The organism is Nonlabens sp. YIK11 (genome assembly GCF_001413925.1).
In the GTDB taxonomy this organism is placed as follows: Bacteria; Bacteroidota; Bacteroidia; order Flavobacteriales; family Flavobacteriaceae; genus Nonlabens.
Genome location: NZ_LBMJ01000001.1, coordinates 2743432 through 2801102, shown reverse-complemented (window position 1 = coordinate 2801102; position 57671 = coordinate 2743432). Strand labels below are relative to the sequence as shown.

Genomic DNA, 57671 nt, shown 5'->3' with positions numbered 1-57671 from the left:
GAAATATGCTTCTCTTCCATGAGCTCGCGTGCCTGTATGGCCATAGCGTCTGCGGGAATGGTTTTAGGATTTGCGGTCATTATATCACTGGCTACTAACGAGTCGATATCCTTGCCGCTGGTGAGCATGCGTCTTAAGTCACCATCGGTTATGATGCCCAGTATTTTTTGATCTTCAACAACCACGGTCATTCCCAGCATGTTTTCTGAAATATTTACGATTACCTCACGCAATGATGTTTGTGGCATCACTTGAGGTTTTGGTCGTTGATCTGCCAGATTTTTTACTCTTAAATAGAGTTTTTTACCTAGTGCACCACCTGGATGGTAGCGGGCAAAATCTGCATCTGTGAAGCCTTTCAATTCCAGCAGGCTTATCGCTAGGGCATCACCCATAACCAGTTGCGCCGTGGTACTTGTGGTAGGAGCAAGGTTGTTGGGGCAAGCTTCCTCAGCAATAGGAGCGTGCAGTATGAAATCTGCTTCGGTACCTAAAAAGGAATTCTTATTACTGGTAATCGCGATTAGTTTATTGTCAAAATTCTTAATAAGTGGCACGAGTACCTTTATTTCTGGAGTGTTTCCGCTTTTTGAAATACAAATCACCACATCGTTTTTTTGAACGATTCCCAGGTCACCATGTATGGCATCTGCGGCGTGCATGAAAATCGCTGGCGTACCAGTGCTGTTCATGGTGGCCACTATTTTCTGTGCAATGATGGCACTTTTGCCTATACCGGTAATGATGACTCTGCCGTTTGAGGTGTGTATGTGTTGTACCGCTTTCGCGAAAGCGATATCCACACAATCTTCCAGCTCCTTAATGGCATTTGCCTCGATACGAATCGTGCGGCGGGCGACTTCCAGAATTTTATTTGTGTTGCTCAAAAGCGTTAGCTGTTTATATCGTTTGTGAGAAACGAATTTAATTGTAAATTGTAGCGAACAAAGATAAACAAAAAGGGAGCAGCCGTATGGCATTTAAGCAATCTGGATTAGAGGAAAACCTCAAAAAATACTTCGGTTTTAGTCAGTTTAGAGGACTGCAAAAAAGCGTGGTCACTTCAGTATTAAATCAGGAAGATGTATTTGTCATCATGCCTACCGGCGGTGGTAAATCGCTTTGCTATCAGTTGCCCGCACTCATGCAGGACGGTACGGCGATCATAGTTTCACCACTCATTGCGTTGATGAAGAATCAGGTGGATGCCATACGTGGTATATCAGATGATGAAGGCGTGGCGCACGTGTTGAATAGCAGCCTCAATAAAAGTGAGGTACAACGAGTCAAGGATGATATTGTCAATGGAGTCACAAAATTACTTTATGTGGCACCAGAATCTCTTACTAAAGAAGAGTACGTTGAATTCCTGAAAGATCAGAAGATCAGTTTCCTTGCGGTAGACGAGGCGCATTGTATAAGTGAATGGGGTCATGATTTTAGACCAGAATACAGAAATCTAAGACGCATCATTGATCGTATAGGTGACGATATCCCTATTATAGGGTTGACGGCAACGGCAACACCTAAAGTACAGGAAGATATCCTCAAGAATCTTCAAATACCCAATGCGACCACTTATAAAGCGTCGTTCAATAGACCAAATCTATTTTATGAAGTACGTCCCAAGACAGATCAGGTGGATGCAGACATCACGAGGTTTATAAAACAAAACGAAGGCAAGTCTGGAATTGTTTACTGCTTGTCTCGCAAACGTGTGGAAGAATTGTCGCAAGTACTTCAAGTCAATGGTATCAAAGCCGTGCCATATCACGCAGGTCTTGATGGCAAGACCAGAGCTTCCCATCAAGATAAGTTCCTCATGGAAGATGTAGATGTGGTGGTGGCGACGATTGCCTTTGGTATGGGAATCGACAAACCAGATGTGCGTTTTGTAATCCATCATGATATTCCAAAAAGTATCGAATCCTATTATCAAGAAACCGGTCGCGCCGGTCGTGATGGTGGTGAAGGTCACTGTCTGGCTTACTATAGTTATAAAGACATTGAAAAGCTTGAGAAATTCATGTCTGGCAAACCTATTGCCGAACAAGAGATAGGACACGCCTTGTTACAGGAAATGGTAGGCTATGCAGAAACGAGCTTGAGCCGCAGGCAGTTCATCCTACATTACTTTGGTGAGGAATTTGATCCAGCCACAGGTGATGGTGGTGACATGGACGATAACATGCGCAACCCAAAACCACAGCGGGAAGCCATTGACGACGTCAAAAAACTGATCGAAGTAATTGACGCGGCAGGCGAGCGTTATAAAGCGAAGGATATTGTCAAGATTCTAGTAGGTAAAAGCAATGCGATGATTACCAGTCACAAGCTGGATTCCCATGAATATTTTGGTAGTGGTAAGGACAAGGAACCAGCCTTCTGGACTGCCTTGATACGACAGGTTATGGTTGCGCGCTATATAAGAAAGGACATAGAATCTTATGGAACGCTTAAGATTACAGATGCGGGTCGCAAATTCCTAAAATCAGGAAAGACCTTCATGATGAGTGATGATCATACCTATCATCAAGAAGATTCCATGCCAGCGGGATCTGGTAAAGCAGCAGCGCTGGACGATAAGCTGGTCAAGATGCTCAAGGAACTGCGCAAAAAAGTCGCCACTCAAAAGAAAGTGCCGCCTTATGTAGTATTTCAAGATCCATCGATTGATGATATGGCCACAAAATATCCTATTTCCCTAGAAGAGATGGCAAACATCCATGGAGTAGGAGATGGTAAGGCTCGCAAATTTGGTAAACCATTTGTAGAATTGATCGCGCGATACGTAGAGGATAATGACATCACGAGAGCTGATGATCTAGTTATAAAATCTACAGGTACTAAATCTGGCAATAAACTATACTTCATAACCAGTATTGACCGCAAACTTTCCTTTGATGACATTGCAGATGCCAAAGGCATGGAGATGCACGAACTTATCAATGAGTTGGAAAGTATCGTTTTTAGCGGTACAAAACTCAACATTAGTTACTGGGTAGACGAGATGCTGGATGAGGAGCAACAGGAAGATTTACATGAATACTTCCTGGAAGCCGAAAACGACCACATCGATGCCGCCATGGAAGAGTTTGACGGCGAGTACGAGGAAGAAGAAATCCGCTTGTATCGATTGAAGTTTATTAGTGAGGTTGGGAATTAAAATCGTTCTACTCTGTCAATAGGTACTGAATATCGATAATCTCACCAGGGCTAGTGTTTCCAAAATTCAAACTTTCTTCAAAATCAGCAGTAAAGAGACAGCTGGAGTTAGCAGGTATGGAAGGACATGTCGTGGTTGCAACATTTAGAAAAATAGGACCGGTACCCGTAATATCTCCAGTGCGTATCGTTGTAATGGGTAGACCAGTTACATCTCTATCACTATTATTATTTAGCTTTATTTCAAAACGTAGTCTACTGGTGTTGTTTCCTGTGTCTGGCGTGAATTCATAAAAGATTATTTCATAAGTAAAGCCTTCTAAATACGGCGGCTCCACGACTTGCAAAGCTGTAGGTTCAGGAAAACTACAAGGAACCTCTTGTGTTGTGTTGGTGGTGTACGATTGATTACCGACAAAATAAACTTGCGGTATTGAGATGCTTTTTGTGCAATCGTCATCCGAGGATCCGCAGGAGGTTGTGGCGATCATGAGGCATAGTGCCAAAATTGTTCTGAGAAAGGTCTTTTTGTTTTTCATAGAAAACGAAGATAACGGCCGATCGCAAATATCATTAGGTTTAAAGGATATTTTTTTGCTCATTTCCAATTACGGTCTTGTAAAATGGGTTTCTGCTATCTCAAAAGCAGCTGGAATTGATGTGGTCTGAAGAATATTTCGCTTTCGCGAAAGCGAACTCATTCTATTCATTATTAGGGATTTGATACAATCTTTACCAAAGAGTTACGCAAACGATTTCGTAAATGGCACGATGCTTGGAATTCATACTATAAGCGGATGCCGAAAAGCTTATAGAGTAGGCGACACCCTAATACTATAGTCATGAAAAAAATTCTACTATTTATGGCAGCTGGTCTAATGTTGACTACTGCGCAGGCAATGGAGACATCCATAAGCGATGGACCTATCAAAGGGTACTCAAAGCGTTACAAAAAAGTGCAGCCAGTACTGTTCACTCACAATTTTATTGATTTTGCCCTCTATCCTGATGGCAGTCTGGAATTTGAGATTCCTAGATATTCAAATGCTACGGTTTTCACAAGGCCGGCTGTTGATAGACGACGCAGCGTAGGCGCGAGTCAGGGAAATGTACGTTATAATAGGTTAGGTCAAGTGACTTTGATCAATAACACAAGAGTATCGTACAATCGTGATGGTACTGTCGCTAGAATAGGCCGTCTGGATGTGGACTATTACCGCGGTATCCTTGATCGCGTTGGTGGACTTGAAGTGAGATACGATAAAAAAGGCAGATTTATCGCCGCTCGTGGTCATGTAGATGTCTATGCAGATTTAGGAAGACGTCACGATTGTACTTCCCATAATTTTGGACATTTTGATGATGGCTATGCCCATAACGATTGGGATGATGGAGTTTATTTCAAACGTGCAAAAATTAAAAAATAACTGTTTACAAACCTAAACGCCTTGTTATCCAACAAGGCGTTTTTTATTGGTGGTGGTAGTTCTAAAATTGTTTTTTAGATCACTTAACTTTGCAAACTGAAAAATTAATAGACATGCAAGACGGATTATACGCCAAACTAAATACTTCTAAAGGAGACATCCTTTTACAATTACACTACAAGAGAACACCTGGAACGGTTGGTAATTTTGTAGGACTAGCTGAAGGGAATCTAGAAAACAGCGCAAAACCTCAAGGAACACCATTTTATAATGGATTAAAATTTCACAGAGTCATTCCAGACTTTATGATTCAAGGAGGTGATCCACAAGGCACTGGTGCCGGTGATCCAGGTTACAAATTTGATGATGAGTTCCATCCAGAATTGCGCCATGACGGTCCTGGGGTTTTGAGTATGGCAAATGCTGGTCCTGGTTCCAACGGTTCGCAATTTTTTATTACTCATATAGAGACGGCATGGTTGGATGACAAGCATACGGTTTTTGGTAAGGTAGTGGAAGGACAAGATGTTGTTGATGCTATCGCTCAAGGTGATGAAATAAAAAGTATTGAAATCATTCGCGAAGGTGATGAAGCTAAAGCATACAACGCTGTAGAATCGTTCAGACAATTTACTGGAGCGGCCAAGGCCCGTGAAGAGCAAGCAAGAAAGCAGGCAGAACAAGAACTGGATGAAATTGCTGCTGGATTTGATAAAACCGACAGCGGTTTAAGATACAAGATCATCAATAAAGGATCTGGTACCAAAGCAGAGAAAGGAAAGACGGTAAGTGTTCACTACAAAGGAATGCTACCTCATGGTAAAGTCTTTGACTCCAGCTTTGAGCGCAAAAAACCGATCGATTTCCAGTTAGGAGTTGGTCAGGTAATTGCTGGATGGGATGAAGGTATCCAGTTATTGCAAGTAGGTGATAAGGCAAGATTTGTGATTCCATCACACATTGCCTATGGTAGTGCCGGCGCTGGAGGTGTAATTCCGCCTAATGCCACATTGGTCTTTGATGTAGAATTGATGGCGGTGAGATAAATATCTTTTAAGTAATTGAAGTCCCCAAGCGTCTCACGTTTGGGGATTTTTCATGTTACTATTTTTCTGATTTCTCGAGTTGGGCTTAGTATCTTTAGGGCAATTATATTTTTATGAAGTTATTAGTTGGTTTTTGTAGGGTCTTTGTCGGTATTCTTTTCATTTTTAGCGGTCTGGTAAAACTGAATGATCCCGTAGGTTTTTCTTTTAAGCTGGATGAATATTTTAGTGCAGCTGTTTTGGGATTGGAGTTTCTACAGCCTTTTGCCTTGCCTCTTGCCATTTTCTTGGTCATTCTTGAAGTGATTCTAGGCGTGATGTTGTTGATTGGATTTCAGAAGAGGTTCACGGTATGGTCACTTTTATTGATGATCATTTTCTTCACGTTTCTCACTTTTTATTCGGCATATTTTAATAAAGTGACTGATTGTGGGTGTTTTGGTGACGCTATTCCATTGACTCCATGGCAAAGTTTTACTAAGGATGTGATCTTGTTGTTCATGATTGTGATTCTTTTTATGAACGTGTCTTTAATAAGGCCATTGTTTAAAAAGTTTACGGGTATGTTGACCACCATGTTGGTTACTATAGGCTGTTTTGGAATTGCCTATTATGTTTTGATGCACTTGCCTATCATAGATTTTAGAGCTTATAAAATTGGAACGGATATTAACCAAGCCATGCAACCTGATCCAGATAGACCTGATGTGTATGGCTATGACTGGTATTATGATGTTGATGGTAAAGAAGAAATAATTACTACCAAAGGATTACCACCAGAAGGAAGACCCAATTATATTAAAGTAGAGACCAGACTTCTTAAAAAAGGTTTTGAACCGCCCATTCACGATTTTGCTATAACTTCTGAAGATCAAGGTGACATCACTCAAGAAATTTTAAGCGAGCCTAAAGTGGCGCTTTTGGTAATGTACAACCTTAATAATGCTGAAAATCGCGGGATGCTCCAGTTGTCTAAGTTTGTGAAATCTGCTAAAGCTGCTGGCTATCGAGTCATTGCTTTGAGTTCTTCTGCGCCTAGCGAGACAGATCAAGCAAAAGAAACCTATGGGCTCGATGTCAATTTTTACACCACTGATGGTACAGCTCTCAAAACAATGATACGTTCTAATCCTGGTGTGGTATTAGTCAAGAATGGCGTGATCACCGGTAAATCGCACTGGAATGATTTTGATGAGCTTAACCTATGATCCAATACCTGCTTAAAAAATTGGGGTATGCGTTTCTCACACTGTATGGCGTGGTGACTGTCGTGTTCCTGTTGTTTTATCTATTACCTGGAGATCCAGCACAGATGATGTTGGGACAAAATGAAAGCGAAGAGCAACTCGCCGCAGTGCGAGCTAAATACGGGTTTGATCAATCCTTAGGTCAACAATATGTGTACTTTCTAAATGATTTGAGTCCGCTATCCATTCATTCCAATTCAAGTAATAATTTCACCTACGATGATGGTAAATACACAGGTGTTCGTTTGATCAGCTTCTCTGGAACGAGTTTGATGATTAAACTACCTTACTTGCGGGAATCTTTTCAAAAATCTGGTAAAAAGGTAAGCCTAGTGATAGGCGAGACCTTGCCCAATACCATCATTCTGGCTGTGGTCGCAATAACGATTGCTTTGTTGATAGGCCTTGTTTTAGGAGTCATCTCTGCTTTGAATAAAGGCAATAGGGTAGATCATACCATACAGTTGGTCAGCACAATGGGCATGAGCGTGCCTAGTTTTTTCAGTGCCATCATTTTTGCATTTCTATTTGGTTACCTGTGGCATGAATTCACGGGCCTACGTATGAGCGGTAGCTTGTATGAATTGGATGATTATGGAGAAAACATGCAGTTACAATGGCGTAATTTGATTCTTCCAGCTGTCGTTTTGGGAATACGTCCATTGGCGGTCATTAGCCAGTTAATGCGCAACAGCCTGTTGGAAGTGATGAGTCAAGAGTATATTGTTACCGCTTACGCGAAAGGTCTTACTAAATACCAGGTCATCACAAAACATGCTTTTAAGAATGCACTTAATCCGGTGATCACTGCCGTGAGCGGTTGGTTTGCCAGTATGCTGGCCGGTGCCGTTTTTGTAGAGTACATTTTTAACTGGAATGGATTGGGCAAGGAAATTGTCGAGGCATTGAATACGTTGGATCTACCCGTTATAACGGGTGCCGTTTTAGTGATTTCGACATTGTTTATCATGATCAATATCTTGGTAGACTTGGTCTATGTTTGGCTAGATCCACGAGTAAAGTTGGACTAAGGTTGCTTAACCCCAATCTTATAGATAGCCGTAAAGACCATTAAGTTCAATATCTTTGAAATAAGTTTAATCGGAAGCTATGCAGCTTCAGAAAAAAATAGTCTTGAAAAATCTTTTATTGTTCGTTTTTCTGACGACATCAATTATGGGCGTTGCCCAAAGCGACGAGGTCCAACTCAAATCAGACTTTGCCAAGTATGCAAGCGCCTTAAAAAGCCGCCAATATACTCAAGCAACCTCCTATATGCCTGACAATCTCTTTGATATTTATAACAAAGAGAAGCTGGTACAGGAAATGAAACAAACCTTTGAAAGCGCAGATACTGAGGTTAAAATAAACAGTGTAGAAGTTGTGAGCATAGATAGTAAAATCGTGGATGGCAATCAGGTTTACATACCATTCCAGTTCCGTCAACAATTTGAGCTTAAATACATCAACCTATTTGATGCTACAGATGATGAGCAATCGCGAGACTCCACGACAAAATTTATCGTAGATATGCTCAATGAATCCTTGCCAGATTCATCCATACGTTTTGACAAAAAGAAAGAAGTATTTGCTATCGATAATTTGAAAAATGCGGTAGCCGTTAAGTCAACCACAGACGATACATGGAAGTTTCTAGTAATAGAACCGTCGATTAAGAATGTGATGGTTAGATTATTACCTGCAACCGTGATCCAAAAAACAAAATTATGAGAAACAACATATTAGCAGGAAACTGGAAGATGAACTGTGACCTGCCCATGACACAGGAACTTATTTTCAACATAAACAAGCAATTGCCAGAGCAGCTGGATTGCGAGATCATGGTGGCGCCATCGCACCCTTTTCTTTATGCAGCTTTCAATGATTCCTTAGAGTCGCCTATCGAGGTCATCGCGCAAAATGCTTCGCAGCATGATAGCGGTGCTTTTACCGGCGAGGTTTCTATAGACATGCTACAAAGTGTTGGAATCAAAACAGTGATCTTGGGCCATTCAGAACGTCGCGATGTATTCCTTGAAACAGATGATGTCCTTGCCGAAAAAACGCACAAAGCCATTGAAAAAGGCATGCGCGTCATATTTTGCTGTGGTGAACACCTTGAACAACGCAGGAGCGGCGAGCATTTCAAAACCGTTACAGACCAGATTGAAAAAGCCCTTTTCAAGCTTACTGCCAAAGATTGGAAACAAATCGTTATCGCCTATGAACCCGTATGGGCCATAGGAACTGGTGAAACTGCTAGCCCAGAACAGGCGCAGGAAATGCACCACCATCTTAGAAAATTTGTAGAAGATAAGTATGGAGAGAAAACCGCAGATAAGTTGAGCATCCTCTACGGCGGTAGTGTGAAACCTGCTAATGCTCAAGAAATTTTTGCCCAGCCTGACGTGGATGGCGGTTTGGTAGGTGGCGCATCGCTGGATGCAGATTCCTTTGTAGCGATCGCAAAGTCTTTTTAAATGTCAAAGATTACTGACCAGTTGTATGTGGAGTATACGTTTACCGTAGCTCCCATAGAACCGTGGAATGATGTCTTGGCAGCCCAATTGGGCACCTTGGGATTTGAAAGTTTCATGGAGACAGAAGAAGGTCTTTTGGCTTACATCCAGAAAGATTTGGATCAAGAAGATTTATTGAAGAATCTGGAAATCTTGCAAAGTGATCATGTAGATATCGCTTTCGCGAAAGCGGAAATACCACCAACCAACTGGAATCACGAATGGGAATCCAACTTCGAAGCCATCATGGTGGACGGTCGCTGTGAAGTACGAGCACCCTTTCATGAGAAACACGATGTGGATTATGACATTGTGATTGAGCCCAAGATGAGTTTTGGGACAGGCCATCATCAGACTACCTATATGATGATGGAATATTTACTGGAATTGGATTTTAAAGATCAAAAGGTGCTGGACATGGGAAGTGGTACAGGCGTTCTTGCCATACTTGCCCAGATGCGTGGCGCAAATGCCGTTGACGCTGTCGATATCGATACCTGGTGTTATGAGAACGCACTGGAAAATGTAGAGCGGAACAAAGCGGATAAGGTAACGGTGATTCTGGGTGGTGCTGAGGTGTTGCAGGACAAATTTTATGACGTGATCATCGCAAACATCAACCGCAATATCCTGTTAGTCGATATTCCAACCTATTCTAAATGTTTGTCCACAGGTGGTTTGTTACTGCTTAGTGGTTTTTATGAAGAAGACCTTGAGGCCATTGAAGCAGCCTGTTTGCAAGCTGGTCTGGAATACCAGGGACATAGAAAAAAAGACAATTGGATCGCACCAGTCTTTCTCAAAAAGTAAATTTGAGTTAAACCAATACCGTAGGTGAGCAACATTTTTTAATTTTGTATCATTATGAAAATGAGTACATACACACAAGAACTTCCAGAACTGGATGTAGAAGTAGCCGAAAAAAAAGAGAACAAAATAGTTTTGTTCAATGATGAGGTGAATACATTTGACCATGTGATCGATATGCTTGTAGAGGCTTGTGATCATACACCAATACAAGCAGAACAATGTAGCCTTATCGTTCACTACAAGGGAAAATGTAATGTCAAGACTGGCGATTACAGTGATCTAGAACCTCGATGCTCAAAACTGCTGGAAGCAGGCTTGACAGCAGAGATTCAGTAGATACTTATAATTAAAAAACTAAAAACCATCACAACCGTGATGGTTTTTTTATGGCATCAAATCGCGATCTGCTCAAAGAAGGAGCCTATCTTTTTCTCACGATCTACCAGATGGATTTCAATAATCCAGTGCCTCTGCTGGCCAGATGTGTCCAGTTCCCTTAAAGCCACGTGATTTTCTGGATGGATGTAATTGGTCTTTTCCTCACCATCCAGTTGCTCATGTGGAAAGTGTCCTATCAAATGCCCGGCAATAGGTCCGCCAAATTCCCATCCAGCTTCCTGTGCGAGCTGGACGCAGTAATTGTACAGTTCTGCGCCAGTGATTTCTGGATGTTCTAAAACGTGTTTTTGAGCTACAAACCACAAACGCTCACTATCGCTAGCCAGTCGTTTCTTAGTAGGATCATTCCCTAGCACATAAGTTCTTCCATAATCTGCTTCCCATTCTTCCAGAATAGGGCCAAAATCAAGAAAGACAATATCATCTTCCTTTACCACAAGGTCTGGCGGATTTTCATCATAGGGATGCAAGGTGTTCTCACCGGCACGAACGATGCGCTTGTGCCAGTACTTCTTGATTCCAAAAAGCTCTTCAGCCAGCTCAAATACTTGTGTGTTGATCTGTTTCTCAGTAGATCCTGCTTTGATGATGGATCGCTTTTCGATTTCTTCAAATAGCTGCGCCGCTTTTTCTTCGGCGAGTTGAAGTTGCTCTAGTGTGTTGCTCATGGTATAAAAATAGAGATTATATGGGGTTCGCTTTCGCGAAAGCGAACTCAAAATCACGCCTTAAGAATTTTCTTTGATCTGTTAAATAAAACTAATAATATCAATCATTAATAGTATTGCTATTATTTTTACCTACAAATAAATTGGAATGGATACTCTACTCAAGAACCTGAAGGTAGAAATTAATGAAAAGATCTTCCTGAAGGACCCAGAATCTTCTGATCTGGGCCGCAGGATCGTGGAACAAAGCATACAGATGATTCATGAGATGGGTTTTGAGCAATTTACGTTTAGAAAACTGGGCAAGGAAATAGGTAGTAATGAAAGTTCCATTTATAGATATTTTGAAAATAAACATAAGCTGTTGTTGTACCTTACTTCATGGTACTGGAGCTGGTTGGAATATCAATTGATTATAAAGACGATGACGATTTCAGATCCTTTGGCAAGGTTGGAAACGGCGGTTTCTATTTTGACGAGAGAAGTGGTGCAGGATATGAATTTTGGTCATGTGGATGAGGTAACTCTAAGTAAGATCGTTGTAGAAGAGTATTCCAAATCCTATTTGACCAAAGAAGTTGATGAAGAAAATAAAAATGGTTATTTCTCCATTTATAAACGACTAGTACTTAGGTTGCGCGATATGATTGTGGCGGTAAATCCAGAATATAATTATGCGGCGAGTCTTAGTAGTACGATTATAGATGGGTCATTGCACCAGCATTTTTTAAAGCGTCACTTTAAAGCCTTAACAGATTGTAATCAAGAAGTCACGGCTACTGATTATTTTCTTAACCTTATTCACCTTATTGTAAAACCAACATGAAGAAAGATAAAAACATCCTAACCTCCTGGCAACGATTGACGAGAATGCTGGAGTTGGATAAACGTGATGTCTATCAAATTTTTTACTATGCAATTTTTGCCGGTCTTGTAGGTTTATCGTTGCCATTAGGGATACAGGCGATTATTAACTTGATTCAAGGTGCGCAAATAACAACTTCATGGATACTGCTTGTGGTGGTTGTGACATTAGGAGTAGCCTTTGGTGGGGTTTTGCAATTGATGCAGATACGTATTACAGAGAACGTTCAGCAGAAAATATTTACCAGATCATCATTTGAGTTTGCCTATCGCTTCCCAAAAATTAAGATGAGTGAGCTGCGTAATTATTATCCGCCAGAGTTGGCAAATCGTTTCTTTGATACGCTTACCATACAAAAAAGCCTTTCAAAATTATTGGTGGATTATCCTACCGCGATCTTGCAGATCATTTTTGGGTTGATTCTACTTTCTTTTTATCACCCATTCTTTATCGCTTATGGCTTTCTATTATTGGGTTTGGGTTTTGTGTTGTTCAAGTTTACAGCAGACAAAGGTCTGAAGACCAGTTTAAAAGAGTCCAAGAGTAAGTATAAAGTAGCACACTGGTTGCAAGAGGTCGCGAGATCCATCATCAGTTTTAAGCTTTCTGGAAACACTACTCATGCAGTAGATCGCAATGATGAACTCACCACAGAATATCTGGAATATAGGGAAAGTCACTTCAAGGTGATTATCATACAGGCCATCCAGTTTATAGGATTTAAAGTTCTAGTAACGGCTGGTCTACTTCTTATAGGAGGTTTTCTAGTACTTAACCAGCAAATGAACATAGGTCAGTTTGTAGCGGCAGAGTTGATTATTTTGATCATCATCGGTGCTGTGGAAAAGATAATTTCAGGGTTGGAGTCTTTTTATGACATGCTTACTTCTTTAGAAAAATTAGGAGAAGTGGTTGACAAGGAACTTGAATCTACCACAGGTGAAAAGCCGTTCAAGGCAGAAGAGAATTTCAAGGTAGAGTTGGAAGATGTCACCTATACGGTAGAAAATCGCACAGCTCCTATATTGAACAACATTTCATTGAAACTCACTAAAGACTGTTCTGTTGTCATTAACGGTCCCAACGGTAGTGGAAAGTCCACTCTTTTAAGGCTCATTGCTGGAATCATTGAACCTACTGAAGGTAATGTGTATTTAAACAACACCAACCTGCGTGGTGTAAACCTCAATTATTACAGATCTAACATAGGTCAATCCATGAGTGGTGAGACTCCATTTGAAGGTACGCTACGCAACAACATCACCTATGGTGATCAAAGGATCACCGATGAGGAAATATACTGGGCTATGGAGAATGTTGGATTGTTACCATATCTCAAAATGCTTCCTTACGGACTAGAAACTCATATTTATCCAGAAGGGAAACAAATAAGTCATACCGTAGGTAAGAAGATAGTGCTCGCTCGTAGTATTATCAAAAAGCCTAAAATGTTGATTCTTAAGGATCCTTTAGATCAATTTGAACCTGAAGAAAGCGAACGCATCATGAAATTTTTGACAGATCCATCTCACGGTTGGTCTATTATAGTGGTAAGCCAGAGTCCGCGATGGTTGGATCATTGTAGTAGGGTAGTAACTCTAGAAAATGGAAGAATCATAACTGATAAATCGATCTAAGCATGTTGAATATTTCAGAAAATAAAATCATTAACAAGCTGGATTTGAATGAATATTCAGCTGGAAAGAGAGTCTTCAACAGGACCCATTTTGAATACTTCAATAGATTCCTATTTGGTTTCTCAATTGTGTTACTCATCATTTTATTCATGCCGTGGACCCAAACGGTTACCGGCAATGGAGCTGTAACTACATTGACTCCGGCACAGCGACCGCAAACGTTACAATCACCTATTCCAGGTAGGTTGGAGCAGTGGTTTGTACGCGAGGGCGATCGAGTAAGAAAAGGAGATACCATACTGCAAATAAGCGAGGTGAAAAGTGAGTATTTTGATCCATTGTTAGTAGAACGTACTGGCGATCAAATCATTGCCAAGATTAATAGTGTCAACGCCTACGGTCAAAAAGTAGAAGCATTGACACAACAAACTGGCGCGCTGGCATCAGAGCTTTTATTGAAACTCGAGCAAGCTCAAAACAAAATCAAGCAAGCACGATTCAAGGTAACCAGTGACAGTATTGATCTGGAAGCGGCTCGTACCAATATTGAAATTGCGCAACGCCAGCTGGTTCGAGAACAAACTTTGCAAGAAGAAGGCTTGAAGTCTGTCGTAGACGTGGAACAAAAACGTCTTAAACTTCAAGAAACGCAGGCAAAATTGATTTCTCAAGAGCAAAAGCTACTTCAAAGCCGCAATGAAGTCATTAACGCAAGAATCGACATTAACCGTTTAGAGCAGGAATATGCAGAGAAAATTGCCAAAGCTCAAAGTGATCGCTTCAGTGCAGAGTCTGCCCAGTTGGATGTAGCCGCCCAGGTGAGTAAACTGGAGAACGACCGTACCAATTACAGCATACGTAGTGGGATGTTGTTCATCGTCGCGCCGCAAGATGGTTACATCAACAAGGCCATCGTCTCTGGAATAGGTGAGACCTTTAAAGAAGGCGAACCGTTAGTGAACATCATGCCGGCCAACTATGACCTAGCGGTAGAGACCTTTGTCGATCCACTGGACTTGCCGTTACTTTATGTAGGCGAGAAAGTGCGTGTGCAATTTGACGGCTGGCCAGCCATCGTATTTTCTGGATGGCCCAATGCAAGCTATGGTACCTATGGTGCAGAAATCGTTGCCGTCGAAACCTTCATCAGTACAAATGGAAAATATAGAGTGCTACTCGCTCCAGACGAAACCGATTATGAGTGGCCAGATGCGCTGCGTCCTGGATCAGGTGCCTATACGATTGCGCTGCTGGACGACGTGCCGGTTTGGTATGAATTATGGCGTCAGCTCAACGGCTTCCCGCCTAATTACTACCAGCCTACAGATGCAAGTGGTACTGTTAAAACAAAGAAATAGAATGAGGTTCACGTTATTCATAGCTCTTTTAATAGTGTTGCAGGTAGATGCTGTTTCGCTTTCGCGAAAGCGAACTCAACAACAACCGCCAGTACAAGTTTTGCAGGACACTACTGTTCTCAGCTTTTCTGAGTATTTGGGATATGTCAAGCGCCACCATCCAGTTGCCAAACAAGCAGAACTGCTGCTAGACGAAGGACAAGCGAACTTGCTACGAGCGCGTGGTGGTTTTGATCCCAAAATTGAAGTCGATTATCGCCGCAAGGACTTTAAGGGAACGGAATATTATGATGAACTCTCTGGTGTCTTCAAGATTCCAACCTGGTATGGTATAGAATTCAAGGCTGGAGCAGAGCGTAATGAAGGATCCTTTCTTGATCCATCACTTACCGTTCCAGATGGTGGTTTGTACAGTGCTGGAGTTAAGGTAGACCTGGCACAAGGATTATTGATCAATGATCGTATGGCGACCTTGCGCAAGGCGCGACTGTTTGAGCAACAAACAGCAGCAGAAAGAGATCTTGCCGTCAACCAGATCCTATTTGATGCATCAACGGCCTATTTTGAATGGTGGCGAGCTACTAAGGAGGTTGAGGTATATATCGATATTTTGGATGCTGCCATTACACGAGAACGCGGCGTGATTATTAGCGCTCGCGCTGGTGATAAGGCCGCGATTGACACGGTAGAAGCCGGCGTGGCCACACAGAACAGATTGCTAGGATTAGAGCAGGCAAGAGTGAACGAGATCAAAAGCAGGTTGCAGCTTTCCAATTTTTTATGGCTGGATGGCGTGCCGGTAGAATTACAACCCAATGTCTTCCCACAACCTGATTTAAATTCGTCCATAGACGTGACGCTGGGACTTATGGGAACTAGCCTGTCAGAATTTAACGTTGAAAACCACCCTAAAATTCAGGCGCTCAACTTTAAGTTGGATCAACTGGATGTGGACCGGCAATTGAAAGCGAACAAGCTTTTGCCTAAAATTACCGTTGATTATAATTTTATCACTCCAGATTGGGACCGGCTTAATTCCATCACACAGGATAACTACAAAGCTGGATTGACTTTTGCCTATCCCATTTTTACCAGGAAGGAACGAGGAGATTTGCGCCTAGCCAAAATCAAGATTAATGACGCACGCTACGGCCTGCAATCTGAAACGCTCATTTTGCGCAACAAAGTCATATCTGTGTTTGCAGAGCTGGAAGGTTACAACAGACAGCTAGATATATCGTCCAACTTAACTACGGGTACGGCACAACTGCTTGCTGGTGAACTGCGCAAGTTTGAATTGGGAGACAGTTCCCTGTTCCTCATCAACTCTAGGGAAGTCAAGTTTATTGAGGCTCAATTAAAGCAATTAGAGGTTCAAAAAAAGTTGTTTGAATCCAAGGCTACCTTATTTAGAAGCCTGGTGATATTGCCTGAGAATCTGTAATGTAAATTTTCCTATCTCTTCTCGTTTTGCAAAGCAGGTTTTGAATCTCGCTTTCGCGAAAGCGAATACTCAAAAGATCTTTCATCTATTAAACTTCCTGAAGAACTGATTCATTCTTTGCCATCAGTTTTATGAAGGGTTTAGGAGCGTATCGAGGCATCGGTTTTTAACTTTGGTCTTCCTTAAGGCGACGATGATAAAGAGCGCCGCAATTTTGAAATCCAATCTATGAGCACCTTCTTAAAACACACTATTTTTTTACTAGTATCGGTTGCCTTTCTTGCATCCTGCAAAGAAAACAAGTCTACCGAATCTACTCAGGAAGAGTCTGTAGCAGTGGACTCCACTTCACAGATCATCACCGAAGTTGCCAGCTTCACAGGTCAACAGGTTACTGGAGTCACTCTGACCGCTGATGGGCGCATTTTTGTGAACTTTCCTAGATGGCGAGAAGGTGTGAAGAATTCCGTCGTAGAAATCAAAGCAGATCAATCCCAACAAAGCTACCCGGACGAAGCTTGGAACGCTTGGGAAATAGGACAACCTACACAAATGGATCAATTTGTAGGCGTGCAGTCGGTAATAGCTTTTGAGAATGAATTATATGTTATCGATACAAGAAGTGTCAAGTTCCAAGAGGTGCTGGATGCACCGCGCATTTACGTTTTTGATCTAGAATCTGATGAGTTGAAAAAAACCTACACTTTAGGAACTTCCAGCTATTTTCCAGATTCCTATATCAACGATTTGCGCGTTGATCCCATCAAAAACATGATTTACTTGACCGACTCTGGTCACGCAGGTTTGATCGTGATCGATCGCGAGAGCGGAAATTCTCGAAGAATTCTTAACGAACATCCATCTACCACAGCAGAGCAGTCTTATCTCACTTTTGATGGTAAAAAATGGGAAGGCACCATCAATTCTGATGGTATCGCATTGGATGCGGTCAACAATCAGTTGTATTATCACGCACTGACTGCCTACAGTTTGTATTCCATCCCAACAGATGATTTACTTACAAAAAGTGAGAAGCAAATCGATCAAAGTGTGACTGATTTGGGTACGACCGCAGCTCCAGATGGGATGATTCTAGATGCTAATGGCAATCTATATTTCGCAGATCTAGAGCACAACAAAATTCAATACAGAAAACCAGACGGTTCGATCTATACTTTGGTCGAAGGTGACAAAGTTCGCTGGGCAGACACGTTTAGTATTTACAATAATGAGTTGTATTACTCCAATTCCAGAATTAATGAGGCTACCGGTGATATTTCAAACATGACCTTTACACTTAACAAAACACCGCTGCCTACCAATAACTAATTATTGGTGCAAATAGAAATTCACAAACAACAACAATACACATATGAGTCATCTTAAAAATAAAAAGGCCATTATCACTGGTGGTAGTCGAGGATTAGGGAAAGCCATGGCCATCGCTTTCGCAAAAGAAGGAATCGACGTAGCAGTTACAGGAAGAGATGAATCTGCCTTGCAAGACACCGTTAGCGAGCTGGAAAATATAGGAGTGAAGGCCTTTTACGCGACTTTTGATGTGAGTAATCACGAAGAGGTCAAAATTGGTGTGAGCGATCTTATTAATAAGCTTGGATCTGTGGATATTCTGGTGAACAATGCAGGAATCGCAGCATTTGGTTCTTTTCAAGAGATGGAAGTTGAGCAGTGGTCACAAATCATACAGACCAATGTGATGGGAATGTATTACATGACCAAAGAAGTTTTACCGCACCTTATCGATAAAAATGAAGGAGACATCATCAACGTGAGCTCTACGGCAGGACTTTCAGGTAATGCCAATACATCTGCGTATTCTGCATCAAAATTTGCTGTCATCGGGATGTCAGAATCTTTGATGAAAGAAGTACGCAAGAACAATATTAGGGTTTGTACGCTTACTCCTAGCACCATTGCTACAGATATGACGGTAGAGCTGGGAATAGCAGATAAAGACTCAGAAGACAGCGTTTTACAACCTGAAGATTTTGCACAACTGGTAGTGGCTGGATTGAAATTGCCACGTCGCGCCGTGATGAAAAGCGCTGCGTTGTGGTCCACAAATCCATAGAGTTATTTGATTCAAACTTTTGAAATATTGACCTTAACTATTAATACTACGTCAATTAATAAATCTATGAAAAAGGCATTTCCAATAAAGATGAGCATCTTGATCATGGTCTTCATGGCTACCATTGCTTGTAACACGAGTAAAAAATCAGAGGTAGAAGCTGAAGCTGTGACAGAGGAAATCACATCACCAGTAGAAAAGTCTCCAGCTGCATACGAGGATGATAATGCCACTGTAAGTTTCAAAAACGGCCGCTGGATTAGCACAGAAGATGCTAATGCCGGTATCGAGATCAAAGATGATAAATGGATCATGTTTTATAAAGGAACAGATCAAAGTCCAGGAGATGTATACGACTATGCGGTAGAAAGAAAGCCTGCTAATGATTCAAACCCAGAGGCTGCAATGGTCACCTATTTGACGATCAGTAATTCAAATGAAACATTGGAATATGCTCTGTTAGAATACAATGAGAATTTACTTAGCTTAAGTTATTTGCCTCGTGGGAACACCTTGAATTACAAACCAGAATAACAGATTTAGCTTGCCTTATATCGATATCAAATCTGACGGAAAATCTATACAGATCTAAATACTGTCGAAAAGAACGATTCTTGAATAGAACTTAGGACAGCATTTTCATCAATGCAGATCAAGTATTGAGATTACAAAACAGTAACTAGACTTCCATTTTCTTTAATTCTTCATAGTTTCTCTTCAGCCTTCTAAGCAGAATGCCGTAGATCAGACTGTAAATCCCATAGATGATTGCGCAAAAAACGGCAAAGAATAATACCATGACCGTAATATAACCAGCCATAAAACGCACCTTGTGCTCCTGGAATTCTGTAGAGTTGATCAACTCAGAAAACTCTGGTGAATTGAATAGAAGCATTACTGCTCCAATAATCCCAAAAATCATGATGAAAATAAGGTTGTACCAGATGTACCATTTCATGGTGCGCCTGGTCTTCAAAATGTTCTTCATCAACTTGCGGGCTGGTTGATCTGCAGATATGTTTTTGTAATTGATCCAGAATCTGTAAATAAAGAATAGTACCACAACATAGCTAAAGATATAAGACCCATAATACAAGGGCTCGCCAAGGGCAGCGACATATCCCTGAACATTTTCTCCATCCATGTAGAAAATATTGATGAGCGTCAATAACACAAATTCACCTATACCTATATAAAAGATCCATTTTACGATACTGCTCGACTTTTTGGCGATCAGGCCAGTAAGCTGCTGCGCAGTATACGTAGGGTAATCGCTTTTTTGCGATTGCCATTTTGATTTTAGTATATCTAATTGATCCATACTTATGGATTTATAATGTTCGTTAATTTGGTCTTGATCCTGTTCATCTTCACTCGTGCGTTGACCTCAGTAATACCTAGCGTTTCCGCGATTTCTTTGTAATTTTTATCTTCTAGATACAGAAAGACTAGTGCCTTTTCAATATCGTTCAATTGTTTGACGGCGCCGTAAAGCAAGGTGAGTTGCTCCATGGTTTCATCATCCTCAGTGGTGTCTTCAATTTTGAATTCCACGGTGTCGTAGCGCTGTGTTTGCACACTGCGTTTTGATTTGCGGTATAGGGTGATGGCCGTGTTAAGGGCAACTCTATACATCCACGTCGAGAACTTGGAGTCGCCCCTAAATTTGGGATACGCCTTCCATAATTGTATGGTTACTTCTTGAAACAGGTCGTTGTGAGCATCTTGATTGTCCGTATAAAGCCTACAAATCTTATGGACAATATTCTGGTTCGTTTCTAACTGTTCAACAAATTCCTTTTCTAGTTGAGAACTCACTGGTTGGGTTTGGTTACAAGATTAGTATCTCAATACTTGATTGTGTTACAAGGTTAGTAAAAGATTGTTAAGCGCAAAGGGATATTGGGGTTCCTGGGTTAATTTTATAAAAAAACCAATCATGCAGATTCCTGCTAGTCAACATCCCAGAGTCGTTATTGTAGGCGGCGGTTTTGGAGGAGTTACGCTTTCGCGAAAGCTAACAGAGCACAAATTTCAAGTCGTACTTATAGACAGGCATAACTATCACACCTTCCAGCCACTTTTATATCAGGTAGCCACCAGTGGTTTGGAACCAGATTCCATTGCTTTTCCATTGCGTAGCATTGTTGATGAGACACACGACTACCTGTTCAGAATGGCGGAAGTAGAGAAAGTCAATCTTGAAAAAAACTCCATTACTACAAGCATAGGAGAGATCGATTATGATCATTTGATTCTCGCCACGGGAACCAAAACCAATTTCTTTGGGAACGATAAGATTGAGGAGAATGCACTGTCCATGAAGTCCGTTCCAGAGGCGCTGGATATAAGAAGTCTCATGCTTCAAAACCTTGAAAAGGCAACTATCACTGACGATGTGAACGAGCAAAAAAAGCTCATGCGTATCGTGATGTCTGGAGCTGGTCCTACTGGAGTAGAACTCTCTGGAGCCTTTGCGGAATTTAAAAACGGCATACTCAAAAACGACTATCCAGACATCAATCCAGACTTTATGGAAATCCACCTGCTGGATGGAGCTGATCGAGTCTTGCCACCATTTAGCAGAAAGGCCTCGTTAAAAGCGTATAAGTATTTGAAAGAATTAGGCGTTGAGGTCCATCTGGAAGAGATGGTCACCAACTATGAAGATGACATTGTAACCACTAAAAGTGGTATGCGACTGGAAACGTCAACCTTCATCTGGAGTGCTGGTGTGACCGGTGCACATCCCAGCGGCTTTGAAAAATCCATGATTACAGAAAAAGGGAACCGACTCAAAGTGGATCTTTTTAATAAAGTGGAAGGAACTGATAATGTATATGCAGTAGGTGACATTGCATTTATGAAAACTAAAGATTTTCCCGATGGTCACCCACAAGTGGCACAACCTGCCATACAGCAAGGAGACAACCTTGGAAAAAACCTAATTAGAATGGCTGAAGGTAAAGAGATGAAACCCTTTAGTTATTTTGATAAAGGTTCCATGGCTACTGTTGGTAGAAATCGTGCGGTGGCAGACATAGGTAAATTTACCTTAGGAGGTTTTCTCGCTTGGTTTGCCTGGTTGGGCGTTCACCTATACTTTTTAGTTGGAGTTCGCAATAGAATAGTGGTTTTCCTCAACTGGACCTACAATTACTTCAATTTTGATCGCGCCGCTCGATTAATTATTAGACCTTATAACAAGCGAAATCCGCAACCTAAATCGGTAAGTGAAATAGCCGAAGGAGAAGCGACAATCTAAATAGCCTTTGCTATCTTTGCAATCCATTTTAACAAGAAGAAAATAGACTTATGAGTACATATGACGTAGCAGTAATCGGTTCTGGACCAGGTGGATATGTGGCAGCAATACGCTGTGCACAATTAGGCATGAAAACCGCCATCATTGAAAAATATGACACACTAGGAGGAACTTGTTTGAATGTAGGTTGTATTCCGTCCAAAGCATTACTGGATTCTTCACACCATTATGAAGATGCTACCAAACATTTTGAAGAGCATGGTATTGAGATTCCAGGCGATATCAAGATCAACTTTGAAAAAATGATCGCACGCAAAGCAAGTGTCGTTTCTCAAACTTGCGATGGTGTTGCTTATTTGATGAAGAAAAATGAGATTGACGTCTTTACAGGAATGGGTTCTTTTGTGGACGCTACTCACATTAAAATTGAAGGCGAGAAAGAACAGACGATTGAGGCTAAAAAGATCATTGTGGCCACAGGGTCCAAGCCAGCAAATTTGCCTTTCATCACGCTGGATAAAGAAAGAGTCATTACTTCTACAGAAGCTTTGAAACTTAAAGAAATACCTAAACACATGATCATCATTGGTGGTGGTGTGATAGGGTTGGAATTGGGCCAAGTGTATAGAAGATTAGGAGCAGAGGTTACGGTCATAGAATATTTAGACCGCATTGCTGCCGCTATGGACAGCTCACTTTCTAAGGAATTGATGAAAGTGATGAAAAAGCAAGGTGTCAAATTCCACCTATCCCATGCGGTTAATAAAGTAGAGCGCAATGGTGATGAGGTGACCGTTACCGCCAAAAACAAAAAAGGAGAAGAAGTAGAATTCAAGGGTGATTATGTCCTTGTTTCCGTAGGGCGTCGTCCTTACACAGATAAGCTGAATGCTACCGCTGCCGGTATCAAGATCAACGAGCGTGGACAGGTAGAAGTGGATGAGCATATGAGGACTAACGTCGATAACATCTATGCCATAGGTGATGTGGTACGTGGTATCATGTTAGCTCACAAGGCCGAAGAAGAAGGTGTTTTTGTCGCCGAAACCATCGCAGGTCAAAAGCCTCACGTGAATTACAATTTAATTCCCAATGTAATTTATACTTGGCCAGAAGTCGCCAGTGTTGGTAAAACCGAGGAAGAACTAAAAGAAGCTGGAGTGGAGTACAAATCGGGTCAGTTTCCTATGAGAGCATTGGGCCGTTCCAGAGCGTCAGGAGATACTGATGGACTCGTCAAGATCCTGGCAGACAAAGCCACAGATGAAGTTCTAGGCGTTCATATGATAGGAGCACGCGTTGCAGACTTGATTGCCGAGGCTGTTACCGCCATGGAGTTTAGAGCAAGTTCTGAAGATATCGCTCGCATGTCCCATGCACACCCAACCTATGCCGAAGCCGTCAAGGAAGCTGCACTCGCGGCGACTGAGGATCGTGCCATTCACGTTTAAAAGCACATGTATAAATAGATAGACCAGCCGGCAATATTGCCGGCTGGTTTGTTTTTATTCGTTTTGTTAATTCTTTTACGGTTTGTTTAACAAAGGGTCTAAAACTGATATGCGTTTTTCGTACGTAGTTATTTCAACAACCTAATAAACCAATGAATTCTAGATTTTCACCTAAAAAGAATGCTCCTTCTGGGCTTCTTTTACTCTTCATTTTATTTTCAAATCTCATTTTTGCCCATCCCATTACCGGTACGGTTGTGGATACAGAGGATCGACCCTTAAAAGATGTTTATGTCCTACACGTCAAAACTGGAAAGCACACGCATACTAATGTTAAGGGCTATTTCATCTTAAATGATGTGGATGAAGGTGATGAATTGCGATTTTCAAAATTGGGGTATTCCGCTTTCGCGAAAGCGATAACAGATGAATCTGAAGTGCTTCAGATTATCCTTGAGGAGGCGCCCATAGATTTAGATGCTATTAGCTTAACCAATGATGTTGACGTGCTTAACACTATCACGAAAGCCGATCTTGAAGTGAATCCGGTGACATCATCTCAAGAAGTTTTGCGAGCCGTGCCAGGTCTTTTTATAGGACAACATGCTGGTGGCGGTAAGGCAGAGCAGTTGTTTCTAAGAGGTTTTGATATTGATCACGGTACAGACGTTGCCATAAGTGTCGACGGTATGCCAGTGAATATGGTGTCCCATGCGCATGGACAAGGCTATGCAGACTTGCACTTTGTCATCCCTGAAACCATTGAGAACATCTCTTATGGAAAAGGTAGCTATGATAAAGCGGTTGGGAATTTTGCTACGGCTGGACATGTGGATTTCCGTACGATGGATTATGTGCGTGAAAATGTAATCAGTTCAGAAATTGGTGATTTTAATTATCAGCGTTATGTGGGATTGGTTCAGGTGTTGGATAATAGCAATACCAGCGCTTATGTAGCTACAGAATATTTGACATTTGATGGGCCGTTTGATAGCCCACAAAATTTTGATCGCATCAACTTATTCGGGAAACTCAATTACATATCTGATAATGGTAATGAGTTGGGCGTAAGTATCTCGCATTTTGATAGTGAATGGGACGCGAGCGGACAGATCCCGCAACGTGCTGTGGATCGTGGTTTGATAGGAAGATTTGGCGCTATTGATGATACAGAAGGTGGCGAGACCTCACGCACCAGTGTCAACATCAATTATGACATGCAGGTGAGCGATAACGAAACCTTCAGCACTCATTTGTATTATTCTAAGTACGACTTCCTTTTGTTCTCCAACTTTACGTTCTTCCTAGAAGATCCTATTAATGGTGACCAAATCAGACAACGAGAATCTCGTGACCTGGCTGGGCTTGATGCGGCTTATACCTATACAACCCAGTTAGCCGATTATAAGCTAGATTTAACCGCAGGAATCAGGTTACGCAACGATCGTACAGAAGGTAGTGAGTTATCACGCACGTTGAATAGACGCACGACCTTAGAGAATATTCAGCTAGGTGATATTAACGAAACCAACACTTCTGGATTTGTAGGTGCTACCTGGTACGTGAATGATTTCTTGATTGATGCTGGATTGCGATTGGAACGATTCAAGTTCACGTATAAAGACGCGCTGACCACTTTATACGATACTCAAGCACAAACTGAAACAGCATTGTTGCCCAAGCTGAATTTCAACTACCGAGTGAATGAAGACGTTCAATTATACTTCAAAAATGGCGTTGGTTTTCATAGTAATGATACTCGTGTGGTGCTACAAGAAACAGCAGACGATATTTTACCTAAATCCTATGGATCTGATTTAGGAGCCATCTGGAAACCTACCAACAGAATTATTGTGAATGCTGCTTTATGGTATTTATTCCTGGAGCAAGAATTTGTCTATGTAGGTGATGCAGGTATCGTAGAGCCTAGCGGTGAGACAGAGCGTTATGGCTATGACCTAGGATTAAGGTATCAACTTACAGACCACCTTTTCTTTGACGGTAATTTAAACTATGCTCACGCTAGAGCTATTAACGAACCTGATGGCGAAGACTTGATCCCATTGGCTCCTAAGTTTACGTCTACCGGTGGTTTGAGTCTAAAGGATTGGAATGGTTTCAATGCTGGATTTAGATACCGTTATATTGGTGATCGTCCTGCAAATGAAGACAATAACATTGTTGCAGAAGGTTATTTTGTATCTGACTTGAATGTAAATTACGATATCAGTAACAACCTGAGGTTAGGCGTTGCGGTTCAAAACTTATTTGGTGTAGAGTGGAATGAAACCCAATTTGCTACAGAATCAAGACTTCAAAATGAAGCTGCACCCGTGGAAGAAATACACTTTACACCAGGAACACCATTCTTCATTAGAGGTTTGTTGCAGTATAGATTCTAAACCTCAGGAGATTAGTAATTAGAATCACAAGCGTGATCTGGAATGTACTACCGATTTTTGTCTAGAGTTCATGGTGTTGATGGAATCCCAATTACATTTGCATCGTGAACAATTCTAGAACTTCCTATAGCTTCTCTATCTCTGATCAGGCTACGTTCAAAAACCAGCTATTGCGCTTCTTTGAAAAGGAAGAATTCTTGGTTTTTTTGGATAGTAATGAGGCGGAATCGGCTACTTACAGTTGTTTGTGTGCTGTAGGAGCGATAGATCTATTGCGATGTGCCGCAGGAACCGCTTTTGAGCAATTACGCCATTTTCAAGAAGAGCATGAAGATTGGATGTTCGGTTATTTGGGGTACGATCTGAAAAATGAATTGGAACCACTTACCAGCCAGAATCCAGACGCCTTAGAATTTCCAGATTTGCAATTCTTTGTTCCTCAAATGGTGATGGAGATAGCGCTCGATCAGGTCACTTTCCATACGTATGAAGAGGATCAAATTGAAATCAGCAATCTGTTTGAATCAATACGCAATCAACCAGCTAGTGAACCTAAAGAATACCGTTCCCAAAATAAACTTCAAGCCACTGATTCCAAATCAGCTTACCTAGAAAAAGCGCAATCCTTTTTAAGTCATATACAGCGCGGAGACATCTATGAAGCCAATTTGTGTACACAATTTAGCGCCGCGGATGTAAAGCTGGATGCTATACAAGCTTATCAGGATTTGAATCAAAGCAGTAGACCACCGTTTGCAGCTTACGCAAGATTTCATGATCACTATATCATCAGCGCCAGTCCAGAGCGTTACTTAAAGAAATCTGCTGGTGAATTGCTTTCACAACCTATCAAGGGAACGGCCGCACGTTCCAGCGACCAAGCGACGGACGAGCAGCTTAAAAACGAATTGCTCAAGAATCAAAAAGAACGATCTGAAAACGTCATGATCGTTGACTTGGTCCGTAATGACTTGTCTCGAGTGGCCAAAAAGGGAAGTGTAGAAGTTTCAGAACTTTTTGGGTTGTATTCTTTCCCTCAGGTGCATCACATGATCAGTAGTATTACGGCACAGCTGGACGACCAGCATACAGGAGTTGATGCCATTAAGGCTACTTTTCCCATGGGCAGCATGACGGGCGCACCTAAGATCAGTGCCATGAAAATCATTGAAAAAACAGAATCCTTTAAACGTGGTGTCTACAGCGGTGCGGTAGGTTACTTCAAACCGTCTGGAGATTTTGATCTTAATGTGGTCATACGCACCCTACTTTACAATGCCCAGAAAAGGACAGTTTCCCTAAGTGTTGGTAGTGCCATCACCATAGCCGCAATTCCTGAATATGAATATCAGGAATGTCTTGTAAAAGCAGCTGCATTGATGGAGGTTCTCAAGTCCCAAGGCATAGCTTTTTCTTAGATTTGCAGCATGCAAGATGCTTTTGTTGAACATGTAAGATCTAACTTCCCGCAATTGATGCAAGGCTCGTATTTGCTGGCCATCAGTGGTGGTTTGGACAGTGTTGTTTTGGCACATTTACTCCACCAGGCAGGAATAAAAGCGCAATGGGCACATTGCAATTTCAATCTACGTGCTGCGGAAAGTGATGGTGATGAACAGTTCCTCAAAAAAATGGCAGGCGATCAAGCAATTGAACTGCACACTACCTCTTTTGAGACCAAAAAAATATCTGCAAATCGAGGTATTTCCACTCAAATGGCCGCCAGGGATTTGCGATATGAGTGGTTTGCGCAACTGCAACAAACCTATCATCTGGATGGTATCCTCACGGCACATCACCTGGACGATCAAATCGAAACGTTTCTAATCAATTTAAATCGCGGCGCTGGACTCGCTGGCCTGCAAGGAATTCCTGCGATCAACGAGTCTGTGATACGACCGTTGCTGCCTTTTACCAGACAGCAGATTTTGGAATACGCGCAGCAGCATGATTTGAAATGGCGTGAAGATTCCAGCAATGCCAGTAACGATTACCAGCGCAATCAGTTGCGTAATGAGGTATTGCCGCTTCTACACAGCGCGCTTCCAGATTTGAGAGCTCATTTCCTCAAAACCTTGTCCTATCTCAAAGATGTTGAAAGTATTGTGGACGATGCGGTAGCACGCTTTCGCGAAAGCGTAACAACTACCAACACCACTGCATTTGAAATACATCTGGATGAGGTAAAAAAGGTGGATGGATTTGCTAAGTATCTGTTCTATTTGCTACAGCCTTATGGTTTTATCAAGATGGATGAAGTCCTGCATTTGATGGACGCCGAAACCGGTAAACAACTGCAGAATGACGATTATATCTTGCTGAAAGATCGGGATTTATTGAGGTTAGAGTTGCGTAAGGATCCCGTAACAGCAACCTGGTATCTATTACCTGAAACTACATCAGTATCTATTGATCAGGCGCAGCTATCGGTAGAAACCCATCATGTGGATGATCCTATGGATTTTGTCAAGGCGCACATGGGTAAAAATGTATTGCTGGTAGATACGTCACGGCTGGAATATCCGTTAACTTTACGGGTATGGAGGCCAGGCGATAGGCTGGAACCTTATGGCATGAGTGGCTCGCAATTAGTGAGCGATATATTAATTAATGAGAAAGTTTCCCGATTGGATAAAGAACGATGTTTTGTTTTGGAATCGGGTGACAAGATTTTATGGATTGTTGGTTTGAGGTCCAGTAGGCATCATGCCATTACAAGATCGACTAAAGAAATTAAAAAGATTACATGGGTTATTTGAAAAATGTATGGTTGGTACTTCTAGTATTTGTTGGTTTTTTGTCCAGTGCTCAACTGTCAGATCCTGCCAGTTGGAGTGTTGAGGTCAACGATTTAGGAGAGAACACCTACGAATTGGTCTCAACGGCACAGCTAGATGCGGGCTGGCATATTTACTCTCAATTTTCGGTAGGTGCCGGTAATATTCCAACCGAGTTTCGGTTTTATGAAGCTGATAATAGATTCGAACTTTTGGGAGCCAATCAAGAAATTGGCACTTATAAAGAATATACAGAGGTTTTTGAAGCCGACGTCTACCAATTCAAGGACTTTGCCGTCTTTAAGCAGAAGGTAAAATTGCTAGACACCAGTGTAGATTATATCCTGGCTGAAGCTATTTATCAAGCATGTGACGATGAACGCTGCCTGCCGCCATCTCCAGAAATGTTGATTTTTAAAATCAATCCCGACGCAGTCGTTGGAGCAGAGGTTGCTTCCATCATTGACAATTATTACGATAACGACATCGAGCCACTGGTTGCACAGGCACCTGATTTATCTAATTTAAAAGAAGCCAAATCCAAAGAAGAGACCACTCCAACCGATGTACCGTTTAGTGATGATATTGAAAAGGATAATGAGAATGACCTGACGACCATTTTTGTTTTGTGTTTATTGGCTGGATTTGGAGCCTTATTGACACCATGTGTTTATCCTATGATTCCCATGACGGTTTCATTTTTCACAAAGCAAAATGAAAAGAATACTAAAGGTAAGTTTCAAGGCATCCTTTACGGATTTTTCATCCTATTGATCTATGTGCTGTGCAGTATGCCATTTCATCTATTTGAATCCATCTCTCCAGATGTGTTCAATGAGTTTAGTACCAATCCCTATTTGAACATCTTCTTCTTTATCATTTTTGTGGTCTTTGCGATTAGCTTTTTTGGTGCTTTTGAGATCACTATGCCTAATTCACTTATCAATAAAGTAGACAAGGCCTCTAGTGTAGGCGGTGTGATAGGCATCTTTTTTATGGCCTTGACGCTGGTACTGGTTTCCTTTTCATGTACAGGTCCCGTGATTGGTAGCGTGTTGGGAAGCGTGCTGTCGTCTGATGGTGGTGCGACCGCTTTAAGCGTTGGGCTAGCAGGTTTTGGGTTTGGACTGGGAATACCATTTGCGCTATTTGCCTTGTTTCCCAGTTGGTTGACCGCCTTGCCTAAATCTGGAGGATGGCTCAATACCGTAAAGGTTTTCTTGGGCTTTTTGGAGCTGGCATTTGCCTTCAAATTCTTATCCAATGCAGATTTGGTCTGGCAAGCAGGTTGGTTGCAACGAGAACTTTTTATAGCGATTTGGATTGCCATTTTTGGAGCCTTGGCGATTTATTTGTTCGGGAAGATACGCTTGCCTCATGACGATAAAGATCAGTCGATCTCTGTAGGTCGTTTGCTGTTGGGAATTTTATCGCTGTGTTTTACTTTGTATTTGATTCCTGGATTGTGGGGTGCGCCGCTCAAGTTGATTAGTGGTTTCCCACCACCAATGACCTATAGCGAGTCTCCTTATGGGTTCTCTAGCAATGCCAGTACTGCTCAAATAGAGATTCCGGACGGCGCGCATTTAGGTGTTCATGACATCATCACCTTTGACGATTATGAAGAAGGACTTGCCTATGCCAATGAGGTAGGCAAACCTGCTTTAATTGATTTTACGGGTTGGGCGTGCGTCAATTGCCGTAAGATGGAAGAACGCGTATGGGGCGAACCGGTGATCAAGGATCTACTCAAGAATGATTTTGTTCTGATATCCCTTTATGTGGACGAGCGAGCAGATCTTGAGAAAGAAGAACAATATGTTTCTGAAACCACTGGTAAAAAAATCAGGACTATAGGCAACAAGTGGAGTGACTTCCAGATCGAGCGGTACCAAGTGAATGCTCAACCCTTCTACGCGATTGTAGATCAAAATGGGAACGACCTGGTTGAGCCCGTCGGGTACACTCCAGATGTAGAGGAATATAAAATCTGGCTGGAATCTGGCCTTAACAAATAATCAATTATGAGAAAGACGGTATTTCTGGCGATCATTCTAATCTTAGGTTCTTGTAAGAATGATACTGATAGTCACGCTTTCGCGAAAGCGGAACAACTTAAAATCTCCCAAGAGTTCAATAACTGGCTGGAAGCACAATTCCAAAAAGACCTTGCAAGAGATCCTGAAATGCAAACCCAGATGGGTATCAAAACGGACTATGGCAAGTGGACCGATATCTCAAGTGCCAGAGATCTAGAGGATAAAGAGCTGGCAGAATCCCGACTCAAATACTTGACCAAGGAAGTGGAAGAACAGGCACTGGAAGGTCAAGACCTTTTAAGTTATCGACTGTATAAGCGCGAGCAGGAACAAAAAATAGCAGATTATGACTATCGCTTATACAGCTATCCTGTCAACCAGATGCACGGTATGCAGTCTGAAGTACCGGCATTTTTGATCAACATGCATCAAATAGCCAGCGAGTCTGATGCACTGGCATACATTGAGCGTTTTAAAGGTATCCAGCCGCTGTTTGAGGAGTTGACCAACAACCTGTCGTTAAGAGAAACAAACGGCATCCTGTTACCTCGATTTGTATTTGAAAAAGTACTTAAGGATTCCCGTAATGTGATCACTGGTGCACCGTTTAGCGATTTTGGCGATAAGAGTACGCTTGCAGCAGACTTTGAAGATAAAATAGACAAGCTTGATCTAGACACTAAACGAAAAGAGGAATTAAAAACTATGGCAGATGAGGCCTTGCTGCAGCACGTGATGCCGGCTTACGAAAACTTGATCACGTTTCTTACAGATCAACAGCAGCGAGCCACTGGAGAAGATGGAGCTTGGAAATTTCCTAAAGGAGCAGAGTTTTATCAACACGCTTTAGATAGAACCACCACCACAAATATGACGGCTGACGAGATCCATGAATTGGGTCTCAAAGAAGTAGAGCGCATTCACAATGAGATGCGTGAGATCATGAAACAAGTCAAATTTGAAGGAACCCTTCAAGATTTCTTCAAATTCATGCGTGATGATGACCAATTCTATTATTCGGATACTGATGCCGGCAAGAAAAGGTACTTGGGTGAGGCTACCGCTAAGATTAATGCCATGAAGGCAAAACTTCCAGAATTATTCCACACGCTTCCTGAAGCTGACATCATCGTAAAGGCTGTGGAACCTTTTCGTGAGTCTAGCGCTGGCAAAGCATTTTATCAGCAACCTGCTACTGACGGCAGTAGGCCTGGAACTTACTATGCTAATTTATATGATATGAAAGCTATGCCTACCTATCAGATGGATGCATTAGCTTATCATGAAGGTATTCCTGGACACCATATGCAAATTGCCATCGCACAAGAACTGGACAGTATTCCTGAATTTAGAAAGCATTCCTTTTACACGGCCTATGTAGAAGGTTGGGGACTTTACTCAGAGCTGATCCCGAAAGAAATAGGCTTTTACAAAGACCCATACAGTGATTTTGGAAGACTCGCTATGGAATTATGGCGTGCCTGCCGCCTTGTGGTGGATACCGGTATTCATTCCAAAAAGTGGAGTAGAGAAGAAGGTATTGAATATTATATGGCAAATACACCTAATGCCGAAAGTGATGCCATTAAAATGGTAGAGCGCCATATCGTGATGCCATCTCAAGCAACTGCTTACAAAGTAGGAATGAACAAGATCCTGCAGTTGCGAGCCAAAGCTCAAAATGCACTAGGTGAAGATTTTGATATTAAAGATTTCCACGATGTGGTACTCACTAATGGCTCCTTGCCGTTAAATATATTAGAGGAATTGGTTGATGAATATATTGAGAGGACTAAATAATCCTATTTAAACACCTTGATAAAAAATCCTTCCTAGGATTGTTTCAGGTAAAGGAAGCTTAGTTCCCGTTTAAGTCATGATTACCTTTAAGTCGTCGCTTTTTAGGTATTCTGATCCATGCCTTTACCTGAATTGGCTCTAGCTGTATTTTATCAATTCTTGGCTGTAATTTAGGAGAGATAACTATCGACTCTGCATTCACTTTTACGAGTTGGGATTAAGCAATCGATAAAACTTAAAAGAGCAGAATCTATAAAGCTATAGCTGTCCATCTCTCAACAAACAAATAGGTACGTTTCCATACCTGTTCTATTACTTTTATATACTTGATCCATACTCTTTAGTCGAGTATTAGTCGAATAACAGTCGAATAGCAGTCGAGTAATAGTCGAGTCACCCATACACTCCTCATACACTATCCCCTAAGTATCTCCCTAGTATCTCCTAAGTATCCTCCTAATATTTTAATACCAAATATTAGTATTTACAGATACCTGCAATTCATGCGAATCACTTTTGTGTTTGATTTGAAGTGATCTATGACTTCAAAAGAACGCTGGTTTATGAAGCTTTAAATGCGGGAATTGAGATCAAGATAAATCCAGAAAGTTGAATCGTGATGAGGCGTTTATTCTGATGAGGCTGTTGATTCCATTACATTTAAAACATAAAAAAGGGCTACCAATCGGTAGCCCTTTTTATATATAACTAAATTAGAATTAGTTGTTCACTTGGAACTTTACTCTTCTTACTAATTGTCTTGCAGGAGAACTAGACTTCTCAACAGAAGCATCTTCACCGTTACCTTCGTAGGATAATCTACCCGCATCAACTCCAGTTGCTACTAAGATATCATTTACCATCTTCGCTCTACGCTCAGATAAGTCTTGATTGTATTCATCAGATCCTAGTTCGTCAGCATAACCTGTCAAAGTTGCAGAAGCACCTGGGTTATCCTTCATATAAGTTGCCAGGAAGTTGATAGAAGATAAAGAATATTGAGTTGGCTTAGTGCTGTTGAACTCAAAGTATACGTTTACGTAACCATCGTTGATCAATTTCTCAATCATTCCGTCAGCGTTACCATCAGCACCATTCGTAGCACCTTTCATTGCATATCTTGCATCAAGAGCAGATTCCATATCATCTGGAATACCATTCTTATTAAGATCTAGAGCACGACCTTTGGTATCTACACGTACACCACTTTCAGTAGTGTTATCACGGTCTAAATAATTTGGCACACCATCTTGATCATCGTCAGCATTGTTCGTTTCAAGAATAGCCACTCTACCTTCTAGGTCGTCTAATCTTGAGTCTACACTGTTATCGTACCAGTCTGCATGCACTTCGTTACCACCTAGGTAAAAAGAAGCCCCTACTGAGGCGTTTACCAAGAATCCGTCAAATCCTTTAAGAACTTGTGGTTGTGTTCCATCAAATGTTCTGTCTTGTCTCACATGGCCAAAAATCGAAAGATCACCAAAAAGAGCAATTCTATCAGACAAACGCAGCTGAGGAGTAATTCCTACGGTAAAATTCAACATTTGATCCATATCTTCAATATCCAACGGCTCTTGATATTTTAAACCAGTAACACCCATACCTCCATGAGCTAATAAGCCAAATCTATTTGTCCATTCTTTAAAGCCTAGAAAATTTCCAGCATTCACCACACCTTCTAGAGAAACTCTATAAACCTGTGTTTCAAAAGGCCTACTTTCGTCATCACCTTCTATACGACCATAGCCACCTTCAAGGCTGAAACCAAATTTATCGTTGATCATGTAACGTACGCCCAGATCAGCTTGGCCAAAAGTAGGAGTGTTGGTAAAGTAACCTCCTGCAAACGGACGTACTGGTTTATGAACTCCTACGCCAAAGTCAATCGACCATTGATTATAAGGTATCACTTCACGATCTGCAGTGCGATCATCGTCCATCATAGTGTCTTGAGCCATAACGGCTGCTCCACTCAATAATAATACTGAAAATAATAATTTCTTCATTGTAAGTTTTTTTTTGCTTTCAGGAAGCAAATATATAATTGTTAAAATAAATAGGAAGCTAAAATGATGCTAAAAGAAGTATTTAACTATTATTTGTCTTCTGGTTTGTCAATTTCCGATTTAAACGCTCAAATTTTATTGAAATCCAAATTGTTAAACAGCTTTTTAGAGATATTCTTATCGAAGAAATAAGGAGTACTTAAAGATTTGTGTTTTAAACAAACTTTAAAACCTTTGGAATAAAATTGTTACGGTTGGTTTTAGTTACCGTTCCTTATTAGCGTTCACGATTTTAAAACAAGTTTTAAATGGCAACACTGTAATAGCAACTTCATATTTGGATAGCGTTCAGATGATGTAGATCAAGCTTAAAAACGTATCATCCATAATATATGTCGATAATGCCTTAATTTTGAACTTTTAAATCTATACAGTGTCATCTAATGGAACATCATAAAGTTGGTTTTTATTGATGATTTTAAATATTTAAATTTAGTATGAAAATTAAAAACATCTGCTGCATTGGAGCTGGCTACGTAGGAGGACCTACCATGTCGGTTATCGCAGCAAAATGTCCAGATATTAAAGTCAACGTCGTTGATTTAAACAAGCAGCGTATTGCAGCGTGGAATGAGACCGATTTAGACAAGTTACCTATTTATGAGCCCGGACTCTCAGCGATCGTTGCCCAAGCTAGAGGTCGCAATCTATTTTTCAGCACTGATGTTGATCAAGCGATTTTAGATGCCGATATGATTTTTATTTCGGTTAACACGCCCACTAAGACCTATGGTATAGGGAAAGGAATGGCGGCTGACTTAAAATATATCGAGCTTTGCGCTAGACAGATAGCAGCCGTAGCCAAGACGGACAAGATTATAGTGGAAAAATCCACATTACCTGTTCGAACGGCAGAGGCTCTAAAATCTATCCTTTCCAGTACTGGAAATGGAGTAAACTTTCAAGTCTTATCCAACCCAGAATTTCTTGCAGAAGGTACCGCCGTACAAGATCTATTGCAGCCTGATAGAGTTTTAATAGGTGGTGAGCGAACTGAGGAAGGTGAGGTTGCTATGCAAGCCTTGCACGATGTATATAATAATTGGATTCCAAGCGAGCGTATCCTATTGACTAATGTATGGTCCTCAGAGCTTTCTAAACTTACCGCAAACGCTTTTCTGGCGCAACGCGTATCAAGTATCAATAGTCTGAGCGCTCTATGTGAGGCTACGGAAGCTGATGTGGATGAAGTCGCACGTGCCATAGGGCAAGATTCTAGAATAGGTCCTAAGTTTCTAAAGTCAAGTGTAGGCTTTGGAGGCTCCTGTTTTCAAAAGGATATTTTGAATCTGGTTTATTTATGTCAAACTTATGGCTTGCAAGAAGTAGCTGACTATTGGCATCAGGTCATTAAAATGAATGACTATCAAAAACGACGCTTTGCCCAAAAGATCATCAGCACTTTATATAACACCGTCAATGGTAAGAAGATTGTGCTTTTAGGTTGGGCTTTTAAAAAGGACACTAACGACACTCGGGAGTCAGCTGCCATATACGTAGCCGATTATCTTTTGAGTGAGATGGCAGAACTGGTCGTTTATGATCCTAAAGTAACCGCAGAACAGATCTATGCAGATCTCGATTACCTAAATACAAGAAATGAATCTGAAAACAGAAACTTAGTTACCGTGGCTAACAACTATGATCAATTGTTTGATGATGCACATGCCGTGGCAGTCATGACCGAATGGGATGAATTTAAGGAGATTGATTGGCAGCATGTATTTGACCAAATGCTCAAACCCGCATTTATATTTGATGGGAGAGCTATTCTGGATATGCCAGCTCTGGAGGACATTGGATTTAAAAGTTTTGCCATAGGTAAAGGGTGATCGTTTTCTTGTCTGTCGAGAGGCAAGCGAGAAATCAAATCAAACAACACAATAGCATCGCTGACTAAATTCCAAAAGTGGATTAGCTGGATTCGAAGATTAATTTAAATTATGAAAGTAGCTTTAATTACAGGAGTCACAGGCCAAGATGGAGCCTATTTGAGTGAGTTTTTGCTTAAAAAAGGATATACCGTTCATGGGTTAAAAAGGAGATCCTCTTTATTGAATACCGATCGAATTGATCATTTATACGAAGATCCTCATGTAGAGCACCAGCGCTTTATACTCCATTATGGGGATATGACTGACAGTACCAATCTGACCCGATTGATTCAAAGTATCATGCCAGACGAGATCTATAATCTAGCAGCCATGAGTCATGTCCAGGTCTCTTTTGAAATGCCGGAATATACCGGTAATGCTGATGGGCTAGGGACCTTACGAATCCTGGAGGCCGTAAGGTTGCTGGGATTGGAAAAGAAAACTAGGATTTATCAAGCCTCCACTTCAGAGCTATATGGGAAGGTCCAAGAAGTACCTCAATCTGAAACCACACCTTTTTATCCTAGATCACCTTATGCGGTCGCCAAAATGTATGCCTATTGGATTACGGTCAATTATAGAGAAGCCTATGGCATTTATGCCTGCAATGGTATTCTGTTTAACCACGAGTCGCCTATACGAGGTGAGACCTTTGTGACCCGCAAGATTACCCGTGCCGCCGCCCGAATTGCTTTGGGTCTTCAAGATAAATTCTACATAGGTAACCTGGACGCCCAACGCGATTGGGGACATGCTAAGGATTATGTACGCATGATGTGGATGATTTTGCAAGCCGATGAGCCAGAAGATTGGGTGATCGCTACTGGAACTACTACAACAGTTCGGGATTTTATACGTATGGCATTTAAGGAAGTAGGAATGGAGTTGGAGTTTAAGGGTACTGGCGTTGATGAAAAGGCCTATATCTTATCATGTTCAAATCCTGATTATCAGCTAGAGAAAGGTCATGAGATTCTGTCGGTAGATCCAAAATACTTCAGGCCTACAGAAGTGGAGTTATTGATAGGAGATGCAACTAAAGCCAAAGAAAAATTAGGCTGGGAATGCGAGTATCAATTGCCTGAATTGGTTAAGGACATGATGAAAGGTGATTTGAAACTAATGCAAAAGGATCAATTCCTCAAGGATAATGGATATGACACGTTGAACTATTTTGAGTAATTCGCTATACTTCGACTCCGCTCAGTACGACGTCGCGCCTGCCTGTCGGCAGACAGGAAAGCGGAATGCCTTCAAAAGTTGAAACATGAAAAAAGATTCAAAAATTTATGTTGCTGGTCATCGTGGCTTGGTTGGAAGTGCGATTATGAATCATTTAGAAAAACTTGGTTTCTCCAACTTGATCACGAGAACTTCTGCAGAATTGGATTTGAGAGAATCTACAGCGGTTGCCGCTTTTTTTGAGCAACAACAGCCCGAATATGTTTTTCTGGCTGCTGCCAAAGTCGGCGGAATTGTGGCTAACAATACCTATCGTGCCGACTTTATTCACGATAATTTGATGATACAGAACAACGTTATTCATCAAAGTTACGTGCATGGTGTTAAGAAGCTATTGTTTTTGGGAAGCACCTGTATCTATCCCAAAGAGTGTCTGCAGCCCATGAAGGAAGAATATCTATTGACTGGACCGCTGGAGTACACCAATGAGCCTTATGCCATTGCTAAAATTGCTGGTATTAAAATGTGTGAGAGTTATAACCTACAGTACGGCACTAATTTTATCTCGGTGATGCCTACTAATCTATATGGCCCTAATGATAATTTTGATTTAGAGAAATCCCATGTGCTGCCTGCCTTATTGAGAAAGATTCATTTAGGTAAGGCGCTTGAACAAGGAGATTGGAAGACTATCCAGCGAGATTTGGATCGACTGCCTATAGAAGGTGTGACTGGTCAATCCCCTCAAGAAGATCAACTCAAGATGCTGCATAAATATGGGGTGTTGCTGTCCGACCATGGAGTTCAAGTAGAGATCTGGGGTACAGGTGCGCCCATGAGAGAATTTTTATGGAGCCAGGATATGGCTGATGCTTGTGTGTTTGTGATGGAAAAGGTGGATTTCAAAAATTTGGCAGAAGAAAATGTAGATGTGCGGAACACCCATTTGAACATAGGTACTGGTCAAGACATAAGCATAAAAGATTTGGCGCTTCTTATTAAGAAGCAGGTGGGTTTTCAAGGTGAGTTCTTTTTCAGAGGAGACAAGCCTGACGGCACTTTAAAGAAATTGACTGATGTATCTAAACTTAAAGACTTGGGTTGGACGTACAACGTAAATCTAGAGAACGGCGTCAAAAGGATGTATGAGTGGTATAAAAAATGAAGTAACTTATCTATTGTTTTAAACTTATCCGATTACGTTCTTGAAGCCTCTTTAGAACATTAATCTTTTGGAACTTCAGAATATTCATACCTTTGCCGCTTGGTTTGTGAAATTTCAAAAAGCTTACATTGAAAATATTAATAACAGGCGTCGCTGGATTTATAGGTAGCAATCTTGCCGAGTACTTTTTAGAAAAAGGCGATGAGGTCGTTGGTCTGGATAATTTTGCGACTGGGCATTTTCACAATATTGGGCCTTTACAAAAAATGGATGGTTTCTCTTTTATAGAGGGAGATATTAGAGATTTGAATACCTGTAAGCAAGCAGTGAAAGGTTGCGATTATGTGTTGCATCAAGCCGCGTTAGGAAGTGTTCCGAGATCCATTAAGGATCCGATCACCTCAAATGAGGTAAATGTTGGTGGTTTCCTGAATATGTTGGTTGCTTGCAAGGATGCCGGAGTTAAGAAAATGGTCTATGCTGCAAGTAGCTCTACTTATGGAGATTCTGCTGCATTACCTAAGGTTGAGGACGTCATAGGAAAGCCTTTATCTCCTTACGCGATCACCAAATATGTGAATGAATTGTATGCCGATGTTTTTTATAAAACCTATGGCTTAAATACGGTAGGTCTACGATACTTTAATGTATTCGGTCGCAAGCAAGACCCTAATGGAGCCTATGCTGCCGTTATCCCTTTGTTTACCAAGAATCTAATGAACAAGCAATCGCCTAATATCAATGGCGATGGTACTTATTCGCGAGACTTTACCTATATCGATAACGTGATTCAGGCGAACGAGAAGGCGATGCTCTCCACACATCCTAATGCTGTCAATACAGTTTTTAATGTAGCCTATGGAGATCGTACTGACCTTAATTTATTGGTGGATTTATTACGAGACAGCTTGTCAAAATTTGATCCAGAAATCGCAAAGGTCACCACTACATACGGGCCCAACAGAGCTGGTGACATCCCACATTCCCTTGCATCCATTGAAAAAGCCCGAACCATTTTAGGTTACGATCCACAATTTACTATACAGCACGGAATCGATGAGGCTGTAAAATGGTATTGGAATAATCTTTAAAATTACGCTTCCGCGAAAGCGGACTAACAATATAATAAATGCAAAGAAAAATCGCCATAATAGGATTGGGCTACGTTGGATTACCTCTAGCTCGTTTATTTGCCACTAAATTTCCAGTAGTAGGTTTTGATATCAACAAAGCTCGAGTCGCTGAATTAAACTCAGGCCATGACAGTACTCTGGAAGTGGAAGATGACATCCTGCAAAAAGCGTTGAAGACTTCTAATGATGATCATAATGGGTTGTTTTGTACGGCAGACCTAGAACAAATTTCAGAATGCAACTATTATGTGGTCACCGTTCCCACTCCAGTAGATAAAAACAACAGACCCATGCTTACACCTTTATACAAATCCAGTGAAAGCGTTGGGTCTGTACTGAAAAAGGGAGATATCGTTGTTTATGAATCTACGGTTTATCCTGGAGTTACAGAGGAAGAGTGTGTCCCAGTTTTGGAGCGAGTAAGTGGTTTGACCTTCAATAAAGATTTCTTTGTGGGGTACTCACCAGAGCGCATCAATCCGGGTGACAAGGAACATACTGTAGATAAAATTTTAAAGGTCACTTCAGGTTCTACACCTGAAATAGGGATTAAAGTAGACGCTTTATATAAAGAAGTCATTACTGCAGGAACACACCTAGCTCCTACGATCAAAGTAGCCGAAGCAGCCAAGGTGATCGAAAATTCACAGCGTGATATCAACATCGCTTTTGTCAATGAGCTGGCTAAGATCTTCAATAAACTTGACATCAATACACATGATGTTTTGGAAGCTGCCGGGACTAAATGGAATTTTCTTCCTTTTAAACCTGGATTGGTAGGTGGGCACTGTATAGGTGTAGACCCGTATTATTTAGCACAAAAAGCTCAAGAAGTTGGATACCATCCAGAAATTATCTTGGCCGGCAGGCGCATGAACGACAGTATGGGAGGTTATGTGGCAAGTGAGGTTGTCAAGTTGATGCTTTCTAAAAACATAGCGGTCAAGGGGTCTAAGGCCTTAGTATTGGGTATTACCTTCAAAGAGGACTGCCCGGATGTTAGGAATACAAAGGTGATTGATGTCATTTCTAACCTCAAAGAATTCGGTATTGATGTGACGATTTTTGACCCTTTAGCTAACCCTGATGAGGTCGAGCAGGAATATGGAGAGCGGAACATTAAGAAGCTGGGATCTCAAACATATGATGCCATTGTATTGGCAGTCTCACATAAAGAATTTATGACTTTGAACCTAAAAAATTATTGCAAGGAAACTGCCGTAATTTATGATGTGAAAGGAGTTTTGGGGGATCGAGCCGATAAGAAATTATAATATGAAAAAAATCTTAATTACTGGTGGTGCTGGATTTATTGGTTCTCATGTGGTAAGGCGGTTTGTTACCCAATATCCAGAAACCACTATTGTGAATCTAGATGCACTTACATATGCAGGAAACCTCAATAACCTTACCGATATTGAGGATGCAGCCAATTATACTTTTGTCAAGGGGGATATTACGGATTCTACCTTTGTCAATCAGCTTTTCAAAGAACATCATTTTGATGGAGTAGTGCATTTAGCGGCTGAATCTCATGTAGATCGATCCATTACAGATCCAGTCAGCTTTGTGATGACAAATGTGATAGGAACGGTTAATTTGCTCAATTCTTTTAAGGAATTGTGGAAAGCAGATTTTACCAACAAGCGTTTTTACCATGTAAGTACTGATGAAGTGTATGGAACGTTAGGAGAAACGGGATTGTTCAAGGAAACTACCTCTTATGATCCCAATTCACCCTATTCCGCCTCAAAAGCAAGTTCTGATCACTTTGTTCGTGCCTATGGAGAGACTTATGGATTACCTTATGTTATTTCTAATTGTTCAAACAATTATGGGCCCCATCACTTTCCAGAAAAGTTAATCCCTTTATTTATCAATAACATTATTCATAATAAGCCTTTACCAGTTTATGGCGATGGGAATTATACACGTGATTGGTTGTATGTGATAGATCATGCCATAGCTATTGATCTCGCGTTTCACAAAGCAGAGAATGCGGCAACGTACAATATAGGCGGTTTTAATGAGTGGAAGAATATAGATCTGGTTAAATTACTCTGTAAGATGATGGATGAAAAACTAGGAAGAGATGCTGGTACTTCTGAAAAATTGATCACCTACGTGACTGATCGTCCAGGTCATGATTTAAGATATGCTATAGATGCAAGTAAGATTAATCAAGAATTAGGTTGGAAGCCGACCGTGACTTTTGAACAAGGATTGGAAAAAACCATAGACTGGTATCTTAATAACGATGAATGGTTGGAGCAAGTGACTAGTGGAGCTTATCAGGATTATTATAAAAAACAATATGAATAAGAAGTTCGCTTTCGCGAAAGCGGATAATCTTCTTATCTGATTTTCAAGAGATGAATCTAAAAGAAACTGAGATTGAGGGTTGCTATATTATTGAGCCAAACATCATAAAAGATGAGCGTGGTTTTTTTATGGAAAGCTTCAATCAACAGAAATTTACAGCACTTACTGGTGTAGATACTTCATTTGTTCAAGACAATATGTCGCAATCTTCTTATGGAGTCATTCGCGGTCTACATGCACAATTTGGAGAACATGCTCAGGCAAAATTAGTAGGTGTATTAGAAGGAAGCGTGCTTGACGTCGTGGTAGATATTCGTAAAAATTCAGCGTCCTATGGAAATCATCTTACATATAAGTTAGACAGTGTCACGAGACATCAATTATACATTCCTAGAGGACTTTTACATGGGTTTGCTGTCTTAAGTAAAAGAGCAACTTTTTTCTACAAATGCGATAATTATTATAACAAGGAATCTGAATTTGGTGTGAGGTATGATGATCCTGATTTAGACATTGAATGGGTCGTCCCTGTTAATTCTAGAACCCTATCTAGTAAGGATTTAATTTTACCTAGCTTTAAAGCAATAGATAATAGAATAAAACAAGCATAATGAAAGGAATTATTTTGGCAGGCGGGTCTGGTACAAGACTTCACCCTTTGACTATCGCAGTTAGCAAACAACTGTTGCCTATTTATGATAAACCTATGATTTATTATCCCTTGTCAGTCTTAATGCTGGCAGGAATAAAAGAGATCCTTATAATTTCTACGCCGCACGATTTACCTAATTTTCAGCGGTTGTTAGGCAATGGGTCTAAGTTAGGACTAAAGCTTTCTTTTAAAGAGCAACCTAGTCCAGATGGCTTGGCGCAAGCCTTCATTTTGGGAGAAGAGTTTATTGGAGATCAGGATGTATGTCTAATATTAGGCGATAATATTTTTTATGGAGCAGGGCTACAGAAGCTATTATTCTCTGCAGTGGAGACCGTAAGAGAAAAGAATAAAGCTGTAATTTTTGGAAATTATGTTCATGACCCAGAACGATATGGGGTTGCAGAGTTTGATAAAAACAATAATGTAATTAGCTTAGAGGAAAAACCTTCAAAACCCAAATCAAACTTTGCGGTGGTAGGTCTCTATTTTTACCCCAACTCTGTCGTTGAAATAGCTAAGAAGGTCAAACCGTCTGACCGTGGTGAGCTAGAAATTACTAGCGTTAATCAAGTTTATCTGGATCAAGAATCTTTAAAACTTGAGATATTGAGTAGAGGTTTTGCATGGTTGGACACGGGAACTCATGAGGCACTGGCTGAGGCTACAGAATTTGTAAAGGCTGTTGAAAAAAGAACCGGCCTAAAGATTGCTTGCCTTGAAGAAATTGCACTTACACTGGGATGGCTCAATAAGTCCGATTTATTTACTCACATTAAAGATACCAAAGGTGATTATTACAATTATGTAAGACAAATGCTCACACTTCATCCATAACCCAATTTGAATAATATTTTAAAAAGAGCGATATGATTCCTGTAACAAAACCATTCATGCCAGAAAAAAGTGACTTTGAGGCTTACCTTGATGGAATTTGGAAAAGAGAATGGTTAACTAATAACGGTCCATTAGTAAATGAACTTGAATTAAAATTGAAAGATTTTTTAGGACTGAAACATATGCTCTATGTGACAAACGGAACGATAGCGTTGCAGCTTGCCATAAAGGCTTTAGACCTCGATGGTGAGATTATTACAACACCCTTTTCTTATGTCGCTACAACCTCCTCAATAGTTTGGGAGAATTGCACACCAATCTTTGCGGACATAGATCCCAACTCCCTAAACATAAACCCTGTCGAAATAGAAAAGTGTATTACCGATAAGACAACAGCCATTCTTGCTACTCATGTCTATGGCAATCCTTGCGAAATTGAGAAGATTGATGCTATAGCCAAAAAATATAATCTGAAAGTTATATATGATGCCGCGCATTGTTTTGGAACTACGTACAATGGGAAGTCTGTATTTGAATACGGCGACATAAGCACGACAAGTTTTCATGCTACGAAGTTGTTCCATACGATTGAAGGCGGTGCGGTATTTACAACCGATCCTGAACTTTTGAAAAAACTTTCCTACATGAGAAATTTTGGGCACAATGGGCCAGAAAGCTTTGTGGGATTGGGAATTAACGGTAAAAACTCAGAGTTTCATGCGGCCATGGGATTGGTAAATATAAAGTGGATTGATTCTATCCTGGAAAACAGGAAGACCCAAAGCGAATATTATTCAAAGAAATTGATAAATAGCCGTATTCATTTTCCTAAAATTTCAAAGCAGTCAGGCTTCAACTATGCATATTATCCAATCGTTCTGGAGAGCGAAGAGATGTGCATGAAAATCTTTAAAAGTCTTACCAAGCACGAAATATTTCCAAGACGTTATTTTTATCCCAGTCTCTCAACAGCTTTATCATACGTAGAGAGTAAGCATCTCGAGATTTCAGACGATATTTCTAAAAGGGTATTATGTTTACCGTTATACTATGATCTGTCGTTTGTTGAAATTGATATGATAACTAGATTGATTTTGAGAGAATTAAACAATTAGGTATTGTCATGGAATTATTGGTTACAATTTTATAAAGAACATCTCATGCAAAGGAAAAACGTTTTGTTTATTTCAGACAACAAGAATATCTGCAGAAACATTTTACACTTTATTCAGGATCATGATGGCAATAGTGAATTACAAGTCCATTTTGGGACAAGTCCATTTTCTTCGAAATCCGAATTTACTGATTTTTTAGGTGTTGACATATTTATATATGATTTACGACATAGCAGAGATGTTCAAAAGATATTACAAACTTATGACTTAGTCATCTCCGTTCATTGCAAACAATTGTTTCCACCTGAATTGGTAAAGGGAATCCGATGTATAAATATTCATCCCGGTTATAACCCTATCAACAGAGGTTGGTATCCACAAGTATTTGCCATTATAAACGATACCGAAGTAGGGGCAACAATTCATGAAATCGATGATAAGATTGACCATGGAGGAATAATAGCGAGAAAACTGGTAGAGAAGCGAGCTGATGATACATCGTTATCTCTATATGATCGAATTGTTGAAGCTGAAATGGATTTATTCAAAAATAATTTCTCTGCAATTATAGACGGCAGTTATTCAACCATATCTCCTGAGAATGAGGGTAGGCTTTACCTCAAAAAGGATTTTAATAATTTATTAAAAATTGATTTAGAAGCTAAAGTTACTTTCGGCGAGGCTATCGATCGCTTAAGGGCTCTGAGTCATGGAAGTTATTCAAATGCCTATTTCTTGGATCCAGTATCTGGTGAAAAAATCTATTTAAGTATTTCACTTAAACGTGAGACAGTACAGGATCGGAGATAATGAAAAGATTCAAATTATTGCACGTAATAGATGATCCTAAGTTCATTGGAATGTGCAAAACTACATTCGAAATTGATATTTGCGAGAATCTATTTACAACTTCTCGCGATTGGAATCCTAAGGACATTTCAGTAGATTTTATTTTTATTCATTATTTGAGTGCTATTAGCATTAAAAAAATCTTAGGTCATCACTTTGAAAAACCTTTAATTTGGTTTTTTTGGGGTGGAGACGCTTTTAATCTTGGTAAGTTTTATAATGAATTTCTAACAAACAACGCGATCAAATTGCGACGTAACTTAGCTTGGAAACGTAGTATTTCCGAGGGTTTCAATGTCACAGTTAAAACTGAATTACCATTTGTGATAGATAAGTTTCTTTATGGAAAAGAAACTTTAAAAGCAATACAATCATTTGATAAGATCGTACCAATCATGCCGGGTGATAGTAGTTTGTTGTTATCATACTACGATTTAACTGTAAATAGTTTTCATCTAAATTATGTCAACCCTACGCTAGACAGACCACCTAGCTTTACCCATGGGGTAAACATTTTGTTAGGTAATTCAGCTTCTTACACAAATAATCACATGGAGATCATTGACTTTCTAGCGGCCATGGATCTAAGCAATAGACAAGTTATCATACCGCTTAATTACGGAGATATGGACTATGCACTCGCAGTACAATCCTATGCTGAAAACAAACTGGGTGACATTGCATATCCATTAATGGATTTTCTGCCTTTCAATGAATATCAAGATCTACTTGCTAGTTGCAGTGTAGTCATTATGAATCACAAAAGACAACAGGCATTGGGAAATATTATTCAGGCACTCTACAGTGGTTCGAAAATAGTTTTGAGGTCAGAATCAACCGTGTTTAAATATCTATTAGAAAATGGTTTTGTGATTGAAGATATGGATCAGTTGAACTTGAAAAGTTTAGATCATGAGGATCAAATACATAATTCAAATTTATGTCAATCTGTTTTTGGTAAGAAACGACAGCATGATAGGGTAAGAGAATTATTGAAAGAATTGCTTAGATGACTTTGCGAACTAAAGTTATTTCTGGTGCAAAATGGACAACTATCAGTACAGCAATATTGGCACTTTGCGCTATTTTAAAAATATCAATTTTAACTAGGTATTTAGATACAGAGGACTTTGGATTGATGGCTTTAGTCACTTTTGTGATGGGGTTTATGAATCTCTTCAATGATTTTGGTTTGACCGTTGCCATTTTACATGTAACTAAAATCTCAAAAAAGGTATACTCTAGTCTTTATTGGTTTAACATGTTTGTAGGAGTAGTCATATTCGTTTTTCTTTGGCTTATAACTCCTCTTATATCAATATTTTATGAATTACCAATTTTAAATACGTTGATCCCACTTATAGGGGTCAATTTAATCATATCTGGAATTGGTAAGTTGTTTAATATTCAGGAGAGGAAAAATTTGAACTTTAAAAGCATAAGTGTCATTGATGTCGTAGGTGCTCTTATTTCCCTTGCTATTGCCATTTACCTCGCTATAAATGGGTATGGTGTATATGCTTTGGTCTATTCGCTCATTGGCCAATTCTTAGTAACAAATATTGCGTTATTTGTAATTGGAATCAAAAAGTATGGATTAACCTTTCATTTCAAGTATTTAGAGGTCATGCCGTTTGTGCGAATTGGATTGTATCAAGTAGGTTCCCAATTTGTCAACTATTTTAATAGAGACATTGATATTCTTATTATCGGTAAATTCTTTTCTGCTGATGTTTTAGGAGGCTATAGCTTAGCTCGTGAATTAGTAAAAAGACCAGTTTCATTTATTAGTCCAATTTTAAATATGGTCGGTGCTCCTACCTTATCAAAATTCAATGCCGATGCGCAAAAGTTAAAACAGTATTATCTTAAAATGACTAACATGCTGGCTTCCCTAATAATACCTATGTATGTTTGCATTATCCTATTCGCTTATCCAATAGTGTACATATTGTATGGTCCTGATCTAACCAATATTGTGATTATTGTGCAAATCTTGTCGATTAATATGATCATGAGAACGATAGGAAGTAACATAGGCAATCTAGTAATTGCTTCTGGTCGTACCGATATTGAATTACGCTGGAATTTAGCTGTACTTATAGTTACTCCAATATTTATCATTTTCGGATCATTATTCAACGTTCAAATGGTCGCTATCATGGTATCATTAAGTTCTATAGTTTTATTTGTTCCTGGATATTATCTTCTTACCAATAAAATAATAAGTCTGACTTTTAGGGAATACTTCAACGCTTATTTTAAACTTAACTTTAAACAATTTTTACGATCCTAAAAGGGACTTTTATTTGAGAATAATTAAAAAAAATCGTTTTAGGTCATAATCAAAAATGATAGTCCTGTTTCTAATTTTATAGACTTAATCTTATCTAAGGCTAACCATTTTAATAAATAAATTAAACTGGTTCACCTGCTATATTTGTTACTAAAGATCTTATTAGTAGAATTCCATGAATGAAAAGAAAATACTTATTATAACCAGTATACTTCGTCTTCCTATTATCGATAAAAATGAGTTTGAAAATGATATTTTGTTCAAAATAGAAGATGAATTAACCAAACGCGATCCTAATATAAGTTTTGAGTACTTATTTGTCCTTCCTAAGATTCCTCTTCTACTTTTTTTTTTAGAAAGCATTGTAAGGTTAATGTTAGAATCATCAACCCAACTCTCGTTTTTGATAAGAAAATTCAACCTCATTTTCCTGATAAAATTTTAATCACGATTTGGTTGAATATATAATAACACCCGCAGAATTCAATAGGTATTTCAAACAGATAGTGAGTACGGATAAATTAAATTTTTATTCAAAATTAATAGCCTTTAGAAAATAACTAGTTGCGACGAATTAATGTAATACCTTTGGAAAAATACTGCTCTCTTTCTAATAATATTCAAGCTCAAATAAATAAATTGTAAACTAAGGATTATGAAACAATCGATTCTTGTGATAACAAGTTTTTTGCGACTGCCATTAATTGATAAAAACTTGCATGAGAATGATATCTTTTACAAAATTGAGAAAAATGTTATGAGAAGAAATGATGAAATTTCTTTCAACTATCTCTTTTTGATACCTATGATTCCATTTCCTTTAAATTTATTAAAAAAAAGATGGCGTGACTATAGGTATTTAGAGAGGCAATTTCCTTTTGTTAATGATGGTCATAATATTTATGCATTTTCATTATTGATCTTTCCGAAAGTTAAATGGCTTAACATATTAATGTGTCGATTTTCCCTGTGGATTAAAGGTAGACGCCTCTCAACAATTTTAAAGGCAACCAAAACAACAAAATTACACGCTCAAAATTTAGAGGGAGATTTAGCCGTTGCATCATATGTTAAAAAAAATCATGATATTCCATATTTGGTGACTAAGCGCGGCGGTGAATTTCTTTCAGAGAAAACCATAAGCCAAATTAATAATTCGGAAGGATTAGTAGTTTTTAATACGAACGATAAAACTAAATTCAGTCAGATTTGTGAGCAAACAGTTCATGTAATTCCTCACGCTATTTCTCCTCTTTTTTTTAATTACGAAAGTAAAGATGAATCAGATTGCGATGTGTTAAAGTTTTTAGTCGTTGCTCGACTTTTGCCTTCTAAAAATGTCGATATGGTAATTAAAGAATTGGCAAATTTCGAGGGTGTCTTTATATTTGATATTTATGGAACTGGGCCTATGGAAAGCTCAATACGATCAACTATTGAGGATTTAGAAATGAACTCCAAAGTTTTCTATAAAGGCAGGATAGAAAATGAAAAACTTCCGATCCTACTTAAAGATTATGATGCATTTTTGATGCCTAGTTCTCCAGAAACGTTTGGAATTGCCTATTTAGAGGCAATGGCCTCACGTGTTCCAGTATTATGTTCGCGAGATTGTGGAATAGCACCTTTTATAACAGATGGTTATAACGGTTTTCTTGTAGATTTAGAGAATCCACAATCTCTTAATAAACAGTTGAAATTGATAATTGATTCCAAAGATAAGCTCAAGTTGATAGGCTTACGTGCTCAAAAATTAGCTGAGGAGTTTAGCTGGGATAAGGTATCGCAAATGTATATTGATCTTTATAAAGCATAGAATGCAAACTTTTTTACAGCTGATATTGTATTTGATTAGTCTGTTTACATGGCTCATGGTAACTGATGTCAGGTACATTGGAGTCGTTAGTTTTTGGACAATATTAATGATCATACTGATCGAGGTGTATCAAACTAGAAAAACTAACTTATTCACAATTTTCCTCTTCTCTTTCCTTTACATGATACCCACAGAAGCAATAAGTAACTATGATTTACTTGTCCTTTCATGGGGTCGAGATGATGTTCATACTGGTTACGGGATTCTACTCTTAGGGGCTGGAGCGGTAATGTTAGGTTATAAGTGCACAAAAAAAATAAGTAAATTCTATAAGCAAAATGTGTCGGATAAACCACAATTGATTATTAATAAGAGAAGGGTGCTTATCTCTCTTCTATTAATATATGAAATATTTTTTTTTGCAATCAATATAGAAAATACCATTTATGGTTTTACCGCAGGACGAGCCTCAGCCTTTCCATTTGCTTTCTCAGGAATTTTGTACGTGATTGCCTTCCTCAGCATAGGTTTATTCCTTGAATATTTTAAAGGAAATAAGCTAAAAACTCTGTTATTCATATTGCCTATAATTATTACATTTTTAGGTACAGGCACAAGGTTTTTCCTGCTTTTTATCGTGTTTATATTTTTTTTTAAAGACTTATATTACCTCAATTTTAAAAATAGCTTTAAGATAATTTTTGGTGCATTGGTAATCATAACACTCACCACAGCAATTAAATCCAGCCGTGCTAGTGGACTGAAATTAACATCAACAACATCAAGTTCCGAAACAAGTGCAGAAGAAATAATGGATTTCATTGCTTCCAAAGGATCAGATGAAGGATTGATTAGAAATACAGCAATGATTACAGATTATTTGAGTAAAAACGAGGTAACTTATGGTAAGTCTATTGGATTTATTTTTGTGTTTTGGATTCCGCGTTCCTTGTGGCCAGATAAACCTGTTATGCTGGATAATTGGTTGGTTAATAAGTATTTCAATGTTAGTGAAGGATATTCATCTGCATCAAGTTTTGCTGGGGAACTTTATATGGATTTTGGGTTTGAATTCGCTTTACTGGCTCTTCTAATTTTAGGAGTTTTTTTATTTAAGTTAGAAGATTGGATTCTTTTGAATCATCATACTAGCTTTCAGAATTATATTTTTAGTGGCTTTTTAATGGGTTGGTTGTTTTTTGCAACCCGATCTATTTTGACTGCCACATTTATTCTAATCACTTACATGGTTTTTTCTAAAATTATTTTTTATCTATTGGGACGCTTTAAAATTTTAATCATCAAGTAATGAAAAAAGTGTGTTTCATTTTTAATTATGCATCTCATTATAGGGAGCCTATTTTTAGATTGATCAATGATAAAATTTCATGTGATTTGTTTTTTGTAGAACCCGATAGTGATATTAATACCTTTGATGCTAAATGCCTTAGCAATTTTAAAGGCTTTTTTAATAGGTCGAATATTATTAAACCAGTTTATTGGCAAAATGGTGTAATTCATTTATCGCCTAGACCCTATTCTGATTTTGTCATCACAGGTGAATATTTCTGCCTTTCAAATTGGATTTTATTGATACGCAATAGAGTTAGAGGTATTAAAACCCACCTCTGGACACATGGGTGGTATGGTAATGAGTCTCTAGCAAAACGTTTAATAAAAAAAACCTTTTTCCGATTAGCCGACAAAATTTTACTTTACGGCCATTATGCCGAAGACTTGATGATTAATGAAGGTTTTAAACCTGATAAACTGAAAGTGATTTACAATTCTCTAGACTTTGACAGTCAAAGTAAAATATATAGCGCATTAATAAACACTGCTATTTTTGACAATAAATTTTGTAATACAGCACCTACCATTTCTTTTATTGGCCGTATTCAAAAACGTAAAAGACTAGATATTCTGCTTCAAGCGATTCATAAACTACATTGCCAAGGCTTTACTGTCAATCTTGTAATTGTAGGTGAAGGGGAACATTTAGGTCAGATTAGAAAACTAACGGAATCTCTTGGTTTGTCTGATAATGTATGGTTTTATGGTAAATCCTATGAAGAGAAAGAGATAGCAACAGTATTATACAACAGCGAAATATGCGTGTCTCCTGGCAACGTAGGGTTAACGGCTATGCATAGTCTCGCGTATGGTACACCAATTATAACTCACAATAACTTTCCAAGTCAGATGCCTGAATTTGAAATCATCAAACCTAAAGTTAATGGAGATTTTTTTATTGAAAATGACGCCAAAGATCTTGCTAGAGTTATGAAGGAGTGGTTGGTTTGCAAAACAGATAGAGAACAAATAAGACTCAATTGCAGATCTTCATTACAAGGTAAATATGAACCTAAAATTCAGCTTGATCTATTGATGAAAGCGTTGTCTATTTAAGAGGTCAACTCCATCTTTTTCGTGCAAAAGTGTTTTGAACATTTGATAGTTATTGATAGTAATCATAAATCAAATAGTATATGATCTTATTGGATGCAGTATATATAAATAATGGAGGTGGCAAAATTTTGCTTGATTATCTGATTTTGAAACTTATTGACAACAAAGTGGGTGCTTATCTACTTTTGGATCATCGTACCATTGAGTCATTTAATGGTTTTTCAAATGAAAACATAAATATTGAATTTATCAAACCTAGCCTGTTCACAAGGCATAAGTTTTACAAAGAGAATAATCAACAATTCTCAAAAATACTGTGTTTCGGAAATCTACCGCCCATAAAAAAAATGGAGGCTACAACATATACATACTTACATCAAAGGTTGTTTTTAGATCAATCGTTCTCCGAAAATATTAGTTGTAAAGACAAGATTGCTTTTTACCTAAAGTCGAAGATATTAGCCCTGATTGCTAAAAATACGGACTACTGGATAGTACAGACTAAGAGTATGGCGAACTTACTTGAAAAATCTTTTAAAAATGTTAACCCTGACCATGTCCTGATTCATCCGTTTTATCCTCCACTTACCAACGATTGCGTTGTATCACGAGATCCATGTCATTTTGTATATGTAAGTAGCGGAGCAGATCACAAGAATCATGAAGTATTGCTACAAGGTTTTTGCTTATTTTATGACAAATTTCAAAAGGGAGAATTGCACCTGACTATTGATTCAAGCTTTATTCATCTACAACAAAAGATCAAACAACTACAATTGAAAGGATATCCAGTCATTAACCATATTGAACCAACGAGAGATATAATAGCTAACCTATTTCAAAAATCGAAGTATTGTCTATATCCTTCCCTTTCTGAGAGCCTTGGATTAACGATAATTGAAGCATTGGAAAACGGGTGCGATATTATAGGAGCAGATCTCCCATATCTATATGAGGTATGTAGGCCATCAGCTACTTTTGATCCCAAAAGTCCAGAATCTCTTTTTGAAATATTAAACAGTCTTTCTACCAATAGCCTTCCCTCCTCAAAACAGATGTTGCACAACAATATTGAAGACCTTATCAAATTACTACAATAAATAAAAATGAAGATAAATAATCAAACCTTGCTTATAACTGGTGGCACGGGCTCATTTGGGAATGCAGTGCTCAACCGCTTCCTCAATACCGATCATTTCAAAGAAATTAGGATATTCTCCAGAGATGAGAAGAAGCAGCACGATATGCGCAAGTCCTATAACCACCCCAAGCTCAAGTTCTACATAGGCGACGTTCGAGATTATAGCAGTATACTCAAAGCCATGCGTGGTGTCGATTATGTTTTCCATGCTGCCGCGCTTAAGCAGGTTCCCTCATGTGAGTTTTTCCCTATGGAAGCTACGAGAACTAACGTCCTGGGTACCCAAAATGTCATAGATGCCGCGGCAGCTTGTGCGGTTAAAAAGGTAATATGTCTAAGCACTGACAAAGCTGCCTATCCCATCAATGCAATGGGAATATCTAAGGCGTTGATGGAAAAGGTTGCCGTAGCTGCCTCACGTAATTTGTCAGATACCACTGTATGTCTTACCCGGTATGGAAACGTCATGGCAAGTCGAGGTTCTGTTATACCGCTTTTTATGGACCAAATCCTCAATGATCAAGAAATTACCGTGACAGATCCCAACATGACTCGTTTTTTAATGTCATTGGATGATGCTGTAGAATTGGTGTTGTTTGCCTTTGAGAACGGTAATTCTGGAGATCTTTTTGTAAACAAGGCACCCGCAGGAACTATTGCAGATCTAGTGCAAGCCATGAAAGAGTTATTTGAGGCAGACAATAAAGTAAAGATTATAGGAACTCGCCATGGCGAGAAACTGTACGAAACTCTATGTACACGAGAAGAAATGCTCAAGGCGGAAGATATGGGCGATTTCTACCGAATTCCGGCAGATAATCGCGATCTGAACTATTCCCAATATTTCTCTGAAGGAAAGGAAGATATTGCTTCAATAGATGACTATCACTCGCATAACACAGAGCAACTTGATGTGGAGGGTATGAAGAAGTTGATAGGAGCATTGCCACTTATCAAAAGTTCGCTTTCGCGAAAGCGTAACTAGCCTTATGATAAAACCACGGTTAATCAATGGAGGAATCGCTAGAGATCATCGTGGTTCAATCACTTTCAACAATGATCTGGATTTAACTGCTGTCAAACGTATGTATTGCGTTCATAATGAAAATACAGACCTGAGAAGAGGCTGGCAAGGACATCGTATCGAGCAGCGCTGGTTTACTGCCATTCAAGGTAGCTTTAAGGTGGACCTTGTACATCTGGATTCATTCGATGTAAAGATGGACTATCATTCCTCATTTGTATTGACAGGTGACATTTCACAAACGTTGTGGATTCCCGCAGGATATGTGAGTTGCATTAAGGCTAATACCCTTGAAAATAAACTACTTATTTTTGCAGACTATAAAATGGGAGAGATTGAAGATGAATATAGGTTTGACCTTGGACATTTTAATCTATTTTAAAATCCGAATATATTTATGATGAAGATTGGAATTACAGGTCAAACAGGTTTTTTAGGTACCCATTTGAGCAATAACCTAAGGCTGGAACCTGAAAAATATGAGATCATTCCATTTGAAAGGTCGTTTTTTGATCAAGACGGATTGTTGGATGAGTTTGTGGCTAGTTGTGATATTATCTATCACCTTGCGGCCATCAACCGCCATGATGATCCACAAATTATATATGAAACTAACATCACGCTTTCAAAAAAACTCGTGGAATCGCTGGAGCGATCAAAGGTAAAGCCCCACATAATTTTTTCGTCATCACTACAAGAGAGCAGTGACAATAAATATGGCGATTCAAAGAAAATAGCAAGAGAATTATTGCATCAATGGGCCGCAGGATCTGGAGCATCATTTACCGGATTTATCATTCCTAATGTCTATGGGCCATTTGGCAAGCCCTTTTACAATTCATTTGTCGCGACATTTTGCCATTTGTTAAACAACGGTGGTTATCCAGAGATTAAGGTAGATAACGAGGTTCCTTTAATCTATGTCCAGAATTTAGTTTTGAAAATGTTGGAGGCTATTCATATTAAAGCTCCTAGACAGGTGACCGTTGAGATTCCTGAAGACGGTACTTACAAGGTGACTGAAATCTTGGAACTGTTTCATAGATTTCAACAGAACTACACGTCAAGTGGAATCATGCCATCGCTAGATTCTGATTTTCAACGCAATATGTTCAATACCTTTAGAAGCTACATCAATCATAAGGATCATTTCCCGGTTCGTTACGTACAACACAGTGATGAACGTGGTACTTTTGTGGAGATTATAAGGCTGGAACAGCATGGTCAAGTTTCTTTTTCCACGACCGTTCCGGGTGTAACTAGAGGCAATCATTTTCATACTCGTAAAATTGAACGATTCTCTGTTATAAAAGGAAAGGCACTGATTGAATTAAGAAGGGTGGATAGCGATGAGGTATTAAGCTTTAAATTGGATGGACAAAACCCATCCTACGTGGATATGCCCATCTGGTATACCCACAATATCAAAAACGTAGGAGAAGAAGAATTATATACAATGTTTTGGATCAACGAATTTTATAATCCGCAGGATCCAGACACGTACTTTGTAACGGTTTAAAAAATGAAAAGATTAAAGGTAGCTACGGTTGTTGGAACACGACCTGAAATCATAAGACTTTCAAGAGTTCTTGATGCATTGGATAAATCTCCAGCCATTGAGCATATTTTGATTCATACAGGACAGAATTATGATTATGAACTCAACCAGATATTCTTTGATGATTTGGGGTTAAGGAAACCAGATCATTTTCTAGAGGCGGCAGGAAAAAATGCGGCAGAAACGGTAGGGAATATCATGATTAAAATAGATGTGCTCTTGGAAAAATTGCAGCCAGAGGCGTTTTTAGTGCTGGGAGATACTAACAGTTGTTTGTGTGCCATACCAGCTAAAAAGCGAAAAATTCCAATTTTCCATATGGAAGCAGGCAACCGCTGCTTCGATCAGCGTGTTCCAGAAGAAACGAATCGAAAGATCGTTGATCACACTTCTGACGTTAATCTAACATATTCTGATATCGCAAGGGAATACCTCTTGCGTGAAGGCTTGCCTGCAGACCGCATCATTAAAACTGGATCGCCCATGTTTGAGGTGTTGAACCATTATATGGCAGAGATAAGAAAGAGTAAAGTTCTAGAAAATCAAGGCTTAGAAAAGGGTAAGTATTTTGTGGTATCTGCGCATCGTGAAGAAAACATTAGTAATGATAGAAACTTTAATAATTTATTTGAAACCCTAAATCATATAGCAGATAATTATGATTATCCAATCATATTTTCAACCCATCCTAGAACCAGAAATAAGATCAACTCTAGTGAGTTAAAATTACATCAAAACATACAGTTTTTGAAGCCTTTGGGGTTCAACGATTATAATAGTTTGCAACAAAATGCCTTTGTTGTATTATCTGATAGCGGTACAATTTCTGAAGAGTCCAGTATTCTAAATTTTAAGGCACTCAATATACGAGAAGCTCACGAAAGACCGGAAGCAATGGAAGAGGCGAGCGTCATGATGGTAGGTCTTGATAAGGAACGTATCTTACAGGCTCTAGAACATGTGCAATTGCAACAAACCGATGAAGTGCGAAGTATGCGTCAGGTTATTGATTACAGCATGCCTAATGTGAGTGAAAAAATCGTAAGAATCATCCTTAGTTATACGGATTATGTGAATAAGGTGGTTTGGAAAAAATACAATTAGAAGAGATTTGAGAATCCTATTTCTTTCTTTAGTAAAAGTTAAGTCGATTGATGATCGTGGGATCTATACCGACCTTTTACGCGCGCTTATTAGAAATGGCCATCAAGTTACAGCGATCACACCTGTGGAGCGACGAGATACTGATCCTGGAGGTATAACCGTTTTTGATTCATTTAGATGTATTCATGTTAAAACTCTAAATATTCAAAAGACTGGTTTTATAGAAAAAGGATTGGGAATGTTGACGATTGCTACACAATTTAAGCGTGCGATTAAAAGATACATTCCAACCGAACATTTTGATCTGATTCTCTATTCTACACCACCAATCACACTTTACTCAGTAGTCGTTTGGCTGAAAAACAAGATGCGTTGTAAAACGTATTTGTTATTAAAGGACATCTTCCCTCAAAATGCCATTGATATGAAAATGATGAATGAGAATGGTTTTTTGCATAGATACTTTATGAATATTGAAAAGCAGCTTTATTTAATATCTGATAAAATAGGGTGTATGTCCCCAGCAAATGTTGAATTTCTTTTAAATAACAATACTTATCTCGATCCATCAGATGTTCATGTAAATCCCAACTCAATTGAACCTGTATTCAATGAGCTTGATTACGACCAAAAAAATAGAATTAGAAAAAAGTACGGCTTGCCACTCAACGATAGAATTTTGGTATATGGCGGTAACCTTGGTATACCTCAAGG

50 protein-coding genes (2 of these 50 only partly in view) are annotated in these 57671 nt (G+C 39.5%); 44 read left to right on the top strand and 6 right to left on the bottom strand.

Annotated features, from left to right (window positions below; all coding sequences use genetic code 11):
• Nucleotides 1-887, bottom strand: partial view of an SIS domain-containing protein gene (locus tag AAU57_RS12740; protein ID WP_055413272.1) — the 5' portion only. The gene continues 82 nt to the left of window position 1, outside the view; only the first 887 of its 969 coding nucleotides appear in the window; its start codon is at nucleotides 885-887; its stop codon lies beyond the left edge, outside the window.
• An 86-nt stretch (nucleotides 888-973) separates the two neighbouring features.
• Between AAU57_RS12740 and recQ the strand changes: the two genes are divergently transcribed.
• Nucleotides 974-3166 (top strand): DNA helicase RecQ, encoded by a 2193-nt coding sequence (gene recQ, locus AAU57_RS12735; RefSeq protein ID WP_055413271.1) that lies wholly within the window; start codon nucleotides 974-976, stop codon nucleotides 3164-3166.
• Nucleotides 3167-3173: 7 nt separating this feature from the next.
• Here the strand turns inward: recQ and AAU57_RS12730 are convergent, their stop codons facing one another.
• Nucleotides 3174-3656, bottom strand: coding sequence for a hypothetical protein (locus tag AAU57_RS12730; RefSeq protein ID WP_231717819.1), 483 nt, complete (start codon nucleotides 3654-3656; stop codon nucleotides 3174-3176).
• A gap of 351 nt (nucleotides 3657-4007) precedes the next feature.
• On the opposite strand from AAU57_RS12730, the gene AAU57_RS12725 reads away from it, so the two are divergent.
• The 8 genes from AAU57_RS12725 (at nucleotide 4008) to AAU57_RS12690 (ending at nucleotide 10550) form a co-directional block, all read left to right on the top strand.
• On the top strand, nucleotides 4008-4592 hold the full coding sequence (locus AAU57_RS12725) for a hypothetical protein (RefSeq protein ID WP_156340166.1): 585 nt from the start codon (nucleotides 4008-4010) through the stop codon (nucleotides 4590-4592).
• A gap of 113 nt (nucleotides 4593-4705) precedes the next feature.
• Nucleotides 4706-5638, top strand: coding sequence for a peptidylprolyl isomerase (locus AAU57_RS12720; protein WP_055413268.1), 933 nt, complete (start codon nucleotides 4706-4708; stop codon nucleotides 5636-5638).
• 113 nt (nucleotides 5639-5751) lie between these two features.
• Complete coding sequence (locus tag AAU57_RS12715; protein ID WP_055413267.1) at nucleotides 5752-6846, top strand: BT_3928 family protein; 1095 nt, start codon at nucleotides 5752-5754, stop codon at nucleotides 6844-6846.
• Nucleotides 6843-7916, top strand: a complete 1074-nt coding sequence (locus AAU57_RS12710; protein WP_055413266.1) for an ABC transporter permease — start codon at nucleotides 6843-6845, stop codon at nucleotides 7914-7916. The genes AAU57_RS12715 and AAU57_RS12710 overlap by 4 nt, the downstream gene beginning before the upstream one ends.
• A 103-nt stretch (nucleotides 7917-8019) precedes the next feature.
• On the top strand, nucleotides 8020-8616 hold the full coding sequence (locus tag AAU57_RS12705; RefSeq protein WP_156340163.1) for a hypothetical protein: 597 nt from the start codon (nucleotides 8020-8022) through the stop codon (nucleotides 8614-8616).
• Nucleotides 8613-9365 carry a triose-phosphate isomerase gene (gene tpiA / locus AAU57_RS12700; RefSeq protein ID WP_055413264.1) on the top strand — a complete coding sequence of 251 codons (753 nt, stop codon included), beginning with the start codon at nucleotides 8613-8615 and terminating at the stop codon, nucleotides 9363-9365. The genes AAU57_RS12705 and tpiA overlap by 4 nt, the downstream gene beginning before the upstream one ends.
• Nucleotides 9366-10214: a 50S ribosomal protein L11 methyltransferase gene (gene prmA, locus AAU57_RS12695; protein WP_055413263.1), complete on the top strand. Its 849-nt coding sequence runs from the start codon at nucleotides 9366-9368 to the stop codon at nucleotides 10212-10214.
• Nucleotides 10215-10268: 54 nt separating this feature from the next.
• Entirely contained in the window at nucleotides 10269-10550 is a 282-nt protein-coding gene (locus AAU57_RS12690) for an ATP-dependent Clp protease adaptor ClpS (RefSeq protein WP_410503882.1), read from the top strand.
• Between the two features lie 56 nt (nucleotides 10551-10606).
• On the opposite strand, the gene AAU57_RS12685 is transcribed toward AAU57_RS12690, so the two are convergent.
• The gene (locus AAU57_RS12685; protein WP_055413262.1) at nucleotides 10607-11281 is read right to left on the bottom strand and encodes a M24 family metallopeptidase; all 675 of its coding nucleotides are present in this window, start codon (nucleotides 11279-11281) and stop codon (nucleotides 10607-10609) included.
• 148 nt (nucleotides 11282-11429) lie between these two features.
• Here AAU57_RS12685 and AAU57_RS12680 point away from each other — a divergent pair, with 148 nt between their 5' ends.
• From AAU57_RS12680 to AAU57_RS12650, 7 genes are all read left to right on the top strand, one after another.
• On the top strand, nucleotides 11430-12107 hold the full coding sequence (locus tag AAU57_RS12680) for a TetR/AcrR family transcriptional regulator (protein ID WP_055413261.1): 678 nt from the start codon (nucleotides 11430-11432) through the stop codon (nucleotides 12105-12107).
• On the top strand, nucleotides 12104-13783 hold the full coding sequence (locus tag AAU57_RS12675; RefSeq protein WP_055413260.1) for a peptidase domain-containing ABC transporter: 1680 nt from the start codon (nucleotides 12104-12106) through the stop codon (nucleotides 13781-13783). Before AAU57_RS12680 ends, AAU57_RS12675 begins: the two co-directional genes overlap by 4 nt.
• A 2-nt stretch (nucleotides 13784-13785) precedes the next feature.
• Complete coding sequence (locus AAU57_RS12670) at nucleotides 13786-15141, top strand: HlyD family secretion protein (protein WP_055413259.1); 1356 nt, start codon at nucleotides 13786-13788, stop codon at nucleotides 15139-15141.
• A gap of 1 nt (nucleotide 15142) precedes the next feature.
• Nucleotides 15143-16585, top strand: a complete 1443-nt coding sequence (locus AAU57_RS12665) for a TolC family protein (RefSeq protein WP_231717818.1) — start codon at nucleotides 15143-15145, stop codon at nucleotides 16583-16585.
• 228 nt (nucleotides 16586-16813) lie between these two features.
• Complete coding sequence (locus AAU57_RS12660) at nucleotides 16814-17914, top strand: L-dopachrome tautomerase-related protein (RefSeq protein WP_055413258.1); 1101 nt, start codon at nucleotides 16814-16816, stop codon at nucleotides 17912-17914.
• A gap of 43 nt (nucleotides 17915-17957) precedes the next feature.
• On the top strand, nucleotides 17958-18677 hold the full coding sequence (locus AAU57_RS12655; RefSeq protein ID WP_055413257.1) for a 3-ketoacyl-ACP reductase: 720 nt from the start codon (nucleotides 17958-17960) through the stop codon (nucleotides 18675-18677).
• A gap of 66 nt (nucleotides 18678-18743) precedes the next feature.
• Complete coding sequence (locus tag AAU57_RS12650) at nucleotides 18744-19211, top strand: hypothetical protein (RefSeq protein WP_055413256.1); 468 nt, start codon at nucleotides 18744-18746, stop codon at nucleotides 19209-19211.
• 145 nt (nucleotides 19212-19356) lie between these two features.
• Here AAU57_RS12650 and AAU57_RS12645 read toward each other — a convergent pair whose 3' ends face one another.
• Both AAU57_RS12645 and AAU57_RS12640 read right to left on the bottom strand, forming a co-directional pair.
• Nucleotides 19357-19998 carry a hypothetical protein gene (locus AAU57_RS12645; RefSeq protein WP_055413255.1) on the bottom strand — a complete coding sequence of 214 codons (642 nt, stop codon included), beginning with the start codon at nucleotides 19996-19998 and terminating at the stop codon, nucleotides 19357-19359.
• 2 nt (nucleotides 19999-20000) lie between these two features.
• Nucleotides 20001-20495 carry an RNA polymerase sigma factor gene (locus AAU57_RS12640; protein ID WP_055413254.1) on the bottom strand — a complete coding sequence of 165 codons (495 nt, stop codon included), beginning with the start codon at nucleotides 20493-20495 and terminating at the stop codon, nucleotides 20001-20003.
• Nucleotides 20496-20616: 121 nt separating this feature from the next.
• Here AAU57_RS12640 and AAU57_RS12635 point away from each other — a divergent pair, with 121 nt between their 5' ends.
• The 7 genes from AAU57_RS12635 to AAU57_RS12605 all read left to right on the top strand — a co-directional run bounded on the left by AAU57_RS12635 (nucleotide 20617) and on the right by AAU57_RS12605 (nucleotide 32411).
• Nucleotides 20617-21942 (top strand): NAD(P)/FAD-dependent oxidoreductase, encoded by a 1326-nt coding sequence (locus AAU57_RS12635; protein WP_055413253.1) that lies wholly within the window; start codon nucleotides 20617-20619, stop codon nucleotides 21940-21942.
• A gap of 50 nt (nucleotides 21943-21992) precedes the next feature.
• Complete coding sequence (lpdA, locus tag AAU57_RS12630) at nucleotides 21993-23393, top strand: dihydrolipoyl dehydrogenase (RefSeq protein ID WP_055413252.1); 1401 nt, start codon at nucleotides 21993-21995, stop codon at nucleotides 23391-23393.
• Nucleotides 23394-23545: 152 nt separating this feature from the next.
• Complete coding sequence (locus AAU57_RS12625; protein ID WP_055413251.1) at nucleotides 23546-25795, top strand: TonB-dependent receptor; 2250 nt, start codon at nucleotides 23546-23548, stop codon at nucleotides 25793-25795.
• 104 nt (nucleotides 25796-25899) lie between these two features.
• Nucleotides 25900-27213: an anthranilate synthase component I family protein gene (locus AAU57_RS12620; RefSeq protein ID WP_055413250.1), complete on the top strand. Its 1314-nt coding sequence runs from the start codon at nucleotides 25900-25902 to the stop codon at nucleotides 27211-27213.
• A gap of 9 nt (nucleotides 27214-27222) precedes the next feature.
• Nucleotides 27223-28554 carry a tRNA lysidine(34) synthetase TilS gene (gene tilS / locus AAU57_RS12615; protein ID WP_055413249.1) on the top strand — a complete coding sequence of 444 codons (1332 nt, stop codon included), beginning with the start codon at nucleotides 27223-27225 and terminating at the stop codon, nucleotides 28552-28554.
• Nucleotides 28542-30590: a protein-disulfide reductase DsbD family protein gene (locus tag AAU57_RS12610; RefSeq protein WP_156340160.1), complete on the top strand. Its 2049-nt coding sequence runs from the start codon at nucleotides 28542-28544 to the stop codon at nucleotides 30588-30590. Before tilS ends, AAU57_RS12610 begins: the two co-directional genes overlap by 13 nt.
• A gap of 6 nt (nucleotides 30591-30596) precedes the next feature.
• Nucleotides 30597-32411, top strand: coding sequence for a DUF885 domain-containing protein (locus AAU57_RS12605; RefSeq protein WP_055413248.1), 1815 nt, complete (start codon nucleotides 30597-30599; stop codon nucleotides 32409-32411).
• Between the two features lie 719 nt (nucleotides 32412-33130).
• Here the strand turns inward: AAU57_RS12605 and AAU57_RS12600 are convergent.
• Nucleotides 33131-34420 carry an OmpA family protein gene (locus tag AAU57_RS12600; protein ID WP_055413247.1) on the bottom strand — a complete coding sequence of 430 codons (1290 nt, stop codon included), beginning with the start codon at nucleotides 34418-34420 and terminating at the stop codon, nucleotides 33131-33133.
• A gap of 497 nt (nucleotides 34421-34917) precedes the next feature.
• On the opposite strand from AAU57_RS12600, the gene AAU57_RS12595 reads away from it, so the two are divergent.
• The 21 genes from AAU57_RS12595 to AAU57_RS12490 form a co-directional block, all read left to right on the top strand.
• The gene (locus AAU57_RS12595) at nucleotides 34918-36312 is read left to right on the top strand and encodes a UDP-glucose 6-dehydrogenase (RefSeq protein WP_055413246.1); all 1395 of its coding nucleotides are present in this window, start codon (nucleotides 34918-34920) and stop codon (nucleotides 36310-36312) included.
• Nucleotides 36313-36423: 111 nt separating this feature from the next.
• A complete protein-coding gene (gmd, locus tag AAU57_RS12590) occupies nucleotides 36424-37536 on the top strand; it encodes a GDP-mannose 4,6-dehydratase (protein ID WP_055413245.1) in 1113 nt (370 codons plus the stop codon).
• An 85-nt stretch (nucleotides 37537-37621) separates the two neighbouring features.
• Complete coding sequence (locus AAU57_RS12585; protein WP_055413244.1) at nucleotides 37622-38701, top strand: GDP-L-fucose synthase family protein; 1080 nt, start codon at nucleotides 37622-37624, stop codon at nucleotides 38699-38701.
• Nucleotides 38702-38829: 128 nt separating this feature from the next.
• A complete protein-coding gene (locus AAU57_RS12580) occupies nucleotides 38830-39792 on the top strand; it encodes an SDR family oxidoreductase (RefSeq protein WP_055413243.1) in 963 nt (320 codons plus the stop codon).
• A gap of 38 nt (nucleotides 39793-39830) precedes the next feature.
• Complete coding sequence (locus AAU57_RS12575; protein WP_055413242.1) at nucleotides 39831-41108, top strand: nucleotide sugar dehydrogenase; 1278 nt, start codon at nucleotides 39831-39833, stop codon at nucleotides 41106-41108.
• Between the two features lies 1 nt (nucleotide 41109).
• Nucleotides 41110-42156 carry a dTDP-glucose 4,6-dehydratase gene (rfbB, locus tag AAU57_RS12570; RefSeq protein WP_055413241.1) on the top strand — a complete coding sequence of 349 codons (1047 nt, stop codon included), beginning with the start codon at nucleotides 41110-41112 and terminating at the stop codon, nucleotides 42154-42156.
• 50 nt (nucleotides 42157-42206) lie between these two features.
• Nucleotides 42207-42767, top strand: a complete 561-nt coding sequence (gene rfbC, locus AAU57_RS12565) for a dTDP-4-dehydrorhamnose 3,5-epimerase (protein ID WP_055413240.1) — start codon at nucleotides 42207-42209, stop codon at nucleotides 42765-42767.
• Nucleotides 42767-43645: a glucose-1-phosphate thymidylyltransferase RfbA gene (gene rfbA / locus AAU57_RS12560; protein WP_055413239.1), complete on the top strand. Its 879-nt coding sequence runs from the start codon at nucleotides 42767-42769 to the stop codon at nucleotides 43643-43645. Before rfbC ends, rfbA begins: the two co-directional genes overlap by 1 nt.
• 32 nt (nucleotides 43646-43677) lie before the next feature.
• A complete protein-coding gene (locus AAU57_RS12555; RefSeq protein ID WP_055413238.1) occupies nucleotides 43678-44760 on the top strand; it encodes a DegT/DnrJ/EryC1/StrS family aminotransferase in 1083 nt (360 codons plus the stop codon).
• Nucleotides 44761-44805: 45 nt separating this feature from the next.
• The gene (locus AAU57_RS12550; RefSeq protein ID WP_156340157.1) at nucleotides 44806-45570 is read left to right on the top strand and encodes a dTDP-4-amino-4,6-dideoxyglucose formyltransferase; all 765 of its coding nucleotides are present in this window, start codon (nucleotides 44806-44808) and stop codon (nucleotides 45568-45570) included.
• Entirely contained in the window at nucleotides 45570-46622 is a 1053-nt protein-coding gene (locus AAU57_RS12545; RefSeq protein ID WP_055413236.1) for a TDP-N-acetylfucosamine:lipid II N-acetylfucosaminyltransferase, read from the top strand. Before AAU57_RS12550 ends, AAU57_RS12545 begins: the two co-directional genes overlap by 1 nt.
• A complete protein-coding gene (locus tag AAU57_RS12540; RefSeq protein ID WP_055413235.1) occupies nucleotides 46619-47905 on the top strand; it encodes an MOP flippase family protein in 1287 nt (428 codons plus the stop codon). Before AAU57_RS12545 ends, AAU57_RS12540 begins: the two co-directional genes overlap by 4 nt.
• Nucleotides 47906-48560: 655 nt before the next feature.
• The gene (locus AAU57_RS12530; RefSeq protein ID WP_055413233.1) at nucleotides 48561-49721 is read left to right on the top strand and encodes a glycosyltransferase; all 1161 of its coding nucleotides are present in this window, start codon (nucleotides 48561-48563) and stop codon (nucleotides 49719-49721) included.
• 1 nt (nucleotide 49722) lies between these two features.
• Nucleotides 49723-51030: an O-antigen polysaccharide polymerase Wzy gene (gene wzy, locus AAU57_RS12525; protein WP_055413232.1), complete on the top strand. Its 1308-nt coding sequence runs from the start codon at nucleotides 49723-49725 to the stop codon at nucleotides 51028-51030.
• Nucleotides 51030-52130: a glycosyltransferase family 4 protein gene (locus tag AAU57_RS12520; RefSeq protein ID WP_055413231.1), complete on the top strand. Its 1101-nt coding sequence runs from the start codon at nucleotides 51030-51032 to the stop codon at nucleotides 52128-52130. Before wzy ends, AAU57_RS12520 begins: the two co-directional genes overlap by 1 nt.
• Nucleotides 52131-52210: 80 nt before the next feature.
• On the top strand, nucleotides 52211-53230 hold the full coding sequence (locus AAU57_RS12515; RefSeq protein WP_055413230.1) for a glycosyltransferase: 1020 nt from the start codon (nucleotides 52211-52213) through the stop codon (nucleotides 53228-53230).
• Between the two features lie 6 nt (nucleotides 53231-53236).
• Nucleotides 53237-54256, top strand: coding sequence for a polysaccharide biosynthesis protein (locus AAU57_RS12510; protein ID WP_055413229.1), 1020 nt, complete (start codon nucleotides 53237-53239; stop codon nucleotides 54254-54256).
• 4 nt (nucleotides 54257-54260) lie between these two features.
• Nucleotides 54261-54677 carry a WxcM-like domain-containing protein gene (locus AAU57_RS12505; protein ID WP_055413228.1) on the top strand — a complete coding sequence of 139 codons (417 nt, stop codon included), beginning with the start codon at nucleotides 54261-54263 and terminating at the stop codon, nucleotides 54675-54677.
• A 15-nt stretch (nucleotides 54678-54692) separates the two neighbouring features.
• Nucleotides 54693-55814 carry an NAD-dependent epimerase/dehydratase family protein gene (locus AAU57_RS12500; protein ID WP_055413227.1) on the top strand — a complete coding sequence of 374 codons (1122 nt, stop codon included), beginning with the start codon at nucleotides 54693-54695 and terminating at the stop codon, nucleotides 55812-55814.
• 3 nt (nucleotides 55815-55817) lie between these two features.
• Nucleotides 55818-56957 (top strand): non-hydrolyzing UDP-N-acetylglucosamine 2-epimerase, encoded by a 1140-nt coding sequence (wecB, locus tag AAU57_RS12495; RefSeq protein ID WP_055413226.1) that lies wholly within the window; start codon nucleotides 55818-55820, stop codon nucleotides 56955-56957.
• A 7-nt stretch (nucleotides 56958-56964) separates the two neighbouring features.
• On the top strand, nucleotides 56965-57671 hold the 5' portion of the coding sequence (locus tag AAU57_RS12490; protein ID WP_055413225.1) for a glycosyltransferase family 4 protein. Its footprint extends 496 nt past the window's final position; only the first 707 of its 1203 coding nucleotides appear in the window; its start codon is at nucleotides 56965-56967; its stop codon lies beyond the right edge, outside the window.

What these genes read in the sequence shown, in the direction of transcription:
- recQ (WP_055413271.1), top strand. Translation starts at nt 974, where the DNA reads ATGGCATTTAAGCAATCTGGATTAGAGGAAAACCTCAAAAAATACTTC.
- AAU57_RS12730 (WP_231717819.1), bottom strand. Translation starts at nt 3,656, where the DNA reads ATGATCGCCACAACCTCCTGCGGATCCTCGGATGACGATTGCACAAAA.
- AAU57_RS12725 (WP_156340166.1), top strand. Translation starts at nt 4,008, where the DNA reads ATGAAAAAAATTCTACTATTTATGGCAGCTGGTCTAATGTTGACTACT.
- AAU57_RS12720 (WP_055413268.1), top strand. Translation starts at nt 4,706, where the DNA reads ATGCAAGACGGATTATACGCCAAACTAAATACTTCTAAAGGAGACATC.
- AAU57_RS12715 (WP_055413267.1), top strand. Translation starts at nt 5,752, where the DNA reads ATGAAGTTATTAGTTGGTTTTTGTAGGGTCTTTGTCGGTATTCTTTTC.
- AAU57_RS12710 (WP_055413266.1), top strand. Translation starts at nt 6,843, where the DNA reads ATGATCCAATACCTGCTTAAAAAATTGGGGTATGCGTTTCTCACACTG.
- tpiA (WP_055413264.1), top strand. Translation starts at nt 8,613, where the DNA reads ATGAGAAACAACATATTAGCAGGAAACTGGAAGATGAACTGTGACCTG.
- prmA (WP_055413263.1), top strand. Translation starts at nt 9,366, where the DNA reads ATGTCAAAGATTACTGACCAGTTGTATGTGGAGTATACGTTTACCGTA.
- AAU57_RS12690 (WP_410503882.1), top strand. Translation starts at nt 10,269, where the DNA reads ATGAAAATGAGTACATACACACAAGAACTTCCAGAACTGGATGTAGAA.
- AAU57_RS12685 (WP_055413262.1), bottom strand. Translation starts at nt 11,281, where the DNA reads ATGAGCAACACACTAGAGCAACTTCAACTCGCCGAAGAAAAAGCGGCG.
- AAU57_RS12680 (WP_055413261.1), top strand. Translation starts at nt 11,430, where the DNA reads ATGGATACTCTACTCAAGAACCTGAAGGTAGAAATTAATGAAAAGATC.
- AAU57_RS12675 (WP_055413260.1), top strand. Translation starts at nt 12,104, where the DNA reads ATGAAGAAAGATAAAAACATCCTAACCTCCTGGCAACGATTGACGAGA.
- AAU57_RS12670 (WP_055413259.1), top strand. Translation starts at nt 13,786, where the DNA reads ATGTTGAATATTTCAGAAAATAAAATCATTAACAAGCTGGATTTGAAT.
- AAU57_RS12665 (WP_231717818.1), top strand. Translation starts at nt 15,143, where the DNA reads ATGAGGTTCACGTTATTCATAGCTCTTTTAATAGTGTTGCAGGTAGAT.
- AAU57_RS12660 (WP_055413258.1), top strand. Translation starts at nt 16,814, where the DNA reads ATGAGCACCTTCTTAAAACACACTATTTTTTTACTAGTATCGGTTGCC.
- AAU57_RS12655 (WP_055413257.1), top strand. Translation starts at nt 17,958, where the DNA reads ATGAGTCATCTTAAAAATAAAAAGGCCATTATCACTGGTGGTAGTCGA.
- AAU57_RS12650 (WP_055413256.1), top strand. Translation starts at nt 18,744, where the DNA reads ATGAAAAAGGCATTTCCAATAAAGATGAGCATCTTGATCATGGTCTTC.
- AAU57_RS12645 (WP_055413255.1), bottom strand. Translation starts at nt 19,998, where the DNA reads ATGGATCAATTAGATATACTAAAATCAAAATGGCAATCGCAAAAAAGC.
- AAU57_RS12635 (WP_055413253.1), top strand. Translation starts at nt 20,617, where the DNA reads ATGCAGATTCCTGCTAGTCAACATCCCAGAGTCGTTATTGTAGGCGGC.
- lpdA (WP_055413252.1), top strand. Translation starts at nt 21,993, where the DNA reads ATGAGTACATATGACGTAGCAGTAATCGGTTCTGGACCAGGTGGATAT.
- AAU57_RS12625 (WP_055413251.1), top strand. Translation starts at nt 23,546, where the DNA reads ATGAATTCTAGATTTTCACCTAAAAAGAATGCTCCTTCTGGGCTTCTT.
- tilS (WP_055413249.1), top strand. Translation starts at nt 27,223, where the DNA reads ATGCAAGATGCTTTTGTTGAACATGTAAGATCTAACTTCCCGCAATTG.
- AAU57_RS12610 (WP_156340160.1), top strand. Translation starts at nt 28,542, where the DNA reads ATGGGTTATTTGAAAAATGTATGGTTGGTACTTCTAGTATTTGTTGGT.
- AAU57_RS12605 (WP_055413248.1), top strand. Translation starts at nt 30,597, where the DNA reads ATGAGAAAGACGGTATTTCTGGCGATCATTCTAATCTTAGGTTCTTGT.
- AAU57_RS12600 (WP_055413247.1), bottom strand. Translation starts at nt 34,420, where the DNA reads ATGAAGAAATTATTATTTTCAGTATTATTATTGAGTGGAGCAGCCGTT.
- AAU57_RS12595 (WP_055413246.1), top strand. Translation starts at nt 34,918, where the DNA reads ATGAAAATTAAAAACATCTGCTGCATTGGAGCTGGCTACGTAGGAGGA.
- gmd (WP_055413245.1), top strand. Translation starts at nt 36,424, where the DNA reads ATGAAAGTAGCTTTAATTACAGGAGTCACAGGCCAAGATGGAGCCTAT.
- AAU57_RS12585 (WP_055413244.1), top strand. Translation starts at nt 37,622, where the DNA reads ATGAAAAAAGATTCAAAAATTTATGTTGCTGGTCATCGTGGCTTGGTT.
- AAU57_RS12575 (WP_055413242.1), top strand. Translation starts at nt 39,831, where the DNA reads ATGCAAAGAAAAATCGCCATAATAGGATTGGGCTACGTTGGATTACCT.
- rfbB (WP_055413241.1), top strand. Translation starts at nt 41,110, where the DNA reads ATGAAAAAAATCTTAATTACTGGTGGTGCTGGATTTATTGGTTCTCAT.
- rfbC (WP_055413240.1), top strand. Translation starts at nt 42,207, where the DNA reads ATGAATCTAAAAGAAACTGAGATTGAGGGTTGCTATATTATTGAGCCA.
- rfbA (WP_055413239.1), top strand. Translation starts at nt 42,767, where the DNA reads ATGAAAGGAATTATTTTGGCAGGCGGGTCTGGTACAAGACTTCACCCT.
- AAU57_RS12555 (WP_055413238.1), top strand. Translation starts at nt 43,678, where the DNA reads ATGATTCCTGTAACAAAACCATTCATGCCAGAAAAAAGTGACTTTGAG.
- AAU57_RS12550 (WP_156340157.1), top strand. Translation starts at nt 44,806, where the DNA reads ATGCAAAGGAAAAACGTTTTGTTTATTTCAGACAACAAGAATATCTGC.
- AAU57_RS12545 (WP_055413236.1), top strand. Translation starts at nt 45,570, where the DNA reads ATGAAAAGATTCAAATTATTGCACGTAATAGATGATCCTAAGTTCATT.
- AAU57_RS12540 (WP_055413235.1), top strand. Translation starts at nt 46,619, where the DNA reads ATGACTTTGCGAACTAAAGTTATTTCTGGTGCAAAATGGACAACTATC.
- AAU57_RS12530 (WP_055413233.1), top strand. Translation starts at nt 48,561, where the DNA reads ATGAAACAATCGATTCTTGTGATAACAAGTTTTTTGCGACTGCCATTA.
- wzy (WP_055413232.1), top strand. Translation starts at nt 49,723, where the DNA reads ATGCAAACTTTTTTACAGCTGATATTGTATTTGATTAGTCTGTTTACA.
- AAU57_RS12520 (WP_055413231.1), top strand. Translation starts at nt 51,030, where the DNA reads ATGAAAAAAGTGTGTTTCATTTTTAATTATGCATCTCATTATAGGGAG.
- AAU57_RS12515 (WP_055413230.1), top strand. Translation starts at nt 52,211, where the DNA reads ATGATCTTATTGGATGCAGTATATATAAATAATGGAGGTGGCAAAATT.
- AAU57_RS12510 (WP_055413229.1), top strand. Translation starts at nt 53,237, where the DNA reads ATGAAGATAAATAATCAAACCTTGCTTATAACTGGTGGCACGGGCTCA.
- AAU57_RS12505 (WP_055413228.1), top strand. Translation starts at nt 54,261, where the DNA reads ATGATAAAACCACGGTTAATCAATGGAGGAATCGCTAGAGATCATCGT.
- AAU57_RS12500 (WP_055413227.1), top strand. Translation starts at nt 54,693, where the DNA reads ATGATGAAGATTGGAATTACAGGTCAAACAGGTTTTTTAGGTACCCAT.
- wecB (WP_055413226.1), top strand. Translation starts at nt 55,818, where the DNA reads ATGAAAAGATTAAAGGTAGCTACGGTTGTTGGAACACGACCTGAAATC.